Genomic DNA, 52,913 nt, shown 5'->3' with positions numbered 1-52,913 from the left:
TTAGGCTTGGAGGGTGGTCCCCCCGTGTTCAGACAGGATTGCACGTGTCCCGCCTTACTCGTGGATACATCATCGCATTACTCGTACGGGGCTATCACCCTCTGAGGCCCAGCTTTCCTGACTGGTTCCGATTGTCTTTGATGTATCACTGGCCTGGTCCGCGTTCGCTCGCCACTACTAACGGAGTCTCTGTTGATGTCCTTTCCTCCAGGTACTTAGATGTTTCAGTTCCCTGGGTTTGCTTGAAACCTCCTATGTATTCAGAAGTCTCATACCTTCTCTTGATAACCGGAAATCCAAAACCTCGCGGCTTGATTTCTCGCATTTCTGGTCGAACCCCAACACACAAGGTCTTGGAGTTCCGGCTATCGAAGGTGGGTTTCCCCATTCGGAAATCCGCGGATCAAAGCTTCTTCGCAGCTCCCCACGGCTTATCGCAGCGTAGCACGTCCTTCATCGCCTCTCAGCGCCAAGGCATCCACCGAACACCCTTAAGGCACTTGATTGCTCTCATTATCAATGTCCACACACTCGGCAGAATGTTGTCTGTAAGAACTGCCTTGCGGCACGCGCCCTCGACGAACGCTATTCTCACAGCCGGACATTGACTAGAAAGACCAGCTTGCTTCGTAAGATCGTTCCGATAGCGAGGCGGTCAAGCTTCGCTAAAAGGATCATTTACAACCCGCATCCAACCTCACGGCTGGAAGCGAGCGCCGAAATGATCCGGAGATAATGAAGGCTCGCGCAACGATATGTTGCACGATCCAACTCGGATCGATCTCCTCTTTACGATGTCAGAAAACACGCAACTTGCTGTCTATCCAGACTAGCAAGATGCGAAGTGATGTTTCGCGGACGACGGTCAAGATCTCGGTGATCAAACCATCTGGTGGAGCCAGACGGGATCGAACCGACGACCTCATGCTTGCAAAGCACGCGCTCTCCCAGCTGAGCTATGGCCCCGTAACCAGAAGACGAAGCGCTCTTTCTGTCCGGCGTCGCCCTTCGGGCTATGCCGGACGCGCTTCGCCTCGTCGTTCTGCCTGGCGGTGCCATGCGAAGCCGACGGCGAAGCGTGGTGGGCCTGGGAAGACTTGAACTTCCGACCTCACGCTTATCAAGCGCGCGCTCTAACCAACTGAGCTACAAGCCCTAACGCTATCCCTTTCAGGATTAGGGTCTTGCGTGCGTCGACCGGCGACCAGCGCCGAATGCAATCGCACAGCGCAGCCCCGGCGCGTGTTCGTCCGCGAAGAAAGAGAAACGAAGACGGCGAAATCCCGCCAATGCAGCTCAACGATCTGGCGATCTGTTGGCCACTGATGTTTCTAAAACGATCCGATAGTGAGCGTGAGCTCGCTGAAGGATCATCCTTAGAAAGGAGGTGATCCAGCCGCAGGTTCCCCTACGGCTACCTTGTTACGACTTCACCCCAGTCGCTGACCCTACCGTGGCCGGCTGCCTCCCTTGCGGGTTAGCGCACCGTCTTCAGGTAAAACCAACTCCCATGGTGTGACGGGCGGTGTGTACAAGGCCCGGGAACGTATTCACCGTGGCGTGCTGATCCACGATTACTAGCGATTCCAACTTCATGGGCTCGAGTTGCAGAGCCCAATCCGAACTGAGACGGCTTTTTGAGATTTGCGAAGGGTCGCCCCTTAGCATCCCATTGTCACCGCCATTGTAGCACGTGTGTAGCCCAGCCCGTAAGGGCCATGAGGACTTGACGTCATCCCCACCTTCCTCGCGGCTTATCACCGGCAGTCTCCTTAGAGTGCTCAACTAAATGGTAGCAACTAAGGACGGGGGTTGCGCTCGTTGCGGGACTTAACCCAACATCTCACGACACGAGCTGACGACAGCCATGCAGCACCTGTGCTCCAGGCTCCGAAGAGAGGGTCACATCTCTGCGACCGGTCCTGGACATGTCAAGGGCTGGTAAGGTTCTGCGCGTTGCGTCGAATTAAACCACATGCTCCACCGCTTGTGCGGGCCCCCGTCAATTCCTTTGAGTTTTAATCTTGCGACCGTACTCCCCAGGCGGAATGCTTAAAGCGTTAGCTGCGCCACTAGTGAGTAAACCCACTAACGGCTGGCATTCATCGTTTACGGCGTGGACTACCAGGGTATCTAATCCTGTTTGCTCCCCACGCTTTCGTGCCTCAGCGTCAGTACCGGGCCAGTGAGCCGCCTTCGCCACTGGTGTTCTTGCGAATATCTACGAATTTCACCTCTACACTCGCAGTTCCACTCACCTCTCCCGGACTCAAGATCTTCAGTATCAAAGGCAGTTCTGGAGTTGAGCTCCAGGATTTCACCCCTGACTTAAAGACCCGCCTACGCACCCTTTACGCCCAGTGATTCCGAGCAACGCTAGCCCCCTTCGTATTACCGCGGCTGCTGGCACGAAGTTAGCCGGGGCTTATTCTTGCGGTACCGTCATTATCTTCCCGCACAAAAGAGCTTTACAACCCTAGGGCCTTCATCACTCACGCGGCATGGCTGGATCAGGGTTGCCCCCATTGTCCAATATTCCCCACTGCTGCCTCCCGTAGGAGTTTGGGCCGTGTCTCAGTCCCAATGTGGCTGATCATCCTCTCAGACCAGCTACTGATCGTCGCCTTGGTAGGCCATTACCCTACCAACTAGCTAATCAGACGCGGGCCGATCTTTCGGCGATAAATCTTTCCCCGTAAGGGCTTATCCGGTATTAGCCCAAGTTTCCCTGGGTTGTTCCGAACCAAAAGGTACGTTCCCACGCGTTACTCACCCGTCTGCCGCTGACGTATTGCTACGCCCGCTCGACTTGCATGTGTTAAGCCTGCCGCCAGCGTTCGCTCTGAGCCAGGATCAAACTCTCAAGTTGGACTTGAACTTTGAACCGGCTGATCACAACGTTTGACGAGGTCCCACCATTTTTCATCGGCCGAAGCCGAAGAGCTGCCTGCGATTCACATCGCTGGCAACGATGGTGTTTCCTTTAAACGTGTACCGCCGAAGTCTTCGTCCGGTCTCGATCAGAAAAGCCGAGGCTTTTCAGAAGCGAGACCCGCAAGGACTCCGCCGTCCACGTTTCTCTTTCTTCATCTTCACTTGTCAAACAGCCCGGAACCGGAGAGGTCCCAACCTTCCGAGGAGGAAGGGTTCCGACACCCTTACCGACGATGAATGACTCCAACCGACTGGCGTCGATTGTTGTGTCACTCAACAAGGTGAGGAGCATCAGTGGCGCGTTCGCTCGCCTTGGTCAGTGACCCGGCGGCGCCGCGCTCAGTGGTTGGGGTTATAGGCCCCGCCTTCCGGGCTGTCAACGCCATTCGTCAACAAATCGTCGCACAGTGGATCATCGCAAAAATTCTAGTGATTCCAGTCGATTAGAGCGCTCACAGGCGCGTGGACCGGGGCCGCACCGCAAAAAATCTCAAAAAAAGTTTGCGCCTCAGGGGGCTCCGGAGTGGCTCCAGGGGGTCTCCGGAAGCGGCTCCAGGCGTCCCTCCGGGCAGCCTCCGGCGCCCCCCGTTCAGGAAACTTTTTCCATATTAGGCGCCGTACTTGAGCCACAATCCCGCGGCGTTCTGATAAGAGACAAGCTTGAATCGCAGGGATGCCTGTGGGGGCTGCCGGCGATTTTCATGGGGTCAGAGGAAGGCGATCTTGCAGATGACGCGACCTTCTTCCGACATTCGAGAGACATCGAGAGACCTTTTTCCGTTTAGCTGTTCGTAATTTCGGCCGGCCCGTCATCGAGGCCTTCTGACCGCGAACGCCTATGCGGCTTGCCGTTTCCTGCGATACGCCTCGAAGAGGGCGACCGGGAAGAGGCTTGAGACAGGGGCTTTTGGGTCGTTGAATTGGGGGACTTGGGTTGAACCACAGGACGTCACGCGGCGCTTACGGGCGTGAGACCGGGATCATCGATCTCGGCCACGAGCCGCCGCTGTCCGTTGACGGTTCCGAAGCCGCCGTGATCGACCGCCGTCGCGTCTCGGTGCAATGGTTCAGCGGTACAATTCTGACCGGACTTTGCGGCGCAGCCCTGATCGGCGGCGCCGTTTTCGCGTCGCTCGACGGCGAAATGACCTTCGCCAAGGTGCCGGAGCGGGTCGAAGGCGCGCTGCGGGGTGCATTCGGCGCCGCCGATCGCGCCGCCACGCTGCACAAGAGCGACCGCCTGCCGCCGCCGAGCGAATCCACGGCCTCACGCAACGTCATGCGCGTTTCGACGGTCGCTCGCGTCGGCAACCGTGACGTGATGCGGGTGCGTCCCTTCGTCCGCATCGCAGGCAACCTGTCGATGACGACGAGCGACCTGTCGGCGAAGATCCCGCCGTTCAACGCCCAGCGCCTGCTCACCGACGTCGGCTCCGATCCGAAAACGGCGTCCGACGATCCCAACAATCCGGAAGCCGTCGAGCCCGACGCGGAAGTGTCCTTCGTCACCAAGGACCTGTCGCCGGTGCTGCCGAAGGCCAAGATTACCGCGGTGGTGGCGCTCGACGACATCCTGATGCGGGTCCGCGATGCCGCCAATTGGCGCGGCAATGGCGGGGTGCGCTACGCCTCGCTCGCCAATGCCACGGCCGACGTCTCCGGCGCGCCCGGTCCATCCGACATCAAGATGGCCTACGCCACCGAGGCGTCGTCATCCGATCCCTATGCCGGTTTCGAGACGCGCGTGGTGCCGGAAAACGTCACGCTGCTGCCCAAGACCAAGGAGCAGATCACCGGCGGCAATCCCAACGGCGAACGCGTTCACATTGTCAAGAAGGGCGACAGCGTCGCTGGCGTGCTGCGCGATCTCGGCGCCAATGCCGACGAGATCAAGGCGATCACCGCAACGCTCGGGCCGCGCGGCCGCGACGGCGGCCTCAAGGAAGGCGAGAAGCTCCGCATCCTGATGGCGCCCGCAAGCCCGGGCGCCCGCTTGCAGCCCTATCGCGTCGTGGTTGCAAACGACACCATGGTGGAAGCGATCGCGGCACTGTCCGATCTCGGCAAATACGTCGCGGTCGACGTCTCCAGCATGAACACCGTCGCCGATACTGCGGCGAGCGCCAGCAGCGACGACGAGGACGATGACGACGGCTCCGGCGTGCGGCTCTACCAGAGCATCTACGAGACCGCGATGCGCAACAAGGTCCCGATGCCCGTCATCGAGGACATGATCAAGATCTATTCCTACGACGTCGATTTCCAGCGCAAGGTGCAGCCGGGCGATTCCTTCGACGTGTTCTACGCCGGTGAAGACGAGGGCGTGACCACGACCGAAAAGAACGACGTGCTGTTCGCTTCCCTCACGGTCGGTGGTGAGACCAAGAAATACTACCGCTATCAAAGCCCCGACGACGGCGTCGTCGACTACTATGACGAGACCGGCAAGAGCGCGAAGAAGTTCCTGGTCAGGAAGCCCGTCAATAACGCCATCATGCGCTCCGGCTTTGGCGGCCGCCGCCATCCGATCCTGGGTTTCGTGAAGATGCACACCGGCGTCGACTGGGCCACCGCCTACGGCACGCCGATCTTCGCCTCCGGCAACGGCGTGATCGAGAAGGCCGGCACCGAGGGCGGCTACGGCAAGTATATCCGCATCAAGCACAACAACGGCTACGAGACCGCCTACGGCCACATGTCAGCCTTCGCCAAGGGCATGGAAGCCGGCAAGAAGGTCCGCCAGGGCCAGGTCATCGGCTTCGTCGGCTCGACCGGCGCGTCGACCGGTCCCCACGTTCACTACGAAATCCTGGTCAACGGCCGCTTCGTCGACCCGCTGCGCGTAAAACTGCCGCGCGGCCGTTCGCTGGAAGGTCCGATGTTGGCAAGCTTCGAGAAGGAGCGCGACCGGCTCGACGGCATGATGAGCGGCCGTGGCGGCGCCATCGCCCGGATGTCGGACGCGACCGGCGGGCCGCTACAGGTCACCAACCGGTAAATCGGTCGGGCCGACCTCGTGGCCGGCTGGCCGCGCGCCTCCCTCCCTTCATTCAATTTCGGTGGAACCGCAGGGAACACGCTGGGGAGTGACCCGGTTGTTTTTGCATGAGGGGGCGGAGTTCACGGAGGAATGTCATGGAGAACTGGACGAACGCAAAATGGTGCGACGTCGCGAACCTGATCCTCGGCGCATTCCTGTTCTTCTCGCCCTGGATTTTCGGTTTCGATGCCGGACTGGCCTCTCAGAACGCGTATGTCGCGGGCATCGTGATTGCGATCCTGGCTATCGCAGCGCTCGCAGCCTTCGCGGTGTGGGAGGAGTGGCTCAACCTGATCGTCGGCCTTTGGACGCTCATTGCACCCTGGGTGCTCGGGTTCCAGGACGCCAAGACGGCAATGACCGTTCACGCCGTGGTCGGCATTCTGGTCGCCGTGCTTGCTGCGATCGAGCTCTGGATGATGTCCCAGAACCCGCCGCGGCTCACGACGAACCGATAACGGTCAACGTCCCACCGGCACCACGCCGTCGGCACCACGCCGTGAGCGGGTGGGACGTCAGTTCGACCGCGATCCGCGCGATAGCGCTAGGAAAGCACCGACGCCCGCACGATCACGAAGACGATTCCGATCGCTGTCAGGCCGAACGAGACGGCCGCCAGCGGCAACAGGACGTCGATCGCGGCATGCGAACCGTGAAGCTTTGCGTCCCAGACCGTGAACTCGCCGGCTTCCCAATCGTGCAGCGACGTCGCCCCCAAATGCCGCTCGTACGGCATTTGATATCTCCTCCAGACACGCGAAATGGTCCATGGCAGCAGGATCGCGACCACGAACAGCAGCGTTACCAAAGCGAGGGAAACGCTGACATCACTGCTACGGTCAAACAGCGCCCACGCCATGAGCGCGAACCATGCGACGAGGCCGACCGCCGCCCCGTAGATTTTGGGATGAAGTTCGTCGAAGACGAGATCTCGTTTCATGACGATATCCTGCGCTGGCTGCGAAGCAGGTTTCAACGACGATTTTGGGATTGCGGACCGCGATCAATCAGCCCGCTCAGCCAAGCCCCTTTGAGGACCAGATCCTGTGTCCGGTGGGACCTAGATGAAAATCCCAGTGCTCGGCGGCAAAGCTCTAACCCTGGCCCGAGGCAGCAGTTTCATTAAATCGAGCGGCACCGACGGCTCTCGTTAAGCCCGGGCGGAGCTGCTGCGAGCAACAGGTAAGCCGGCAATTCAGCCGAACGTTTTCAGCGACGCGATGGCAAGAGAGCCATGGCATGAGACGCTGTAGGGCCGCACCGCCTTGCCGCACTACAACGTCAAGTTTCGTTTGCCAAAGCCGCGTGACGGGCGAATACTTTCCAGAAAAATGGGGGGTCACGCCATGAAAACCAGGCTCGCCTGCGCAGCCGTCGCCGCTGCGCTTTTCGCCGCCACGAGTGCATCGGCTGACAGCTGGGAGGTCACTCGGCTCGTTCCCGGCTCGGCGTTCCATGGCGTGCACGGGCTCGGAATCGACAAGGCTGGCCATCTGTTCGCCGGCAGCGTCGCGGGCGCAGCGCTCTACGAGGTCGACATTGCGGGCGCTACCGCAAAGGTTGCAATCCCAGCTCCAATCGGAATGGCCGACGACATCGCGTTCGCGCCTGATGGCACTATGGCCTGGACCGGATTCCTCGCCGGCGATCTCTATGCGCGCAAGGGCGACGGACCGATCAGGAAGCTTGCGAGCGGCCTTCCCGGCATCAACTCGCTCGCCTTCCGCAAGGACGGCAGGCTCTACGCCACCACTGTCTTCCTCGGCGATGCGCTCTACGAGATCGACGTCGAGGGCGTCAAACCGCCCCGCCAGATCATGGAGAAGATGGGCGGTCTCAACGGCTTCGAGTTCGGTCCGGACGACAAGCTCTACGGTCCGCTCTGGTTCAAGGGCCAGGTCGCCAAGGTCGATATCGACAAGGCCGAGCTGACCGTCGTCGCCGATGGCTTCAAGGTCCCGGCTGCGGTGAACTTCGATTCCAAGGGCAATCTCTTCGTGGTCGACACTGCGCTCGGCCAGCTCGTGCGGGTCGATCCCAAGTCGGGCGCCAAGACCGTGGTCGCGCAGCTGAAGCCATCGCTGGACAATCTCGCCATCGACGACAAGGACCGCATCTACGTCTCCAACATGGCCGACAACGGCATCCAGGAGGTCGACCCGGCGACGGGCCAGGCCAAGCAGATCATCATCGGCAAGCTCGCCCTGCCCGGGGGCATCGGCGTCACCTCGGATAACGGCAAGGATACGATCCACGTCGCCGACGTGTTCGCCTATCGCACTGTGGACGGTGCGACCGGCGAGGTCACCGAGAAGGCGCGCATGCACGCTGCCGGCGTCACGCTCGAATATCCGATGAGCGCGACGGCGCAGGACAGCGACGTGGTCCTGTCGAGCTGGTTCACCGGCACGGTGCAGGTGATCGACGGCAAGACCGGCGCCACGCGCGAGATGCTGCACGGCTTCAAGGCGCCGCATGACGCGGTCGTGCTCGCGGACGGCAGCATCCTGGTGGCCGAGCTCGGCACCAAGTCACTGGTCAAGGTGAGCGGTGAGCACGGCAAGGATCGCAGCACGCTGATCGGCGCGCTCGAAGGCCCGGTCGGGCTCGTTCGCGGGAAAGCCGACGAGGTCTACGTGACCGAGGCGTTTGCGGGCCTCGTCTCCAGGATCGACAGCAACGGGGAAAAGACCGTGATCGCCAAGGAGCTGAAGATGCCCGAAGGCATCGCGCGCACCGGCGACGGCAAGCTGATCGTCGCGGAGGTAGGCGCCAAGCGGCTGATCGAGATCGCACCGGAGAGCGGCAAGATCACCGAGATCGCCGCCAATCTGCCGATCGGCCTGACCGGCGCCCCCGGCGGCTTGCCGACGCATATTCCGACGGGCGTCGCGGTCGGGACAACGGGCGTGATTTACTTCAGCTCGGACCTTGAGAACGCGATCTACAGGGTGGTGAAAAAGTAGCATCCGCCGGACCAGGCCTGACTGCGGAACCCGCGCGCGGGTTTCCGGTTAGAGGCTAACGGGAAGCCGACCAGCAGGAGGATCGCCCCATGACGCGCCTCTCACGCGACGATGTCGTCAAGGCCGTGGACCGGGCCGACGACGTCACCATTGCCCAGATCATCGGGACCGGCGCGACCGCCGAAGAGCTCGCTGAGGCCCAGGCTTGGCTCGCCAATGACGAGCCCATGATCAACGATCTGCGCCCGCTGGCGCAGGGGCGGGTGCGCGAGCTGGTGGATATTCTCTCGGAGCTGGAAGAGGACGATGAAGAAGTTGGACCGGCCAACCCAGGCTCCGCCTCTGCACTCGGGTAACTGGCGAGCCAGCCAACAAAGCAGAAACGCCCCGGAGAGGTTGACCTCTCCGGGGCGTTTTGTCGCTTTCGGACGGCAATACCGCTCAGTTCAACTTCCGCTTCGGCACCGGCGCCTCGAACTGGGTGATCTCCGCGGTTTGCGGCGCCTTGCCGTTGAAGGTCAGGACGTTGCCTTCGGACGAGATCGCGACATTGTCGCCGTCCCTGACATCGCCGGCCAGGATCATCTCGGCGAGCGGATCCTGCAGGTAGCGCTGAATCACCCGCTTCAGCGGCCGTGCGCCGTAGGCGGGATCCCAGCCCTTGGCGGCGAGCCAGTCGCGACCCGCGGCATCGAGGCTCAGCACGATCTTGCGATCGGTCAGGAGCTTCTGGAGCCGCGCGAACTGGATCTCGACGATCCGACCCATCTCGCTCCGCTGCAGACGGTGGAACAGGATAATCTCGTCGACGCGGTTGAGGAATTCGGGGCGGAAATGTGCCCGCACCATTCCCATCACCTGCTCGCGCACCGCCGAGGTGTCCTCGCCCTCCGGCTGGTTCACCAGGAATTCCGAACCGAGGTTCGAGGTCATGATGATCAGCGTGTTGCGGAAGTCGACGGTACGGCCCTGACCATCGGTCAGGCGGCCGTCATCGAGCACCTGCAAGAGGACGTTGAAGACGTCGGGGTGCGCCTTCTCGATCTCGTCGAACAGCACGACCTGGTAAGGCCGGCGCCGCACCGCTTCGGTGAGCGCGCCGCCCTCGTCATAGCCGACATAGCCCGGAGGCGCGCCGATCAGCCGCGAGACCGAGTGCTTCTCCATGTATTCGGACATGTCGAGGCGGACCATCGCGGTCTCGTCGTTGAAGAGGTACTCGGCCAAGGCTTTCGTCAGCTCGGTCTTGCCGACGCCGGTGGGCCCCAGGAACATGAACGAGCCGGTGGGGCGGTTCGGATCCTGCAGGCCGGCGCGCGAGCGGCGCACGGCGGTTGCGACCGCACGCACCGCCTCGGCCTGACCGACGACGCGCTTACCGAGCTGCTCCTCCATCTTCAGGAGCTTCTCCTTCTCGCCTTCCAGCATCTTGTCGACGGGCACGCCGGTCCACCGCGAGACCACCTGCGCGATGTGGTTGGCGGTGACCGCCTCCTCCATCATCTCGCCGGAGTTCTCCTTGGCTTCGATGTCGGCAAGCTTCTTCTCGAGCTCGGGGATCCTTCCATAGGCCAGCTCGCCGGCCTTCTGGAATTCGCCGCGCCGCTGAGCATTGGCGAGCTCGACACGCAGGCCGTCGAGCTCGGCCTTCAGCTTCTGGGCATTGGAGAGCTTGTCCTTCTCCGCGCTCCAGCGCGCCGTCAGCGCCGCCGACTTCTCTTCCAGCTCGGCCAGCTCCTTCTCGAGCGCTTCGAGACGGGTCTTGGAGCCCACATCGCTCTCCTTCTTGAGAGCCTCCTGCTCGATCTTGAGCCGGATGATCTCACGGTCGAGCGAGTCCAGCTCTTCGGGCTTGGAATCGACCTGCATCTTCAGCCGTGCCGCGGCCTCGTCCATCAGGTCGATCGCCTTATCGGGGAGGAAGCGGTCCGTGATGTAGCGATTGGACAGCGTCGCGGACGCCACCAGCGCGGAATCGGCGATCCGCACGCCATGGTGCTGCTCATACTTGTCCTTCAAGCCGCGCAGGATCGAGATGGTGTCCTCGACCGAGGGCTCGCTGACGAAGATCGGCTGGAAGCGCCGCGCCAGCGCGGCGTCCTTCTCGACGTGCTTCTGATACTCGTCGAGCGTGGTCGCGCCGATGCAGTGCAGCTCGCCGCGGGCGAGCGCCGGCTTGAGCAGGTTGGAGGCGTCCATCGCGCCGTCGCCCTTGCCGGCACCGATCAGCGTGTGCATCTCGTCGATGAACAGGATGAAGGTGCCCTCGCTCCCGGTCACCTCCTGGAGCACGGCCTTCAGCCGCTCCTCGAACTCGCCGCGGTATTTTGCGCCCGCGATCAGTGCCCCCAGGTCGAGCGCCAGCAGCTTCTTGTCCTTCAGGCTCTCCGGCACGTCGCCGTTGACGATGCGCAGCGCGAGGCCTTCCGCGATGGCGGTCTTGCCGACGCCGGGCTCGCCGATCAGGACGGGGTTGTTCTTGGTTCGGCGCGAGAGCACCTGGATGGTGCGGCGAATCTCCTCGTCGCGGCCGATCACCGGATCGAGCTTGCCGTCGCGCGCGGCCTGGGTCAGGTCGCGGGCATATTTCTTCAGCGCGTCGTAGGCGTTCTCGGCGGTCGCAGAGTCCGCAGTCCGGCCCTTGCGCAGCGCCTCGATCGCCGCATTGAGGTTTTGCGGCGTGACCCCGCCCTTGGCGAGGATGGCGCCGGCCTCGCTGGTCTTCTCCAGCGTCAGCCCGAGCAGCAGCCGCTCGACGGTGACGAAGCTGTCGCCGGCCTTCTCGCCGGCCTTTTCGGCGGCATCAAAAGTGCGGGCGAGCTCGGGCGCCAGGTAGATCTGGCCGGCACCACCGCCGGAGACCTTCGGCACCTTATTAAGGGCGTCCTCGGTCGCCTTCAGAATGGCTCGGGAATTGCCGCCAGCGCGGTCGATCAGACCGGCAGCGAGCCCCTCATTGTCGTCCAGGAGGACTTTCAGGACGTGCAGCGTGGAGAACTGCTGGTGCCCCTCGCGCATCGCGAGCGACTGCGCAGACTGGATGAAGCCCCTGGATCGTTCGGTATACTTCTCGATATTCATCTTTTCTGTCCCTCGGCCTGCCCTTGGGGCCCTCTCAGGCACCCCAATACGGCATCTTCATTGGGTTTCCGCTTACCGCATTGAGGTTTCTCAAGCAGCAAACGGCCGTCTTTTGCCGGCGTTGCCGCCGGCCTGAGGCAGATGTGGGAAGCGGGTTGCGGATGCGAAAGAGGCGGCTTCACAAATTCGTGCGCGCGTGGGCGGGCTTGGCGCTGGTGGGCCGAATCCCTTAAGTAGCGGCATGACAGCCAACCATACCGCCGAGATCACCGGCCTCTATCGCTACCCGATCAAGGGCCTGACGCCGGAACGCCTGTCGCGCGCCACTTTGCGGGTCGGCCAGACCCTGCCGGCCGACCGCCGCTACGCCATCGAGAACGGCCCGAGCGGGTTCGATCCTGATGCTCCCGAATGGAAGCCTAAAATCCAGTTTCTGATGCTGGCGCGCAATGAGCGACTGGCTGAGCTCGACAGCCGGTTCGACGACGCCACCAATGTGTTGACGATCCGCAAGGACGGCCAAATCGTCGCCAGCGGCGATCTCGAGACCGCCGCCGGGCGCGCCGCCATCGAGGCTTATTTCAGCGAGAACTTCCAGCCCGAGTTGAAGGGCCCGCCCAAGGTTCTGTCCGGCCGCGACCACAGCTTCTCCGACGTCGCCCGCAAGGTCGTCTCTATCATCAATCTCGGCAGCGTTCGCGCGATCGAGACCATGCTCGGCGGCGTCGCCGTGCATCCCCTGCGCTTCCGCGCCAATCTCTACGTCAAGGGCTGGCCGGCCTGGTCGGAGCTCGATCTCGTCGGCCAGACGCTTGCGATCGGGCAGGCCCGGCTGAAGGTGATCAAGCGCATCGTGCGCTGCCCGGCCACCAATGTCGATCCTGAGACCGCCAAGCGCGATCTCGAGATCCCGCCCACGCTCTCGCGCCATCTCGGCCACATGGACTGCGGCATCTACGCCGAGGTGATCGAAGGTGGCGAGATCGGGGTTGGTGATACGGTTGCGGTGGAGCAGCCGAAGCTGGTGTGACGGACGCACACTCCGTCACTGCGAGCGCAGCGAAACAATCCAGAGATCTGTCCGCTAAGTTTGCTGCCGTAGATGGGTAAAGCGAAGCGTGCCCACCATTCCCGCTAACGAACGCTGACGTGCCGCCGGTGGGCACGGCGCTTACGCGCCTTTGCCCACCCTACGCGTCTCACGTCAGTTCGGCATCACATACGCATAGATCCGGCCGCGCGAGACCGGCGCTTCGCGGACGCGGTTGCCGTTGTTGCCGGAGATCATGATCGGATTGCCCTGCGCATCGATGCCGGTAATGATGCCGACATGGCCACCGCGGCGGCCGCGCGACATCACCGCGATGGCGCCGACCTGCGGACCGGAGACGCGCGTGCCATAGCGAGCGAACGAGCTCGCCATGTCGGAGCCGGTGCCCTTATGACCGGTATGCTCCAGCACCATGTTCATGAAGCGCGCGCACCACAGGCTACCGCGGCCGGTCGGATTGCCGCCAAGATAGCGGCGGGCCTCGGATACGAGGCCCGATCCGCCAGCGAAGCCGCCGCTCGCAGCCATGCTGTTATTGCCCATGCCGCCGCTGTTGGCGTTCGGATTGTAGCTGGCCTGGGTGTCGGCGAAGCCGCCCGCCTGCAATTGCGCGGCGCTGCGCTCGAAGCGCGAGCTGCGTGCATGATGGCGGTGGTGATGATGCCTGGCGTGGTGCACGTTAGCGTGCCGCTCTGCGCTATGACGATGATGTGGCCGGGCCGAGGCCGGAGAAACGAACGCGGCGACCGCCGCGAAGAAAAACGCCAGCGCGACAACACAACGCGACAGGCGGAACGCAAACAACTCAACCATACTTCATCCTTCGTTACACCCCACTTCCCGTCGGCCCGTGCGGTGGCCGACATCCGCCGGGGCGTAAAGCTTCCGGATGTGGCGAGAAAAAGACGCCACGCCCGGCGAATGGCTGCGATGATCTTGTATCGGGACTGGCCTGATGCTGCCGCATTGCGGACAACTGCGTTAACTGCAATCCTGCAAACGCGGCTTGAAGAGAGGGAAACAGTTAATGCCCCACGCCACGACCAAGGACGACGTTCGCATCTATTTCGAAGAAGCGGGTCAGGGAACGCCGATACTTTTTCTGCACGAGTTCGCGGCCGACTACACCAATTGGGAGCCGCAGATGCGCTACTTCTCGCGCAGCCATCGCTGCATCACCTATTCGGCGCGCGGCTACACGCCGTCGGACGTGCCTGACGGCGAGGTCTACACCTACACGCATTTCTACACCGATGCGCTTGCCGTGCTCGATCACCTCAAGATCGAGCGCGCGCATCTCGTCGGGCTGTCGATGGGTGCCTACTCATCGCTTCAGATCGGGCTCAACGCGCCGCAGCGCGCGTTGTCGATGACGCTCGCCGGCGTCGGCTCCGGCTCGGAGATCGAAAATCTCGAGAACTGGCGCAAGCAGTGCCGCGCCAATGCAGAGCAGTTCGAGACGCTCGGCTCCGTCGAGGTCGCGAAGGTTACGCGCGAGGCGCCGAGCCGGATTCCCTTCCTGGTGAAGGACTCGCGCGGCCATGCCGATTTCTACGCTGCCCTGGCACGGCACGATGCCAAGGGATCGGCGCGCACCATGCGCGGCTTCCAGGGCGGCCGTCCCTCGATTTATACGATGACGGACGCGATCGCGAAGGTGGCAACACCCGCGCTGATCATCTGCGGCGACGAGGATGATCCGTGCATCGGGCCGAGCCTGTTCCTGAAGAAGCATCTGCCTGCGCCCGGGCTCGCGATGTTTCCGAAGTCGGGCCACGTGCTCAATCTGGAAGAGCCGGCGCTGTTCAACGAAAGCGTGGAGCGGTTCGTGACGCTGGTGGAAGCCGACCGCTGGCCGGTGCGCGATCCGCGGTCGTTGGCGGCGCATTAGATCGGCGGAGCCGAACACTCCGTCGCGTAGCCCGGATGGAGCGAAGCGTAATCCGGGATTCTCGAGCGCGGCACGACCTGCCCCGGATTGCGCTTCGCTCCATCCGGGCTACGGAATGACGCCTACGGCGTCACTTCCCCCCGCCCCTGCTCAGCAGAAACACGCCCTGCTCGCCGAACATGTTCCACACCCACCACGGCAGATTGAGCGGCACGGGACGGCCGTGGAGATCGAGCGCCACCGAGCGCTCCATCTTGACGTTGATCTCGTCGCAGAGCTGCACGAAGTCCTTGATGGTGCAGAAATGGATGTTGGCGGTGTCGTACCAGGTCGCCGGCAGATTCTCCGTGCGCGGCATGTGGCCGCCGATCAGGAGCTGCAGCCGCATCTTCCAGAACCCGAAATTCGGGAACGACACGATGGCCCGGCGGCCGATGCGCAACAGGTTCTCCAGCACGACCTTCGGCTGCCGCGTCGCCTGCAGCGTCTGCGACAGGATCACGTAGTCGAAGGCGTCGTCGGGATAGTTGACGAGGTCGGTGTCGGCATCGCCCTGCACCACCGCAAGACCCTTGGCGACGCAGCGGTTGACGCCCTCGCGCGACAGCTCGATGCCGCGGCCGTCGATGCCGCGGGTCTCCAGCAGCTGAAGCAGATCGCCGTCGCCGCAGCCGACGTCGAGCACTTTGGAGCCCGGCTTGACCATCTCGGCCACCAGCAGATGGTCGGCACGAAACTGGCCGGACGGCGCGGTCGCAACGCCGTTCAGAGGCAGCACTTGCTGGACGGACATCGCTAGCCGTCCTTAATGCTGAGCCCGCGGGCCTTGCCTGCCGATTGCAGGAAGGCGCGGGAGATGTCGAAGAATTCGGGCACGTCGAGCAGGAAGGCGTCATGTCCGCGATCAGTCTCGATCTCGGCAAACGACACCCGGGCGCTCGAGGCGTTCAGCGCGTGCACCAGCGCGCGCGATTCAGATGTCGGAAACAGCCAGTCGCTGGTGAAGGAGACCACGCAGAAGCGGGTCTGGATGCCGGCGAACGCCTTCGCCAGCACGCCGCCATGGTCGGCGGCGATGTCGAAATAGTCCATCGCGCGGGTCAGATAGAGATATGAGTTGGCGTCGAAGCGCTCCACGAAGGACGAGCCCTGGTAGCGCAGATAGCTTTCGACCTGGAAGTCGGCGTCGAACGAGAAGGTCGGCAGCTCGCGGTCCTGCATGCGCCGGCCGAACTTGCGATGCAGCGCCGCGTCCGAAAGATAGGTGATGTGCGCCGCCATCCGCGCCACCGCGAGCCCGCGATGCGGATGGATAGCGCGGTCGGCATAGCCGCCGCCGTGCCAGTCGGGATCGGCCATCACGGCCTGACGGCCGAGCTCGTGGAAGGCGATGTTCTGCGCCGAGTGCCGCGTCGCGCAGGCAATCGCGAGCGCGGAGAACACGCGGGCAGGATAGGCCGCGGTCCATTGCAGCACCTGCATGCCACCCATCGAGCCGCCAACGACCGCAAACAGCGTGTCGATGCCGAGCCGGTCGATCAGCATCGCCTGCGCGCGCACCATGTCGGGAATGGTGATGACGGGGAAATCCAGACCCCAGACCTTGCCGGTGGCGGGATTGATCGACGCCGGCCCGGTCGAGCCCATGCAGCCACCGATCACGTTGGAGCAGATGATGAAGTAGTGCTTGGGATCGATGGGGCGGCCGGGGCCGACCAGCGTCTCCCACCAGCCGGGCTTGCCGGTGACGGGATGCACATTGGCAACATGCTGATCACCGGTCAGCGCATGGCAGATCAACACGGCGTTGGAGCGATCGGCATTGAGCTCGCCATAGGTCTGGTAGGCGATCTGGAACGGGGAGAGATCGACGCCGCAATCGAGCCGCAGCGGCTGCTCGGTGCCGAAATGCGCGACCTGCGAGCTTGGATGATCCACCTCATGCGACCGTTCGTCGGCGCTGATCGCAGGACTCGGTATCGACTTGACGCTACCCATCTCTGACATCGACCTCGTTTGCGACTGGCCGCTAGACCGCGCCGCTGACATCAGGCCATGAAAAACCCGGCCTGAACGATAGGTTCGGCCGGGATCGGAAGCGTCCCCGGCCTGTTTAGCGAGTTTTTTAACGTGGCTGCAAGCCGGCCGGCTCAAATGACCACGGAACAGGCAAAAGGTACCGTCTTGGGCCATTTACGTCAAGTCGCGGCCGGATCGAGCCAAATCGCCTCGCGCTGCCCGCGGAACGAGCCATCATTCTCTTTGCTTTCGCCGCCCCGACTGCCTAATCAGGACATTGATCGCAGCGGTCACGGCTGTACCAATTGTCTTGCCGATCCGCACCGGAACGCCCTTCAACAGCCTCTGTCAGACATGACCCAACGTCCGCCCGCGCCACCATCGCTCCAGGAACTGCGCAAGGAGATCGACGCGATCGATGAGGGCATGCATCGCCTGCTGATGCAGCGCGGCGACATCATCGACCGCCTAATCCAGGTCAAACAGACCCAGGAGGTCGGCTCGGCATTTCGGCCTGCGCGCGAGGCCGCCATGATGCGCGACATCGTGCAGCGCCATCGCGGCATCCTGCCGCTCGACACGGTCGAGAGCATCTGGCGCGTCATCATCTCGACGTTCACTTATGTGCAGGCGCCGTTCTCCGTGCATGCCGACGTTTCGGTGAGCGAGCCGGCGATGCGCGATTCCGCGCGCTTCCATTTTGGCTTCACGGTGCCCTACGTCGCGCATTTCAGCGCGCAGGCTGCGGTCGAGGCGGTAGCGAAATCCAAAGGCGACCTGGCGCTGGTCTCAGCCACCTCCAGCCGCACACCGTGGTGGCTGGAGCTCGAAGCGGAAGGCGCACCGAAGATCATCGCGCGGCTGCCTTTCGTCGAGCGTGCCGATCATCCGGCGGCAATGCCGGTGTTCGCAGTCTCGCGCGTCGCCGACAGCGCCCTGGTGACGGAGGTCGAGACCTTCAGCGTGCGCGTCTCCGGGTGGAACGCCGAGGTCGCGCGTGCGCTGTCGCCGCTCGCCGAGATCGTGGCGGTGCCCGATACCGCTTTCGACGGCGCGGCGCTGCTGGTCTCGGTCACCGGCGCGACCAGCATCGACAAAATCAGGGCTGCCCTGATCGAGGCGGGGGCCTCGGTGCGCTCCACGGCCCTCGTCGGCAGCCACGCAACGCGCTATACGGTGCCCCCGACCGGGGCGAAATCGTAAATCGCGAGCAGCCCAGCCTATCCGGAGTCCAAGATGTCCCGCCCCGTGCCGAATCCCGGCATTCTCGATATTGCGCCCTACACCCCCGGCAAGAGTCCGGTGCCGGAGCCGGGCCGCAAGGTGTTCAAGCTCTCGGCCAACGAGACGCCGTTCGGGCCCTCGCCCAAGGCGATCGCGGCGTTCAAGCACGTGGCGGATCATCTCGAAGACTATCCGGAAGGCACCTCGCGCGTGCTGCGCGAGGCGATCGGCCGCTCTTTCGGGCTCGATCCCAACCGCATCATCTGCGGCGCCGGCTCCGACGAGATCCTCAATCTGCTCGCGCACACCTATCTCAGCCAGGGCGACGAGGCGATCTCGACCACCCACGGCTTCCTGGTCTACCCGATCGCAACCATGGCGAACGGGGCCAAGAACGTCGTCGCGCCCGAGACGAACTTCACTGCCGACGTCGATGCTGTTCTCAAGGCGGTCACGCCGCGCACAAAGCTGGTCTGGCTCGCCAACCCCAACAATCCGACCGGCACCTATCTGCCGTTCGACGAAGTCAAGCGGCTGCGCGCCGGCCTGCCCTCGCACGTGCTCTTGGTGCTCGATGCCGCCTATTGCGACTACGTCTCGCGCAACGATTACGAGATGGGGATCGAGCTCGTTGCCACCACCGAGAATACGGTGGTGACGCACACCTTCTCCAAGATCCACGGCCTCGCCGCGCTCCGCATCGGCTGGATGTTCGGGCCCGAGCACATTATCGACGCCGTCAACCGCATCCGCGGCCCCTTCAACGTGTCGACGCCGGCGATGTATGCCGCGGTCGCCGCGATCGAGGACACCGCGCATCAGGCGATGTCGAAGCAGTTCACCGAGACCTGGCGCAACTGGCTCACCGAGGAGATCGGCAAGCTCGGGCTGAAGGTGACGCCAAGCGTCGCCAATTTCGTGCTGATTCACTTCCCGACCGACAAGGGCAAGACTTCGGATGACGCCGACGCCTTCCTGACCAAGCGGGGCCTCGTGCTGCGCACGCTGAAGAACTACGGCCTGCCGCATGCGCTGCGCATGACCATCGGCACCGAGGAGGCCAACCGCCTCGTGGTCGAGGCCTTGCGCGACTTCATGGGCGGCAAATGAGCGCGCAGGCGCACTTCCAGCGCGTCGCGCTGATCGGCTTCGGCCTGATCGGCGGCTCGATCGCGCGCGCCGCGAAGCTCCAGGGCCTCGCTTCCGAGATCGTCACCACCGCGCGCTCGGAGAAGACGCGCGCGCGGGTTGCCGAGCTCGGCATCGTCGATCAGGTCGTTGCGACCAATGCGGAGGCGGTGAAGGATGCCGATCTCGTCATCCTCTGCATTCCCGTCGGCGCCTGCGGACCTGTGGCGCAGGAGATCGCCGGGCATCTGAAGCCAGGAGCGATCATCTCCGACGTCGGCTCAGTCAAGGGCGCGGTGGTCCGGGACATGGCACCGCACCTGCCGCAAGGCGTTCATTTCGTGCCGGCGCATCCGGTGGCGGGCACCGAGCATTCGGGTCCGGATTCCGGCTTTGCCGAGCTCTTCATCAACCGCTGGTGCATCCTGACCCCACCTGATGGCACCGATGCGACGGCGACCGATCGCCTGCGCGCCTTCTGGGCGGCGATGGGCGCCAAGGTCGAGGTGATGACCCCGGATCATCATGATCTCGTGCTCGCGATCACCAGCCATCTGCCGCATCTGATCGCCTACACCATCGTCGGCACAGCCGACGAGCTGGCGCAGGTGACGGAATCCGAGGTGATCAAATTCTCCGCCGGCGGTTTTCGCGATTTCACCCGCATCGCGGCGTCCGACCCGACAATGTGGCGCGACGTCTTCCTCGCCAACAAGGAGGCCGTGCTGGAGATGCTCGGCACCTTCACCGAGGATCTCGCCAAGCTCACCCGCGCGATCCGCCGCGGCGACGGCGAGGCCCTGTTCGACCACTTCACCCGCACCCGCGCCATCCGCCGCGGCATCGTCGAGATCGGCCAGGATTCGGCCGCGCCGGATTTCGGCCGGCCGCACGCGGCACTGAAGAAGCCGTAGCTTCCCTCTCGTCATTCCGGGGCGCGTGAAGCGCGAACCCGGAATCTAGAGATTGCCGCGCGAGATTCTCAGGTGCGCAATTGCGCACCATAGTTCATTCGCTTCGCGAATGCCCCGGAATGACGGCAAGTCAATACAGTGGCGGGATCTGGCCGACCTTGACCGGGCCGAGCAGCACGGCGCCGTCGACGAATTTCAGCGGGAAGCTCCGCGCCTTCTTGCCTTCCAGCGTGCTCTCGGTGCCGATCGAATTGATGCCGGCCGCCACGCCGGCATTGGCGTTCTGCTTGATGACTTTGCCGAGGCCGGGCACCGCGCGGTCGAGCGCGCCGAACAGATTGTTGAGATCCTGCGACTTCACGCCGGGCGCGACGCGGTCGAGCGTTGCCTGCGGCACGCCTTCCTCCAGCATCTTCTCGATGCCGAGCGCAGGGATCACGCGCTCGAGGCCGGTCACCGTCATCTGCAATTCGCCGTCGAGTCGGCCATTGGCCGAGAGGCTGAGCGTGCCGGCAGCAACCGCGATCATCTCACCCTGCTGGATCCGCGACTGAACGATCTCGATGTGACCGCCGGCGGCCTGGATCTCGCGGAAGCGCTGCGGCCAGGGCTTTGGCGTGAGATCGGAGAGGCCGGTGACCTTGGCGCGGGTGTCTGCCTCGAACGGCTCGGCGAGCAGCGGATGGACGCCTTGGATGCTGCCTTGCGCGACATGGAGCACGGTCTCGATCACAGGATGATCCGACGATGATCCGTCGGCGAGGCGGCCGTGCAGCTCGACCTGCTTGGCGCGCGCAAGCGGCACCTGCACGCTGCCGTCGAGACGGTTGAGGCTGGGATCGTCGAACACGATGGAAGCACGGTCCGGCACAGCCGGCAGGCCAGCCACGCTGGCGCGGCCCTTGCTCCAATTCACCACGAAGGTGTTTTGCGTGACCCCGTCGATGAGCGTCGCAGGCGCGGAGAATTCAGCGATGACGCGCTTGGGATCGTAAACCTGGGCGACGACCAGGATGTTGTCGAGCTTCGCCGTGAACGGCGTCTTGCTCGCGTTTTGCGAGACCAGGGCGACGCTGGCGCCGGAGCACTGGACCTCGAAGCGGAATGGGAAGCCCGCGATCGAGCGCTTGGTGCAATCATAGATGCGGCCGGATTTGGCTTCCTGCGCCCGCCAGGCGTCTGCGGCGATTTCGGTCTGCGACGCGGCGTAGAACCAGAAGCAGCTCCAGGCGACGGCGAGGATCAAGACGAGGACGGGTGCGATGAAAAGGCCCCAACGGGAGCGGCGGCCTGTGGCAACGGTCATATCGGACATGCGGCGACCCTTTGGCCTCAGATTCAGGCAAATGTAAGCGGGGCCGGCCCCCGACGAAAGACGGAGAATTCGCTTCGCTTCGGAACATGGTTCTGGTAGCCGTTCCCGAAATGTCCGAAATCTCCCTCCCCTCCGTCACCACCGCCAAGGGCGACCTCTGGGTGTTCGGCTACGGCTCGCTGATGTGGCGGCCGGGCTTCGACTTCGAGGAACGCGTCCCGGCGCGGCTGGTCGGCGAGCATCGGGCGCTCTGCGTCTATTCCTTCGTGCACCGCGGCACACCGGAGAAGCCGGGCCTGGTGCTCGGGCTCGACCGCGGCGGCGCCTGTCGCGGCATCGCCTTTCGCGTCGCCGAGAAGAACCGCGCCGACGTCGTCGCTTACTTGCGCGCCCGCGAGCAGGTCACGTCGGTCTATCGCGAGGTGATGCGCTCGGTGTGGCTGGAGAACGATGCGCGCCAGCGCGTCTCCGCGCTCGCCTATGTCGTCGACCGCGGTCATGTGCAATATGCCGGCCGTCTGTCGCTCGCCGAGCAGCACCGCCATGTCATCCAGGGCCACGGCCAGTCCGGCGCCAACCGCGACTACGTCACCGCGACGGTAAAGGCGATCGAGACCGAAGGCTTTCGCGACGCGCAGCTGCATCAGCTTGCATTGATGCTGCACGGTGATGCGCATTCGCTGCACGCGCCGGCTCCGAACGAAGACAGCGAAAGTCGCTAGCCGCTGGTCGGCGCGTAGCTTGGCGCACTACCGATCAACTGCTCCTGCTCTTTCCGCCCCGCTTCGACGAGGCGCCCGGTAGCGTCCTCGATGACCGTTTGCACGCGGGAGAGAAATTCGTCCTTCGGCAGACCCGGCGGCAACGGTTCGAGAAACTCCACCACGAGCGTGCCCGGATAGCGCATGAAGGTGCGACGCGGCCAGAACAGGCCGGAATTGAGCGCGATCGGCAGGCACGGCACGCCGCAGGACGAATAGATCTGTGCAAAACCGGTCTTGTAGTCGGGCGGCGCGCCCGGCGCGCGGCGCGTGCCTTCCGGAAAGATCACGAGCTGCCGGCCACTGCGCACCGCCTCGCGCGCCCGCCGCGTCATGTCCAGAAGCGCCTTCACGCCGGCATTGCGGTCGATCGCGATCATTCCGGTCTTGATCAGGAATTGACCGAACACCGGGATCTGCATGAGCTGGCGCTTGAGGATGAAGATCGGCCGGTTGAAGAAACCCAGCAGCGCGAACGTCTCCCAGAAGGACTGATGCTTCGCCACGATCAACAGCGGTCCTTCCGGGATGTTCTCGACGCCGCGGAATTCCACGTTGATGTTGCAGACCACGCGCATCAGGACCAGCGTTGCCTTGGCCCACCATTCCGCCACCGTCAGCATCGCGCGCGGCGGCAATGCGAAAGTCGGCAACGCCAAGATCGCAAGGCAGACCAGCACGGCATAGAACAGCACGTTGAACAGGAGCGAACGCAAGAAAATCAGAAACATCGACGGTCCGATCAATTTGCCAGTCAATTGGCCTGGGCGGTGGCGGGCCGCCTCAGTTGCTGACCTGCAGGCTGCTCCGACATCTCGGGCGAAAGGTCAATCCCGAAATCCTCCAGCCGGACCCTGAGCTCCGCCGCGATGTACTTGACATATTCCGACAGGAGCAGGCGCAGCGTCGAACCCGAGGTCCACCACGGCTCCTCGCGCCATTTGTCGCCGACCACCGCAAACGGGATCAGCGTCGTCTGCGGCATCGCATGCGAGAATTCCACCAGCGCGCGCGGCATGTGATAGTTGGAGGTGACCACGATCAAAGATGTAAATCGGCGCTCCTGCGCCCAGCGCCGCGCCTCGGCCGCGTTGCCGCGGGTCGAGAGCGCGGTGCGGTCGAGATCGACGCAGCAGGTCATGAAGGATTGGTTCTCCGGCAAGGTCCGGGAGATGTCGCTCGCCGTCGAGGTCGGATGCACGCCGGAGATCAGGAGCCGCCTGCCATAGCCGGCAGCCAGCAGCTCCATGGCGTCGGATACCCGCGAGGAGCCGCCGGTCAGCACCACGATGCCGTCCGCCTTGCGGTCCGGCACCATCTCGGCGCCGCGCAATTGCGACAGGAATGCAATGAAGCCCGCCGCCGCGCCGACGAAGGCGAGCGCGATCATCGACACGATTGTCGCGCGCAGCCAGCCGCGCGGCAGTTTCGGCGATCGATCGTCGGTCGGCGAGGTCATGCGATGTCGGTGATCCCTTCCCTGAGTGATTTTATGATGTTTTGAGGCGAAGTGGAGTCCGGTTTCTTCACCCTCTCCTCTTGTGGGAAAGGGTGTCTCGCCGCAAAGCGGCCAGACGGGTGAGGGGTCTCTCTCCGCGCATTCACCTCAGCATTTGTATGCGTGGACAGAACCCCTCATCCGGCGCCATAGCCGAAGCTTCGCTTCGGCGTTCTCAAGAACGGAGGCCGAAGACCTCCTATGCCACCTCTCCCACAAAGGAAGAAGGGAAGAACTCAATCAACATCATTCAAGGTCGCGAACAGGGTCTGGCGCGAGGCCACCGCGGTGATGCCGCCGATCAGAACGGCCTGGACCGCGAGCACGATGTAGCCGGATGGCCGCAGCGAGAAGGTGCCGAGCAGCGCGGCGAACTGGTCGCCGACGGGGGTACCGGAAAACCAGCCTGCGATGGACTCGGAGAAGCCGAACACCAGCATCGCGGCGCCGCCGCCGACCACGCCGCCCTCCAGGCCCAACCTGAGGAAATGACGCAGGAAATGATTGGCGATGTAGCGGTCGCCGGCGCCGACGAAATGCAGGACCTCGACGATCGGACGGTTCGCCGCCATGGCGCCGCGGGTCGCGAACGAAACCGAGATGATCGTGGCGATGATGACGAGCGCGAGGATGCCGAGGCCGGCAAGCACGGTAGCGTTCGTCATCACGCGCATGCGCTCGATCCAAGCGCGGTGATCGTCGACGCTGGCGCCCGGCGCGACCTGCGTCACGCGCGCGCGCAAGGCGCCGAGATCGAGCGGCGTGCCCGGCTGCACGCGCGCGATGATCATGCGCGGCACCGGCAGATCGTCCATCGACAGGCCGGTGCCGAGCCAGGGCTCGAGCAGCTTGCCGCTCTCCTCCTTGGTGAACGGCTTGACCTCGACGATGCCGGCTTGCGCGCGCATCGCCTCCGTCACGGCTGCGGTGTCGCGCTCGAGATCACGGCCGGCCTGCGGACGAACCTGGATGGTGATTTCGCTTGCGACGTCTGACTGCCATTCGGCGGCGGAAGCGCTCACCAGCAGCACCGTGCCCGTGGCCATCGAGGCGAGGAAGGTCATGATAGCGACGACGGCGACCAGCGCTCTGCCGTGGATCGAGGCGCGCGGCACGATCGGCGACATGTTGCGCGCCTTGGCCGGAAGCTGCGGACGCTCCTGTCCGAGATCGACCAGCACGCCGCGCTCGTCTAGCCTACTCATAGACGTGCAGCCGTCCCTGGTGCAGCACCAGCCGCCGTGCTTCGTACTGATCCATCAGGCCGATGTCGTGCGTGGCGATGATGACGGCGGTGCCTGATTTGTTGAGCTCGATGAAGAGTCGCAGCAGGCGGCGACCGAGCGTCGGATCGACGCTGCCGGTCGGCTCGTCCGCGAGCAGCAGCTGCGGCCGCGAGATCACGGCGCGCGCGATCGCCGCGCGCTGCTTCTCGCCGCCCGACAGGATCGGCGGCAGCGCGTCCATGCGATCGCCGAGGCCGACCCAGCGCAACAGGTCGATCACCTCCTTGCGGTAGCTCGACTCGCTGCGGCCCATGACGCGGAACGGCAGCGCGACGTTCTCATAGGTCGTCATGTGATCGAGCAGGCGGAAATCCTGCAGCACGATGCCGATGCGCTTGCGCAGATCGGCGATCTCGTCCTTGCCGAGCTGCGAGATGTCGTGCCCGAAGAGATTGACGAGGCCGCGCGTCGGCCGATGCGACAGAAACAGCAGGCGCAGCAGCGAGGTCTTGCCGGCACCAGACGGGCCGGTGAGGAATTGGAACGAGTGCGCCGGGATCTGGAAACTGAGGTCGCGCAGGATCTCCGGCCCCAGACCGTAACGCAATCCGACATTTTCGAACCGAACCAAGCTCAGCTCCGTTCGAGAGGGGGCGCGGGTCGCGCCACGGCACTCCGCCATGCGCGATCAACGGGTTTTGCCGCCGTTATGGTTTCCGGTTCGTTAACGGTCGCCCTGTAGCATAAGGGGCGCCAGGTTCTCCGCGACCGTGGCATCGTCAAGACCAGTCCAAGACCTTCGTTCATGCATCAAGGCTCGTCCATGCATATCGTCTGCCCCCATTGTATGACATCCTATGCCATCAAGCTCGCGAGCCTTGGGGCGAACGGACGAGCGGTCCGCTGCTCCCGCTGCAAGGAGACCTGGATCGCCCATGCCGAGGATGCCATCGAGGAGGCGTCCGTTCCGGCCATGGCCGCGGCCAGCCGAGGCGACGACCAGTCCGACCTCGCTGAGCAATGGAACTCCTACGCCAAGGACGACGGCACCATTGATGCGCCCGTCATCGACAGCCCCTCGATCGCCAGTGACTGGCCGGATGAGGAGGCCCGCGAAACCGAGGACGAATGGTCAGCGGCGGCCCGGCAGGCCGAGGAGGAGGCCGCCGGCGCACAGCACCAGTCCTGGTTCCGCGGTCTGTTCCGCCGCCGCGGCGCGCGGGTGAGCCGTCCGGTCGGCACCACGGCTCCGCGCAAATCCTATTTTGGCCTGCCGACCGCCTGCGCCGCGATGGGCGCGCTGGTGCTGGCACTGGTGATCTGGCGCGGCGACGTGGTGCGGCTGCTGCCTCAGACGGCGGCGTTCTACAAGATGGTCGGGCTCGAGGTGAACCTGCGAGGCCTCGCCTTCAAGGACGTCAAGCTCTCCAGCGAGACCGTGGACGGTAAGCAGGTGCTGGTGATCGAGGGCGTGATCGTCGGCGAGAGCAAGAAGCCGCTCGACATCCCGCGGCTGCGCTTTGCCGTGCGCGACGCGCAAGGCGCGGAGATCTACGCCTGGAACACGGTGCTGGAACAGACCGTGCTGCGGCCCGGCGAGCGCGCCTTCTTCCGCTCGCGCCTTGCCTCGCCGCCGCCGGAGGGCCGCAACATCGACGTCCGTTTCTTCAACCGGCGCGACATCGCCGGCGGCAGCGTATAATCGACCCCCGCAGGGGAGATTGATCCCAAGGTTGGTCTCATGCCGAAAATCTTGATCGCCGACGACGAGGATTCGATGCGCACGCTCGTGGCGCGCGCCATCGCCATGGACGGCCACGAGACCGTCACCGCCCAGGACGGCGCCGAGGCGCTGGAGATCCTGACCCGCGAGGACGGCGCCTTCGACCTGTTGCTCACCGACATCCAGATGCCGGTCATGGACGGCATCGCGCTGGCGCTCTCCGCCGCGCGCGATTTCCCTGATCTGACCATTTTGCTGATGACCGGCTTTGCCGACCAGCGCGAGCGCGCTTCGAACCTGAATGCGCTGGTGCATGACGTCGTGACCAAGCCTTTCTCGGTCGCCGACATCCGCACGGCCGTGGCGGATGCGCTGGCAGCGAGGAAGGGGTAGCGCAGCGATTTCGTAGCCCGCATGAGCGCAGCGACATCCGGGACCAGCGGCCCCGGATATCGCTTCGCTCATCTGGGCTACAAGATAGGTTAGCGCCTCAAAACTCCTTCAGCAGCCGCTCGAGATAATCGAGTTCGATCTGCGGGCGCGAGGGATCGCCGAGCCGGCGGCGAAGCTCTTCGAGAATGCGGCGAACACGCTGGGTGTCGATCTCGCCGGGAATCTTGACCGTGTAATCGTCACCATATTCGCGCCCGTGCAGCGGACGGCCGAGCGGATCGGTCTGGTTGCCACCGCTCTGCTGACGGCCGGCGCGTTGGCCGGGTCCGTCGCCCTGGCCGTCACCATCGCCCTGCTGCATCGCCTCGGCCATTTTCTGCGCACCCTTGCGCATCGCATCGAGCGCCTTGCCCTGCGAGTCCACGGCGCCGTCGGCATTGCCCTCGCCGAGCTTCGATCCTGCATCGCCCATGGCACCGTCGGCAGCATCCAGACTGCCGTCGTCATCACCCTGGTCGCCGTCCTTATCGCCGCTCTGGCCGGGCTGGCCCTGGTCCCCTTGCTGGCCCTTCTGTCCCTGTTGGCCCTTCTGCCCCTTTTCTCCCTTCTGCATGAGGCCACGCTTGGCAAGCTCGTCCTGCAGCTTCTTCAGGCGATCGCGCAGCCCCTGCTGGTCCTGCTGCAGCTCCGACATGGATTGATCGCCCTGCTTGCCGCGCGAGCGGTCGCGCCGGGAATCCTGGCCCTGCTTGAAGGTCTTGTCGCGCAATTGCTGCTGCTTGCGGATCATGTCGCCGAGCTCGTTGAGCGCCTGCTCCATGTCGCTCTCGCCGGACTGCCCCGGCTGCGCCATCTGGAGACCCTCCAACATCTGCTGGAGCTGCTCGAGCAACTGCTTGGCCGCATCCTTGTCGCCGGAGCGCGACAGGCGCTCCATGCGGTCGATCATGTTCTGCAGATCCTGCTGGCGCAGGACCTTGGTATTCGGGTCGAGCGGCCGCGCCAGCTGCTGCGGGTCATTGTTGTTGCGGAACTGCTCGGCGAGCTGGCGCATGAAATCGTTCAGCGCCTGACGCAGATCCTGCGTGAGCTTCTTGATCTCTTCGTCGCTCGCGCCGCGCTCCAGCGCCTGCTTCAGCGCCTCCTGAGCCGCGCGCAACGCCTTCTCGACGTCGGAGATCTTGCCGTCCTCGATCGTCACCGCAAGCGCCCACAGGCTTGCCACGACCTCGCGCAGGGCATCATCGGTGCGCGCGGCCTCGAGCTGTCGGGCCACGTTGTGCAGGCCGAGATATTGTCCGGGCTCCGGCGTGAACATTTCGGGCGCGATCATCAGCGCATCGAGCGCGGCATACACGTCGGAATTCTTGTTGGCATCGAGCGCGAGAATGCGGCGCTGCTCGATCAGTGCACGTGCCAGCGGCTTGGTGAAGAGCCGTTCGGGCAGGCGCATGTTGAACGGTTCGCTTGCGGCCTCGTTGCCGGCCTCGTCCTTGGCCGTGAGGGTCAGCGTGACCTCGGCGCCGGCATAGGGATCCTCGCTGAGATCCTTCACCGACTGTCCGACGCCGTTGCGGGTCCGCGCATTCGGCAGCGCGAGCGGGAATTGCGGCGGCTGGAACAGCGGCCGCGGCGCCGTCCTGGTGTCGCCATCGCCGGCAGCAGTCTTCGTCCCGTCCTTGGCACCGTCCTTGGCATCGGTCGACCGCGGGGCAAATTTCGCCTCGGCGCCGGTGACGCCGTAATCGTCCTCGATCTTGTAGGAGAGCTGGAGCGCGCCGCGCGCCTGGCGCTCCGGGTCCTTGGCGAGTGCGATCGTCGGCGGACGGTCCGGCGTGGCCGCAAACGCCCATTGCGGCTGGCCGGAGGGCGCGCGGACATGCGCGGTGCCGTCGCCGGAAATGGCAAAATGCTTTTCGTTGGTCCCCTTGGGACTGGCTTCAGTGGGGGCGACTTCCTTGACTCCGCCGGAGACCACGACATCCAGGTTGCCACCGGAGGAGCGCACGATCAGGGTCGAGCCGGCGGGAACGGCGAGCGGGCCGCTGGCGGGCAAGGCCGCAGCCTCCTTGTTGGCGGCCGACAGGATGACCGGCGGCCTACCGGTGTAGAGCGGCGGCGTGACCCAGGCATCGACGCGAACATTGGTCGGCGCCAGCACCCCGTTCCAGTCGAAGGCAGCGCCGAGCCGCATCGCACGCTCGTCACCGGCGGCGAAGAAGGTCGCAACCAGCATCACCATGACGAGGGCACGCAGCGCCCAGGGGTCGTGAAGCGCGAGCCGCGGGTGCGGCAGACCGGCGCGGATGCGCTTGATGGAGGCGAGCGTACGCTCGCGCTGCGCCTGCCACAGCGCCTGCGCGACCGGGTCCTGCGAGGTCAGCGTGTCCGTGAGCGTGGTGGCTGGGCGGTGACGGATGCCGGAGCCACGGTCGAGCCGGGCGAGCGCTTCCTCGCGGCTCGGCCAGCGGAAGCGAATCAGCGGGAACAGGGCGACGACCGCGATCACGGCGAAGAGCGCAAGGCCGATGGCCCGGGCAACGAACGGAACGGCGAGCCAGAGACCAGCCCAGGACACCACCAGGAACAGGCCGGCGACGGTGAGAAGGCGCGCCACATTGGGCCAGGCACGCTCCCACGCGATGGCATAGATAGCCCGATCAAGAGCCTGCGCCAGCTTCAGCCGCGACAGCGCGTCACTGTTGCGGATCAGGTCTGACGGGCCGGGGGTGACGCCGTTCAATCAACTCTCCAGGTTGCCCGGTAGAGAAGAGCCTATCACAACGGCAGCACTGAGGCATCCGTTCCCGTATGGGAGAGCCTCCTTTTCCCGCATAACACGAGGACGTGACTGGCCCGGTGCAACCCCGTAATTTCCGCGCGCCACCCCTGAGGGAACGAAGGAAACGCCATGGACAAGAAGATGCACGACAAGGGCCTGGAAGTCCGCAAAGCGGTGCTGGGCGAGGCCTATGTCAACAACGCCCTGAAGAACGTCGACGATTTCAACCGTCCGTTCCAGGAGATGCTCAACGAATATTGCTGGGGCGCGGTGTGGGGCCGCGAGGAGCTGCCGCGCAAGACCCGCAGCATGCTCAACATCGCCATGATCGCGATCCTCAACCGCCAGCACGAGTTTCGCGCACATCTCAAGGGCGCACTCACCAACGGCGTCACCCGCGAGGAGATCCGCGAGATCCTGATGCAGGTCGCGATCTATGGCGGCATGCCCGCCGCGGTCGACAGTTTCCGCATCGCGCGCGAGGTGTTCGCGGAGATCGACGGGAAGCCGTGAGCCAAGCTAACCGCATTCAATTGCAATGCGCCATCATTGCGAGCGAAGCGAAGCAATCCAGACTGCCTCCGAGGCAACGCCTTTGGATTGCTTCGTCGCTTCGCTCCTCGCAATGACGGCGGGGAGGACACAACACCATGGATATTGGATTCATCGGCCTGGGAAACATGGGTTTTCCAATGGCGCGGCGGCTGATTGAGGCGGGACACCGTCTCGTCGTGTTCGACACGCGCAAGGAGGTCTCGGACAAGCTGGTGGCGCGCGGGGCAACGGCAGCGTCGTCGCCGAAGGACGTCGCCGATCAGGTCGAGACTGTCATGGCGAGCCTGCCTTCGCTGCAGGCTTCGCTCGAGGTCGCCACCGGCGCGAACGGCGTGATCGAGGGCAAGCGCGTCAAACGTTTCATCGACCTCTCCACCGTCGGCTCGGCGATGGCCACGACGATTCACGGCCTGCTCGCCAAGCGCGGCATCGTGCAGATCGACTGTCCCGTCTCCGGCGGCGTCGGCGGTGCCGAGAAGGGCACGCTTGCGGTGATGGTGTCGGGCCCGAAAGCCGAGTTCGAGCTGCTCAAGCCCGCGCTCGACGTGATCGGAAAGGTGTTCTTCATCGGCGAGAAGCCCGGCTCGGCGCAGACCATGAAGCTCGCCAACAATCTCCTCTCGGCCACCGCGATCGTCGCGACGTCGGAAGCGGTGGTGATGGGCGTGAAAGCGGGGCTCGATCCCGCCGTGATGATCGATGTCATCAATGCGGGCTCCGGCATGAACACCGCAAGCCGCGACAAGTTTCCGCGCTCGGTGCTGCCGCGCACCTTCGATTTCGGCTTCGCCACCGGGCTGATGGTGAAAGACGTGCGGCTGGCGCTGGAGGAGATGAAGCAGCTCGGCCTGTCGATGGAAGTTGCCGACGCGGTCGGACGGTTGTGGGAGACGGTCATCAGCGCGGAAGGCGCCGAGTCCGATTTCACCGCGGCGATCAAGCCGATCGAGACGAAGGCCGGGGTTGTGGTTGGGGGGAAGAAATAACGCCGGTTCCGTAGGTCAGTTGCTCATAGCCACGGCGCCGGCTTATCCATCGCAATCAGCTGCTCGACCTCGACGCGCGGGCGCACCACGGCATATTGGTCGCCCTTCACCAGCACCTCCGGCACCAGCGGCCGGGTGTTGTAGGTGCCGGCCTGCACCGCGCCATAGGCGCCAGCGGTCATGATAGCGAGGAGATCGCTGGGCTTTGGCGTCGGCAGCGTGCGGTCGAGCGCGAGATAGTCGCCGGTCTCGCAGACCGGGCCGACGACGTCGGCCATGATGGTGGCGGCGCCCGGGGCGGGCTGCGTCACCGGCAGGATGTCGTGATGGGCCTCGTACAGCGTCGGGCGGATCAAATCGTTCATGGCGGCGTCGATGATGACGAAGTTCTTGCCGTCGCCGTGCTTCACATAGATCACCTTCGTGACCAGGATGCCGGCATTGCCGACGATCATGCGGCCCGGCTCGAACATCAGCGTGCAGCCGAGATTGTGGCTGACGCGCTTGACCATGGCGGCATAGGCGTCGGGCGCCGGCGGCGCCTCACGATCCATGTAGTAGGGGATGCCGAGACCGCCGCCGAAATCGACGTGGCTGATGTTGTGGCCGTCGGCGCGCAGCGTCTGCACGAATTCGGAGAGGATGCGGAACGCGGTCTCCATCTTGGAGAGGTCGGTGATCTGACTGCCGATATGGACATCGGTGCCCGTCACCTCGATCCCCGGCAGCTTCGCGGCGCGCGCATAGACCTCGCGGGCATGGGCGATGGGGATGCCGAACTTGTTCTCCGACTTGCCGGTCGAGATCTTGGCGTGGGTGCCGGCGTCGACATCCGGATTGACGCGCACGGAGATGCGCGCGGTCTTGCCCATCTCGGTCGCCAGCCGCGACAACAGCTCGAGCTCGGGCTCGGATTCGACGTTGAGGCAGAGGATGTCCGCGGCGAGCGCGGCGCGCAGCTCTGCTTCGGTCTTGCCGACGCCGGAGAACAGGATCTTGCTGGCGGGAATGCCCGCGGCCAGCGCACGCTTCAACTCACCGCCGGAGACAACGTCGGCGCCGGCGCCCAGCTTGGCCAGCGTGCGCAGCACCGACTGGTTGGAGTTCGCCTTCATGGCGTAGCAGACCAGCACCTTCTCGCCGGCGAAGGCGTCGGTGAAGACGCGGTAGTGCCGCTCGAGCGTTGCGGTCGAATAGCAATAAAACGGCGTGCCGACGGTCGCGGCCAGCTCGGACAGGTTCACCGCCTCGGCGTGCAGCACGCCGTTGCGATAGTCGAAATGGTTCATGGCGCAGGCTCGGTTGTCCCGGCTTATTTCTTGCCGGGAGGTTCGTCCAGGAGCGGGTCGAGAATAAACGGTTTCTTCTTGCCCTTGGCCGCAGCAGGCGCGGCATCCGCACCGTAGGTCGGGTTGAACACGCTCGGCGTTCTCTGGGCTTCGGTCTCGGTATCAACAGGTGCGGCACCGTTGGCCGCGGGCGCGTTGGAGGCGGTCGGCGGCAAATCCAGCGGGCCCTTGCGGCCACAGCCGGCAAGCGCGAGCGCCGTCAGGCTCAAGACAATGATGGCCCACCCCGAGCCGGCCGGGCGAAACTTTGACGTCACGACGAAATCCCCACTACGCGCGGCGCACCATACAGAGATTGGCGCGTTCTGGCGAGAGCCGGATGACCATGAAACATAAGCGAAATTTCGCCCTCAGCCCAATTTTCGCTCTTTTTCCAGCCGCTTCGCCCAGCCCTTGGCCTGGGACGCCACGTTCTTCGGCGCGGTGCCGCCAAAACTGGTGCGGCTCTTCACGGACGATTCGACCGAGAGCACGCCGAGCACGTCCTTGGTGATTTTTGGCTCGATCGCCTGCATCTCCTTGAGCGGCAGCTCGTGCAGCGCCACACCGCCCTCGGCGGCCTTCGCCACGATCCGGCCGGTCACGTGATGGGCCTCGCGGAACGGCATCTTCAGGGTCCGCACCAGCCAATCGGCAAGATCAGTCGCCGTTGCGTAACCCTCGCCAGCGGCCGCCTTCATCTTGGCTTCGTCAGGAACGAGGTCGCGGACCATGCCGGTCATGGCCCGGATCGCCAGCGATAGCGCGGCAAAACCCTCCATGGCGCCCTGCTTGTCCTCCTGCATATCCTTTTGATAGGCGAGCGGCAGGCCTTTCATCACGATCAACAGACCATTGAGCGCGCCGATGACGCGGCCGGTCTTGGCGCGCACCAGCTCGGCGGCATCCGGGTTACGCTTCTGCGGCATGATCGAGGAACCGGTGGTGAACTTGTCGCTGAGCCTGACAAGGCCGACCAGCGGCGAGGTCCAGATCACGATCTCCTCGGCAAAGCGCGACATGTGCACGGCGCAGATCGCGGCCGCCGACAGCGTCTCCAGCACGAAGTCGCGATCGGAGACCGCATCGAGCGAGTTCGCCATCGGTCGGTCGAACAGAAGCGCCTTCGCGGTGGCGTGGCGGTCGATCGGGAACGAGGTGCCGGCGAGCGCGGCCGCGCCGAGCGGGGATTCATTCAGCCGCTGGCGCGCGTCCCTAAAGCGGCCGCGGTCGCGCGCGGCCATCTCGACATAGGCGAGCAGGTGGTGGCCGAAGGTGACGGGCTGCGCCGTCTGCAGATGCGTGAAGCCAGGCATCACCGTGCCGGCGTGCTCCAGCGCGCGCTCCACCAGCGCCTGCTGGAACGCGGCGAGGGCGGCATCGGTCTCGTCGATCACATCACGGACGAACAGACGGAAGTCAGTGGCGACCTGGTCGTTGCGCGAGCGCGCGGTGTGCAGGCGACCGGCGGCGGGGCCGATCAGCTCCGACAAGCGGCTCTCGACATTCATATGGATGTCCTCGAGCGCACGCTTGAATTCGAAGCCGCCCTTGCCGATCTCTGACAAAATCGTGTCTAGACCCTTGCCGATATTTTTCGCATCAGAAGCCGTGATGATGCCTTGGTTGGCCAGCATCGCGGCGTGGGCCTTGGACGCGGCAATGTCCTGGGCGAAGAGGTGACGATCGACGTCGATGGAAACGTTGATCTCCTCCATGATCTCGTCGGGACGTTCCGAGAACCGGCCGCCCCACATCTTGTTGCTCATGATCCCCTGCTCACGCCTTGATTTGCCGCACGTTTGCTGGCCACAGCCAGCCGTATTAAGAGGCCCCTGATAGCCATATCTGCGACCGGATGACAAACGATATGCTCGACCAGAAGCCCTCTGCCACGCGCCGCATCCCCCTCGTCATCGCCACCGTGGCGATTGGAGGACTGGCCGGCTTCGCCGCGCTGTACGGGCTGGGCCTCAGCCGGGCGCCATCTGGCGACCCCGCGTGCCGAACGGCGGTGGCCACGGCGCAGAAGATTGCCCCGCTCGCCCATGGCGAGGTGGCGGCGCTGACCATGGCGAGCGCCCCGTTGAAGCTACCCGACCTTGCCTTTGAGGACGCGGACGGCAAACCGAAAAAACTGTCCGACTTCCGCGGCAAGACGTTGCTGGTGAACCTCTGGGCGACCTGGTGCGTGCCGTGCCGCAAGGAAATGCCGGCGCTGGACGAGCTCCAGGGCAAGCTGTCGGGTCCGAATTTCGAGGTGGTGGCGATCAATATCGACACCCGCGACCCCGAGAAGCCCAAAGCCTTCCTGAAAGAAGCCAATCTGACCCGGCTCGGCTACTTCAGCGACCAGAAAGCAAAGGTTTTTCAAGATCTTAAGGCCATAGGCCGGGCGCTGGGCATGCCGACCTCGGTGCTGGTCGACCCCCAGGGGTGCGAGATCGCGACGATCGCGGGACCGGCGGAATGGGCGAGCGAGGACGCGCTCAAGCTGATCCGGGCGGCGACCGGCAAGGCCGCCGCGTCGCTTTGAGAATTAGGCCGTCACGTTGAGATTGCCGCCGACGCCGGGTCCGACATTGGCGAGCGAAGGCTGACCGGCACCGAGCAGCGTCAGGACGGAGGATTTCTCCATATCCATGTTCTGCTTGGTCAGCGTCGCCGCAATATTCGATTGCAGCGCGCCTTGCTGAGCGGCCAGCATGGTGCTGACCATCGCCATCATGTCCATTACGCGAACCCTCGTACCGGGCGTAACCTAGGCGCGAGGGGTTAACGAGAGGTGAGCGGGGGAAGTTCTCGTGTCCCGGACAAGGCGAGGCACGAAATGACGCGCCGCAGAGCCGGGGCCCGTGAGTGCCTCGCTACCGCGTTGGAACCGGCTTGGCGCCGCGATAGTCGTAGAAGCCGCGCTGGGTCTTGCGGCCGAGCCAACCGGCCTCGACGTATTTCACCAGCAGCGGGCACGGGCGGTACTTGGAGTCGGCCAGCCCCTCGTGCAGCACCTGCATGATGGAGAGGCAGGTATCGAGGCCGATGAAATCGGCGAGCTCGAGCGGACCCATCGGGTGATGCGCGCCAAGCTTCATCGCCGCGTCGATCGCCTCGACATTGCCGACGCCTTCATACAGCGTGTAGATCGCCTCGTTGATCATCGGCAGCAGGATGCGGTTGACGATGAAGGCCGGGAAATCCTCCGACACAGCGACCTGCTTGCCGAGCCGGGCCACGAATTCCTTGGCCGTGTCGAAGGTCGCATCATCAGTGGCGATGCCGCGGATCAGCTCGACCAGCTCCATCAGCGGCACCGGATTCATGAAGTGAATGCCGATGAAGCGCTCGGGGCGATCGGTGGCGGCAGCTAGCCGCGTGATCGAGATCGAGGACGTATCGGAGGCGACGATCGCCTCCGGCTGCAACACGGCGCAGAGCTCGTGGAAGATCTTGCGCTTGACCTCTTCCTTCTCGACCGCGGTCTCGATCACGAGGTCGCAATCGGCGAGGTCATCGAGCTTCTCGGCCAGTTTGATACGCGCGAGCGCCTTGGCCTTGTCGTCTTCGGTAACGACCTTCTTGGAGACCTGGCGCGCCAGATTGCCGTTGATGGTGGCCATGCCCGACTTAAGGCGGTCGGCCGAAACGTCGTTGAGCACCACGTCGAAGCCTGCGAGCGCCGCGACATGCGCGATGCCATTGCCCATCTGACCCGCGCCGATCACACCGACCTTCTTGATCACTGCCGCCATAATGTCATCCACCGGAACGGCGCGCATATCGCGCCCTGCCTATCCCCTGAGCCGGGAGGTCTGATTTGACCCAGAAGCCTGATTTAATCAGAACCTTGGCTCGAAACCTAGATTGGATCGCCTCGAAGGCGTGCCCCACGCCAAAGAAAACGCCTCAAAAATGAAACACCGGCCGGAGTTTATACCTCCGGCCGGTGTTTTGTACGGCTTTACTTGCCGAGCTTGGCGAGTTCGTCCGTCAGCTCAGGAACCGCCTGGTAGAGGTCGGCGACCAGGCCGTAATCGGCGACCTGGAAGATCGGCGCGTCCTCGTCCTTGTTGATCGCAACGATCACCTTGGAGTCCTTCATGCCGGCCAAATGCTGGATGGCGCCGGAAATGCCGACCGCGACATAGAGCTCGGGCGCCACGACCTTGCCGGTCTGACCGACCTGCCAGTCGTTCGGCGCATAGCCAGCATCGACCGCGGCGCGCGAGGCACCGACGCCGGCGCCCAGCTTGTCGGCGAGCGGCTCGATGTATTTGGCGAAATTCTCGCGGCTCTGCATGGCGCGGCCGCCGGAGACGATGATCTTGGCTGAGGTCAGCTCGGGACGGTCGCTCTTGGCGACCTCCTCGCCGACGAAAGTCGACAGGCCCGGATCGGCCGCCGCCGCCACGTTCTCGACCGGCGCGCTGCCGCCTTCAGCCGCAGCAGTGAAGGTCGAGGTCCGCACCGTGATGACCTTCTTGGCGTCCTTCGACTTCACCGTCTGGATGGCGTTGCCGGCATAGATCGGGCGCTCGAAGGTATCGGGCGCGACCACCTTGATGATCTCCGAGACCTGCATGACGTCGAGCAGGGCGGCGACACGCGGCATCACGTTCTTGAAGCGCGACGTCGCGGGCGCGACGATCGCGTCGTAGCCGGGCGCCAGCGACACGACCAGTGCAGCCAGCGGCTCGGCGAGATCGTGCGCGTAGAGATCGCCATCGGCGAGCAGCACCTTCTTCACGCCGGCGAGCTTGGCAGCGATATCGGCCGCAGCCTTGGCGTTCTTTCCGGCGACCAGCACCTCGACATCCGCGCCGAGCGCGCTAGCTGCGGTCAGGGCCTTGTTGGTCGCATCCTTGAGCGACGCATTGTCGTGTTCGGCAATCAGAAGCGTCGTCATCAGAGCACCCCGGCTTCGTTCTTGAGTTTCGACACCAGCTCGGCGACGTCCTTGACCTTGACGCCTGCCTTGCGGCCCGCCGGTTCAGTCGTCTTGAGAACCTCGAGACGCGCGGCGACGTCGACGCCGTAATCGGCGACGGTCTTCTCCGCGATCGGCTTCTTCTTCGCCTTCATGATGTTGGGCAGCGAAGCGTAGCGCGGCTCGTTGAGACGCAGGTCGGTGGTGACGATCGCCGGTCCCTTCAGCTTCACGGTCTGCAGGCCGCCATCGACTTCGCGGGTGACCTTGAAGTCAGAGCCTTCGACCTCGAGCTTGGAGGCGAAGGTCGCCTGCGACCAGCCGAGCAGCGCGGCCAGCATCTGGCCGGTCTGGTTGCTGTCGTCGTCGATCGCCTGCTTGCCGAGGATAATCAGGCCCGGCTGCTCTTCTTCCGCGACCTTCTTCAGGATCTTGGCGACGGCGAGCGGCTCGACGGTGCCTTCGGCCTTCACCAGGATGCCGCGATCGGCGCCCATGGCGAGACCAGTGCGGATCGTCTCCGATGCCTGTGCCGGTCCAATGGAGACCACCACGACCTCGGTGGCCTTGCCGGCTTCCTTCAGGCGCAACGCTTCCTCGACCGCGATTTCATCGAACGGGTTCATGGACATCTTGACGTTGGCGAGTTCAACGCCCGACCCATCGCCCTTGACGCGGACCTTGACGTTGTAATCGACCACCCGCTTTACCGGCACTAAGACCTTCATCGATCCTCTTTCACTTAATTTGGGAGAGGGGTTATCAACTGGCGCGGAACCTAAAGGCCTGATCTGCCCCGGTCAACGCGCGAACGAGTCTAATTTTGGCCTTCTGAAATGCGGGAGTGCGATGGGTCAGCGGTTCTGGCCCGGAACCCAGAGCACATCGCCGGCGCCATTTCCGTTAACGGTCCGGCTGGCCACGAACAGGAAGTCGGACAGGCGGTTCATATATTGGATGCCAGCCGCGCTGACCGGCTCGCCAGGCCGGGCCGCCAGTTCCACGATCACGCGTTCCGCCCTGCGGCATATCGTGCGCGCCACATGTAGATAGGCAGCGGCCGGCGTGCCACCGGGAAGCACGAAGGAGGTCAGCGGCGCGAGCTTGTCGTTGAGCGTGTCGATATCGCGCTCGAGCCGCTCGACCTGGCTCGCCACCACCCTCAGCCGCTCGGCCTTCCCCTCCCGTTCGGGCACGGCGAGATCCGCGCCGAGGTCGAACAGATCATTCTGGATGCGGCCGAGCATCGCATCGAGCTCGGGCATGTCGCGGGTGTGGAGCCTGACCACGCCGATCGCGGCGTTGGTCTCGTCGACGGTGCCATAGGCCTCGATGCGCAGATCGTATTTCGGACGCCGCTCGCCGGTTCCGAGCGCCGTCGTGCCGTCGTCACCGGTCTTCGTGTAGATGCGGTTCAGCACCACCATGCTGGTTTCCTTGGTTTTAGGGCATGATCTTGTCGGAAAACCGCTGCGCACTTTTCCTGATCATGCCCTACCGCCCCATCGCCCAGACCGCGAGCATCGCAATGATGATCGCCACGAACTGAAGCAGCACGCGCCAGCGCATCAGCTTCTGCGAGGTTTTGGGCGAACCACCGCGCATCATGTTGATGAGCCCGAGCAGCAGCACCAACGCCACGGCGCCGGCTGCGGCCGGCAGGATGAAAGTACTCAGGAGAGATGCCATTTGAGGGTAGATAACATCGTGCGCAGCGGTTCGCCATCTCCCCAGTTCGTCATTCCGGGGCGCGGCGGGGACCGAGCGAAGCGAGGCCCGGCGCATCGAGCCCGGAATCCATCGCGCCGCTTGCGCTGCGGCTAGATGGATTCCGGGCTCGCGCTGCGCGTGCCCCGGAATGACAAGCGCGGCGCTTCGCGAACTGGCTTTTGGGCCAATAATATCAGATGGTAGCGCGATGATTTCCGATTTGCGCCCATTGCCTGTTCTCCCGATCTCCCCCTGCGCGCAGGGGGAGAGAGCAGCGGTGTAGGTGCCACGTGAAGGCCATCCGCTACATCTACTGCGTCTTGGAGGACGCCTTCTACACGTTCCTCGCCGACGACGGCTGGGCGATCGCGAGCCACATCGCGCTGTCGACGCTGATGGCGCTGTTCCCGTTCCTGATCGTGCTGACCTCGCTCGCCGGCTTCTTCGGCTCCAAGGAGCTTGCCGACCAGGCCGCCAGCCTGATGCTCCAGATCTGGCCCAAGCAGGTCGCAGATTCGATCTCCGGCGAGGTGCATGACGTGCTGACCACCACCCGCACTGGCCTCCTGACCATCGGCGCGGCGCTGTCGGTCTATTTCGCTTCCAACGGCGTCGAGGCGCTGCGGGTCGCGCTCAACCGCGCCTATGCAGTGGTGGAGATGCGGCGCTGGTACTGGCTGCGGCTGGAATCGATTGCTTACACGCTGATTGCAGCCTTCACGGCCCTGGCAATGGCGTTCCTGATCGTGCTCGGTCCGCTGATCATCGAGGCCGCGCGGCGCCACATTCCCATGTTCGTCGAATCGAACGAAAGCATTCTCACTTGGCTGCGCTACGGCATCACCATCAGCGCGCTGGTGGTGGCGCTGTTCATTCTGCACGCCTGGCTGCCGGCGGGACGGCGCAGCTTCCTCCAGATCATGCCGGGCATCATCTTCACGGTGGTGGCGTCGCTGGTCTCCGGCGTCGTCTTCGGACAGTATCTGGCGCGCTTCGCCAACAATTACGTCACGATGTATGCGGGACTCGCCTCGGTGATCATCGCGCTGGTGTTCCTGTATTTCATCGCCGCGATCTTCGTTTACGGCGGCGAACTCAACGCCGCGATCATCAAGTCGCGGCTTCCTCACGGCGTGTCGCTTCAAGCAGCGCAGTCGCTAAAGCCCGCGGAGACACAGGCTTGACCAGGAAGGCGTCGGCGCCGGCCTCGCGCGAGGCGGCCTCGTCGTCGCCGCGGCCGGACACGCCGATGATCGGGATCTGAGCCAACGGCGTCGGCAGGTTGCGGATCCGCTTGATGGCCTCGATGCCGTCGATGCCCGGCAGCACCATGTCCATCAGCACCGCGTCGAACGTGCCCTGCTCCAGTCGCTCCACGGCATCCTCGCCGCGCCCGATGAACTCGGCCTGATGGCCAAGCTCGGTCAGGATGGTGTTGAGCACGACGCGGCCGAACGGGTTGTCCTCGACACTGAGCACGCGAAGGGCGGCCACCGCCTCGGGCTCGCCGTCCTTCGTCTTGCGGGTCTTGCCCGATCCCGCCGGCTCCAGCGACACCGTCAACGTGAAGGTGGCGCCGCCACCGCGGCGCGGAGCGACGGTGATGTCGCCGCCCATCGCACGCGCCAATTGCTTGACCGAGGAGAGCCCCAAGCCGGCGCCGCCAAAGCGTGAGGCGATGGTGACATTGGCCTGGGTGAACGGGCGGAACAGACGCTTGATCTCGGCCATGGTGAGGCCGATGCCGCTGTCGGAGACCGCGAAGGCGACGCCGACCCTACCCTTGCCCTTCCCTTTGCCTTTGGCAGGACGCCACGGCTCGACTGCGAGCGCCACGCCGCCCTGGTCGGTGAATTTCACGGCATTGTCGATCAGGTTCTCGAGCGCGGCGCGCAGGCGGACGGGATCACCGACCACGAGCCCCGGGAGCTTTTCGGAGATCTCGACCTCGGCCTTCAGACCTTTAGCCGCGGCGCGGCCGGCCAGCGAATCGCCGGCGCTGCGGGCGAGCGTCCTGAGATCGAACAGGTCCTGCCGCAACGTGCTGCCGCCCTTCCCCGTTCCCTTGCCCGTTCTGGCGGCATCCACGAACAGCGTGGCGAGGCTCGCCAGATGCTCGGCACCGGCCTTGATGGTGTCGGCCCAGCGCCGCTCCCGTTCGCCGAGATCGGAGGTCGCGAGCAGGTCGCTGATCGCCAGAATGCCGGTCAGGGGGGTGCGGACCTCATGGGCAAAGGCGGCCAGCGCCGCCTGGACCACGCCCGGCGCGACCGCCTTGGTGCTGCGCTTGCGTAACCGGGCGGCCGCCCCGGGCCGCTTCCGAGGCAGCCGCCTGGACGTCCGCGTGGTGCGCACTGGACGCGTTTTCGCCGCCATGAATCCCCTTCGAAGTACCCTCTTCGAGCCCCGCGCTGGCCAAGCATGGCACGGAGGAACACCCGGAGTCACGGCGACGTTTAGCTAACCCCCAGAGAAACTTAACCTAATCCCACCAGCTGGCGGACACGGGCAGGCGTGATGCCGGCCGCGCGCAATTCGCGCAGGCCGGTCGAGCGGCTCGATTTCGACAACTTCCGACCTGCCTCATCGCGAATCAACCAGTGATGGCGATAGGCGGGTTCGGGCAGGCCGAGCAGGACCTGCAGCAAACGGTGCACCGAGGTGGCGTAAAACAGGTCCTGGCCCCGCACGATCTCGCTGACGCCCTGGAGCGCGTCGTCGACGACCACCGACAGATGATAGCTGGTCGGCGTCTCCTTGCGGGCCAGGATCACGTCGCCCCATACCTCGGGCCGCGCCGGGACGATGCCGCGCTCGCCATCGGGCCCCTCGCCGAGCTCGTTCCAGCTCAGGCCGGCGGCGCGGCGGCAGGCGGCTGCGATGTCGAGCCGCACCGCGTAAGGCGCGCCCGAAGCGATCAGCTGCGACCGCTCGTCAGCCGACAGTGATTTCGCGTCGCCCGGATAAAGCGGTGCGCCGTCCGGATCGCGCGGCCACGGCCCATCGGCCTCGCGCGCGGCCACCAGCTTTGCGATCTCGGCCCGGCTTTCGAAGGCGGGATAGACGAGACCGAGCGCAGAGAGCTTTTCCAGCGCGGCGCGATAATCGGCGAGATGTTCGGACTGCCGGCGTACCTGCGTGTCCCAGGCAATTCCGAGCCAGGCGAGATCCTCGTAGATCGCCGTCTCATATTCCGGCCGGCAGCGCGTCGCGTCGATGTCCTCGATCCGCAGCAACAGAAGCCCGCCGGTTTCTCGCGCGCGATCGAAATTGAGCAACGCGGAATAGGCGTGGCCGAGATGCAGGAAGCCGTTCGGGCTCGGGGCAAAACGGAAAACGGGTGGCGCCATCACATGAATCTCGTCCATGGCCGGGCTTGTCCCGGCCATCCACGTTCTTCGGTATCACAGACCGATCGTGTCAACGTCACGAACAAACACGACGACCACCGCTCATGCTAAACAATGCCTCGCAGTGAGAAAGACGTGGATGGCCGGGACAAGCCCGGCCATGACGCTGGAGAGAGCCCGCCAAACATCATGACCATCCACCTCGAAACCCAGTCCGATCTCGAAGAGGCCGTTCACGCGCTGATCAAGCGCGATCCGCGTCTTAAACCCGTGCTCGAGATCGCGGGCATGCCGGCGTTGCGGCGGCGGGAGCCGGGTTTTACCGGGCTGGCGCACATCGTCTGCGGGCAGCAGCTCTCGACCGCGAGTGCCGCGGCGATCTGGGAACGGCTGTCGGCCGCGTTCGACCCGTTCGACCATGACGCCGTTCGCCTCGCGCGCGCCGACCGGCTGGGGCGGCTCGGCCTCTCCGCCGCCAAGATCAAGACCCTCAAACATCTCGCCCGCGAGATCACTGCGCAGCGCCTGAACCTGGACGTGCTTGCGGAAGAAGATGCCGATGCCGCGCATCACACGCTGATCGCACTGCCCGGCATCGGCCCCTGGACCGCCGACCTCTACCTGCTGTTCTGCCTCGGCCACGGCGATGCCTGGCCGGCCGGCGACCTCGCGGTGCAAGAGGGCATCAAGATCGGACTCGGTCTCAAGGCCCGGCCGACGGAGAAACAGATGGCGCCGCTCGCCGAACCCTGGCGCCCGCTGCGCGGCGCCGCCGCTCATCTGTGGTGGAGCTATTATCGCGCGGTGAAGAAGCGCGAGGGCGTGCTCGCGGGCCAAGCCTGATGATGACAGATATGTGGTGTCCCGGACGCGGTGCGGCACGAAGTGACGCGCCGCAGAGCCGGGACCCATGAGGTTCCGCGAGTGAATGCATGGGCCCCGGATCAGCAGCGCATCACTGCGTGCTGCGCTGCGGCCGGGGCACGAGGCTCTACCCGCGCAGCCTCGTGCGGTCGGCCCGGGCGCATTCGGCGACGAATTCGACGACGGCGCGCACCGCCGGGAGCTCGACAAGGTCGGGATGGGCCAGCAGCCAGAGATCCGCAACGCTGGCGAGCTTCTGCGGGGCGACGCGCACGAGATCGGAATAGGATTCGGCGACGAAGCACGAGAGCGCGGAGATTCCGATCCCGGCGCGGACCGCCGCCAGCATATCCCCCTGGGACGAGCAGCGCATCACCACCCTCGCCTGCCGCGTGACGACGTCGCTCCAGCGCGCAAGCTGCGCATTGGACGCCTGGTCGGCGAAGCCGATGACGCTGTGCTCCTTCCACTCGCCGCGGCGCTCAGGCAAGGACCGCCCGGCGGCATAATCGCGCGAGGCGTAGAATCCCGTGCCGAGACGGCCGATCTTGCGGCCGACCAGGTTCTCCTCGCCGGTATCGAAGGGCCGCAGCACCACGTCCGCCTCACGCCGGCGCACGCTCGCCGGAAACGGATGAGTGATGATCTCGAGCTGGATATGATCGTGCGCACGCAGGAAGGCAGGCAGGCGCGGCATCAGCCAGTGCGAGGCCAGCGTCGCGCCGATCGACAGCTTGACGATGCCGCGCGCCTTGTGTCCTCCCGCCGCGACCGCGGTCTCAGCCCGGAGCGCTGCGGCCGCCATTGCCTCGGCGTGCTCGCGCAACGTCCTTCCATCCGCGGTCAGCGCCAGGCCGTCGGCGGCGCGCGCCACCAATCGGGTGCCGAGCTGGGCTTCCAGCGCCGCGATCTTGCGGCTGACGGTAGGATGGCTGGTGTGCAGCCGGCGAGCGGCGGCGGTGAAGCTGCCGGTGTCGGCGACCGCGACGAAGGTCTTGCAAAGGTCCCAATCCATCGGCAGCCCCGTTCACATCTGAATTACCACTCGTTCATTATTGAACGGCCGGAGCGAGCCGTCCAACCTTATAGTGGGATCAAATCCGCAACACGGGCGGCAATCCGCCCGGGCGACAATCAACAGGGAAACGCCTCGTCATCCGCCCGCCGGCGGGACCGCGTTTCGGGAGGACATGATGGCGCTGCCCACTCTCTTGAAGGATTCGCTCGAGCTGCCCGTGGTCGGCTCGCCCCTTTTCATCGTCTCCGGGCCGGAGCTGGTGATCGCCCAGTGCAAGGCAGGCGTGGTCGGCTCGTTTCCTGCGCTCAATGCCCGTCCGGCCGAGAAGCTCGACGAATGGCTGAGCCGGATCGAGGACGAGCTCGGCGAATACAGATCGCGCAATCCCGGCAAGAAGGTCGCGCCCTACGCCGTCAACCAGATCTGCCATGCCTCGAACGACCGGCTGATGAAGGACATGGAGACCTGCGTAAAGCACAAGACGCCGATCATCATCACCTCGCTGCGGCCGCCGGCGGAGATCGTCGAGGCCGCGCATTCCTATGGCGGGCTGGTGTTCCACGACGTCATCAACGTCAAGCATGCGCGCAAAGCCGCCGAGCAGGGTGTCGACGGCCTGATCCTGGTCTGCGCCGGCGCCGGCGGACATGCCGGCACGCTGTCGCCCTTCGCGCTGGTGCGCGAGGTCAAGCAGTGGTTCAAAGGCGCCATCCTGCTGTCTGGCGCGATCAGCGACGGCTTCGGCATCGCCTCCGCGCTGACGCTGGGCGCCGACCTCGCCTATATGGGCACGCGCTTCATCGCGACGCAGGAAGCCAACGCGGACGAAGCCTACAAGTCGGCGCTAACGCAGCACGCCGCGCACGACATCGTCTACACCAACCTGTTCACCGGCGTGCACGGCAACTATCTGGGCCCTTCGATCGCCGCCGCCGGGTTGGACCCGGACAATCTTCCGATTGCCGACAAATCGAAAATGAATTTCGGCTCCGGCGGCAACATGAAATCGAAAGCGTGGCGCGACATCTGGGGATCGGGCCAGGGCATCGGCCAGATCACCGATGTCCCTCCGGTCGCGGAGCTCATCGACCGCATGAAGCGTGAATTCGATCAGGCGAGGCAAGATTTCCTGATGCGCGTCAGCGCCTGACGTCTCGGACCGGCAAGAAAAACGGGAGGACATGATGAAACTGGCAGCCGCATTGATCAGCCTGTCCCTGCTGGCGCTCGCCAGCGGCGGCGCCCATGCCGAAGGTAGCGACGAGATCCGCATCGGACAGACGCTGCCCTATAGTGGCCCGGCCTCCGGCTTTGGCGCGATCGGGCGGACGCAGGAAGCGTTCTTCGAGAAGATCAATGCCGAAGGCGGCATCAACGGGCGCAAGATCAAGTTCATCACGCTGGACGACGCCTACTCGCCGCCGAAGACGGTGGAGCAGACCCGCAAGCTGGTGGAGCAGGACGAGGTGCTGATGATGTTCGGCTCGCTCGGCACCGCCACCAACAGCGCCGTGCAGCGCTACCTCAACGGCAAGAAGGTGCCGCAGCTCTTCGTGCTCTCGGGCGCGACGAAATGGGCCGATCCGCAGAAATATCCGTGGACCATGCCCGGCATGGCCGCCTACGAATCCGAGGGCGTGGTCTATGCCAAGCACGTGCTGCGGACCAAGCCCGACGCCAAGATCGCCATCCTGTCCCAGAACGATGATTTCGGCCGCGACTATGTCGCGGGCTTCAAGCGCGCGCTCGGAGCAAAGGCGGCCAGCATGATCATCGCGGAGCAGACCTACGAGACCAGCGCGCCGACGATCAGCTCGCAGCTCTCGACCCTGAAGGCGTCAGGGGCCGACGTGCTGTTCGGGGTCGTGCTCGGCAAGTTCACCTCGCAGATGATCAAGGGCGTGGCCGAGATCGGCTGGAAGCCCGAGCTGTTCTTCGTGCCGACCTCGGCCTCGTCGATCTCGTTCCTGGAGCCGGCCGGGCTCGACAACGCCGCCGGCCTGATCTCGTCGAGCAATCAGAAGGACACGATGGACCCGCAATGGGCCGGCGATCCGGGCGTGAAGGAGTACTTTGCCTTCATGAAGCAATACATGCCGAACGCGGATCTCTCCAATTCCAACTACGCGGCCGGCTATCACTACGCGACGCTGCTGATGACGGTGCTGAAGGCGTGCAAAGATGATTTCAGCCGCGACAACATCATGCGCCAGGCCGCCTCGCTGAAGGAGGTGAAACTGCCGCTGTTGCTCCCGGGCATGGCAGTTTCGACCGGCCCCGACGACTATCTGCCGTTCCAGCAGCTTCAGCTCCGGCGCTTCAACGGCAAGAGCTGGGTGGGCTTCGGCGACGTGCTGGACGATCGCTGACTCGAGCGGAACAAGGACAGACCATGATCATCAGCGGCGAAGGCCGGATCGGCTATGACGAGATCCAGGCGCGCATCAAACGCGCGGCAAGCGGGCTGCGCACCCTCGGGCTTGCCGAAGGCGCGCCGGTTGCCATGATGCTGCGCAACGATTTCGCTTTGTTCGAGGTGGTTGCGGCCTCCGCCGCGCTGGGCAGTCCGGTGGTGCCGATCAACTGGCACCTCAAGGCCGAGGAGGTCCGCTATATCCTGACCGACAGCGGGGCGAAGATCCTGATCTGCCACGCCGATCTGCTACCGCAGATCCGCGCCGGCCTGCCCGAAGATGTTCGCCTGCTCGTTGTCGCGACGCCACCTGAGCTCGCGACAACCTTTGCCATTCCCCCTGAGCTGACTAAGATCCCGGCAAGCCTGACCGATTGGGACCGCTGGCGCGACGGCCATCCGGAATCGCAGGAGCCGCCTCGCCGCGCGGCGGCGATGATCTACACCTCCGGCACCACGGGCATGCCAAGGGGCGTGCGGCGCATGCCGATGCAGCCGGAGCAGGCCGCCGCCTCCGAACGCGTCGGCGCGATCGCCTATGGCATCAAGCCGCGTGAGGATCAGGTCGTGCTGATCAACGGGCCGATGTATCACTCGGCGCCGCATTCCTACGGCATGATGGCTTTCCGCAACGGCTGCACCATCGTGCTCCAGGCGCGGTTCGACGCCGAGGAGCTGCTGGCGCTGATCGAGCGCCACCGTGTGACGCATATCCACATGGTGCCGACGATGTTCGTGCGCCTGCTCCGCCTGCCCAAGGAGGTCAGGCAGCGCTACAATCTCTCCTCGCTGCGCTTCGTCGTGCACGGCGCCGCGCCCTGCCCGCCCGAGGTCAAGCGGGCCATGATCGACTGGTGGGGACCGGTCATCAACGAATATTTCGGCTCAACCGAGACCGGCATCCCGGTCTGGCACTCGGCCGAGGAGGCGCTGAAGAAGCCGGGCACGGTCGGCCGCGCCATCGAAGGCGGCATCGTCAAGATTTTTCGCGATGACGGCAGCCCCTGCGGCGTCAATGAGATCGGCGAGATCTACATGCGCCAAACGGCGGTGCCGGACTTCGACTATCACGGCAAGGCGCAGGCCCGCGCCGAAGCCGGGCGCGACGGCCTCGTCAGCGTCGGCGACGTCGGCTATCTCGACGAGGACGGCTATCTGTTCCTGTGCGACCGCAAGCGCGACATGGTGATCTCGGGCGGCGTCAACATTTATCCCGCCGAGATCGAGAACGTGCTGATCGCCATGCCCGGCGTGCGCGATTGCGCCGTGTTCGGCATCCCCGACCCGGAATATGGCGAGCGATTGTGCGCCTGCATCGAGCCGGAGTCCGGCGCACAGCTCTCCGCCGCCGCGGTCCAGGCTTTTCTGCGCGGGCGCTTGGCCAACTTCAAGGTGCCGAAGGAGATCCAGTTCCTGAATGCGCTGCCCCGCGAGGCAACCGGGAAGATCTTCAAGCGTAAGCTGCGCGATCCTTATTGGGCAGACCGGCATCCGGGCGGACCTTAGCCAAGCGTCGCCGAAGCCGGGCTGAAGCATCGCCCGGCATATTCCGCCCGAGCAGGGCCATATGCTGGCATTGCTCGGATCATCGGCTTTTGGCGACCTGCGAAACCGTATAGCTTCGATCGGAGGAAACGCCGCGAAGACGGCCACGAGGTCGCGCATGCTGGACAGGACGAAGGATATTTCCATCGCCGGACAGGCCTGGCTCGGCGAGTTCGAGCATTCGCTGAGCAAGCCTGATCCCGCCGCGCTGGAGCGCCTCTTCGTCACCGACAGTTATTGGCGCGATGTCCTGGCGCTGAGCTGGAACCTGCAGACGGTCGCGGGCCGAGATCCGATCGTGCAGGAGCTGGCGGCGCGTGCGCCCACGGCGGCGCCGACCAATTTCAAGGTCGCTCCGAACCGGGCGGCCCCGCGCTGGGTGAGCCGCGCCGGCACCAGTAACATCGAAGCCATCTTCAATTTCGAGACCGCGATCGGGCGCGGCAGTGGAATCGTGCGGCTGGTCCCTGAAACTGCAGACGGCGACCGCCTGAAGGCATGGACACTGCTCACCGCGCTCGACGAATTGAAAGGCTTCGAGGAACAGCTCGGTACCTCGCGCCCGCGCGGCCAATCCTATTCGCGCGATTTCCGCGGGCCGAACTGGCTCGACCTCCGCAACGCCTCGCGCGACTATTCCGACCGCGACCCGGCCGTGCTGGTGGTCGGCGGCGGCCAGGCCGGACTCGCGATCGCGGCGCGGCTGAAGCAATTGAAGGTCGACACGCTGATCGTCGATCGCGGGATGCGGATCGGCGACAACTGGCGCAAGCGCTATCATGCGCTGACGCTGCACAACCAGGTGCAGGTCAATCACCTGCCCTACATGCCGTTTCCGCCGAGCTGGCCGACCTACATCCCCAAGGACAAGCTCGCCAACTGGTTCGAAGCTTATGTCGATGCCATGGAGCTGAACTTCTGGACCGGCACGGAGTTCGAGGGTGGCGCCTATGACGAGGCCAACGGCCAATGGAGGGTGACGCTGCGGCGCGCCGACGGCCGCCGGCGCACCATGCATCCGCACCATGTGGTGATGGCGACCGGCGTCAGCGGCATCGCCAATATTCCAGACATTCCGACGCTCGACAATTTCACGGGCACGCTGGTGCATTCCAGCCGCTACGAGGACGGCGAGAACTGGACGGGCAAGCGCGCCATCGTCATCGGCACCGGCAACAGCGGTCACGACATCGCGCAGGATCTTTATTCCAGCGGCGCCGAGGTGACACTGGTGCAGCGCTCGCCGACGCTGGTCACCAATATCGAGCCGTCGGCGCAGCTCGCTTACGCCACCTACAATGAGGGCACGCTCGAGGACAACGATCTGATCGCGGCCTCGATGCCGACGCCGCTCGCCAGGAAGACGCACGCGATGCTGACCGAGCAGTCGAAGCAGTTCGACAAGGAACTGCTCGACGGCCTTACCCGCGTCGGCTTCAAGCTCGACTTCGGCGAGGCCGGCACCGGCTGGCAGTTCAAATACCTCACCCGCGGCGGAGGTTATTATTTCAATGTCGGCTGCTCCAACCTCCTCGTCGAGGGGAAGATCAAGCTCAGGCAGTTTTCCGATATCGAAAGCTTCGTCAGCAAAGGTGCGCAGATGAAGGACGGCTCGACGATTCCGGCCGATCTGATCGTGCTCTCCACCGGCTACAAGCCACAGGAGTACCTCGTGCGAAAGCTGTTCGGCGATGCCATCGCCGACCGCGTCGGGCCGATCTGGGGCTTTGGCGACGGCTTCGAGCTGCGCAACATGTATGCGCGCACGAAACAGCCCGGCCTCTGGTTCATCGCCGGCAGCCTCGCGCAATGCCGGATCAACTCGAAATATCTCGCGCTCCAGATCAAGGCGATCGAGGAAGGAATTTTGGGACGTGAGGTGGGTGCAACCTGAGCCCCGTCATTGCGAGCGCAGCGAAACAATCCGGGCTGTCTCCGCGGAGGGATTCTGGATTGCTTCGCTGCGCTCGCAATGACAACGTGGAGACAGCATCGCAGCCCCGATAAGGAATTGAGGGAAGATACACATGCCAGCCATCCTCGGCAGCGGCGAACACCGCTACCGCGTCGTCGAAAACTTCGCAAAGCTGCCGGACGGCTGGCAGCTCACCGATGTCGCCTCGGTCGCGGTCGACAGCAAGGACCAGATCTACGTCTTCAACCGCGGCGCCCATCCGATGGTCGTCCTGGACCGCGAGGGCAATTTCCTCCGCAGTTTTGGCGAAGGCCTGTTCTCCCGCGCGCACGGCCTGCATATCGACGCCGATGACAATCTCTATTGCACCGACGACGGCGACCACACCGTGCGCAAATGCAGCACCGACGGCAACGTGCTGCTGACGATCGGCATCCCCGCAAAGCCGGCGCCGTTCATGAGCGGCGAGCCGTTCCATCGCTGCACCCACACCGCGCTGTCGCCGAAGGGTGAGATCTACGTCTCCGATGGCTATGGCAATGCGCGCGTGCACAAGTTCACGCCGGACGGCAAGCTGATCAAGAGCTGGGGCGAACCGGGCACCGACCCCGGCCAGTTCAACATCGTGCACAATATCGCCACCGATGCCGACGGCTGGGTCTATGTCGCCGACCGCGAGAACCACCGCGTCCAGGTGTTCAACGGCGAGGGCAAATACGAGACGCAGTGGAACAACCTGCATCGCCCCTGCGCACTGTGCTGCTGTGGCGGGGCCAAGAGCCCGACCTTCGTGATTGGCGAGCTCGGCCCGGGCCTTGCCATCAACCGCAATGTGCCCAATCTCGGTCCGCGGCTGTCGATCGTGGACGCCAAGGGAAATCGCATCGCACGGCTTGGCGGCGAGGAGGGCCCAGGCGTTGCCAGCGGCAAGTTCCTCGCGCCGCATGGGATCGCACTGGACTCGAGGGGCGACATCTATGTCGGCGAGGTCGGCGTCACCAACTGGGAAACCAGCTTTCCGGACGAGGAGATGCCGGCCGCGGTGCGCACGACGCGGTGCCTGCAGAAACTGGAGCGGGTCCGGGAGTAGCCGCCGTGGCAAGCCCGCCCATGCTGGGGCGGGTGGTTCCGCGCGCCCTCCGGGATCGCGGCTTTTTGAGCACTTTTGCCACCCCGCCGCCGCATTGCTTGCGCTTGAATAAGTCGCTCAACGGGCTTCACAATCCCGTCACGCTGCATGTAGTATGTCAATACATGCTGCTTCGCAGCGTACATTGGAGGCCGGGAGCGTTACTTGAACGCACATGTCTCGCAAGGCAGTTGGCCGGTGTTGGTGCTGAATGCGGACTTCCGGCCGCTGAGTTACTACCCACTGTCGTTGTGGTCGTGGCAGGACGCGATCAAGGCGGTGTTCCTCGACCGCGTCAACATCGTCGCGCATTACGACCAGGCGGTTCGAAGTCCGACGTTAGAAATGCAGTTACCGAGCGTGGTTTCGCTCAAATCCTTCGTCAAGCCGACCACCCATCCCGCCTTCACCCGATTTAACGTCTTCCTGCGCGATCGTTTCGCCTGCCAATATTGCGGCTCGCCCGAAGACCTCACCTTCGATCACATCATCCCGCGCAGCAAAGGCGGCCAGACCACCTGGGAGAACGTGGTCGCGGCGTGCTCGCCGTGCAACCTGCGCAAGGGCAATCTCACGCCTGCTCAGGCAAAAATGTTTCCGCGCCAGAGCGCGTTCGCACCCACCGTGCACCAGCTCCACCGCAACGGCCGTCTCTTCCCGCCGAACTATCTGCACGACAGCTGGCTGGACTATCTGTACTGGGATACGGAGCTGGATCCGTAGGAGGCGAGCCTCCGCGCGTTATCCCCGCTGCAAGGCAAGCGTGACGCCGCCGAGCGTGAGCGCCATCGCACTCCATTCGCGATAGCCCAGCGGCTCGCCCAGAATGATGGCGGCGGAGACCACGCCGATCACGGGCACGATCAGCATGCCGGTGGAGGCCGAGGTCGGTGGCAGACGGCGCAGCGTCTCGAACCACGTGACGTAGCAAAGGCCCATCGGCACCAGCATCATGTAGACGAAGCAGCCGAGTCCGAGCGGGGTGATCGCCGAGACGTTCGGATGCTCGAAGAGCACGCCGAGAATTAGCATGGTGGCGCAGCCGAGCCCGACCTGCCAAGCGACGACGACCAGCGGCGGCATCGGCAGCAGCTTGCGGTTGAGCACGTTGCCGAGCGCGAACAGGATGGCGCAAAGCAGCGCGAGTGCAATGCCGATCAGCTTGTCGGCGCTGAACGCAAAGCCGTTGCCGCTCAGGAGCAGCGTGACGCCGGCAATGCCAAGGACGAG

Annotated in this window: 46 protein-coding genes, 2 tRNA genes, 2 rRNA genes, 1 pseudogene and 1 riboswitch (2 of these 52 only partly in view); of the genes and pseudogenes, 23 read left to right on the top strand and 28 right to left on the bottom strand. The window is 64.5% G+C overall.

The genetic code is table 11. The annotated features are described in order from the left end of the window. From P6U29_RS05025 to P6U29_RS05010, 4 genes are all read right to left on the bottom strand, one after another. Positions 1–506, bottom strand: a 23S ribosomal RNA gene (locus P6U29_RS05025) (it extends 2,339 nt beyond the left edge of the window). Positions 507–890: 384 nt separating this feature from the next. Continuing rightward, a tRNA-Ala gene (locus tag P6U29_RS05020) sits at positions 891–966 on the bottom strand. A 113-nt stretch (positions 967–1,079) separates the two neighbouring features. Then, positions 1,080–1,156: transfer RNA gene (locus tag P6U29_RS05015), tRNA-Ile, on the bottom strand. 224 nt (positions 1,157–1,380) lie between these two features. Then, positions 1,381–2,869: ribosomal RNA gene (locus P6U29_RS05010) — 16S ribosomal RNA — on the bottom strand. Together the 16S and 23S rRNA genes with 2 tRNA genes alongside form the textbook arrangement of a ribosomal RNA operon. A 999-nt stretch (positions 2,870–3,868) precedes the next feature. Here P6U29_RS05010 and P6U29_RS05005 point away from each other — a divergent pair. Together P6U29_RS05005 and P6U29_RS05000 are read left to right on the top strand one after the other, a co-directional pair. Next, positions 3,869–5,932: a M23 family metallopeptidase gene (locus P6U29_RS05005; RefSeq protein WP_407116586.1), complete on the top strand. Its 2,064-nt coding sequence runs from the start codon at positions 3,869–3,871 to the stop codon at positions 5,930–5,932. Positions 5,933–6,069: 137 nt separating this feature from the next. Continuing rightward, entirely contained in the window at positions 6,070–6,432 is a 363-nt protein-coding gene (locus P6U29_RS05000; RefSeq protein ID WP_407116585.1) for an SPW repeat protein, read from the top strand. Between the two features lie 86 nt (positions 6,433–6,518). Here the strand turns inward: P6U29_RS05000 and P6U29_RS04995 are convergent, their stop codons facing one another. Then, positions 6,519–6,914, bottom strand: a complete 396-nt coding sequence (locus P6U29_RS04995; protein WP_407116584.1) for a hypothetical protein — start codon at positions 6,912–6,914, stop codon at positions 6,519–6,521. A gap of 406 nt (positions 6,915–7,320) precedes the next feature. Here P6U29_RS04995 and P6U29_RS04990 point away from each other — a divergent pair, with 406 nt between their 5' ends. Both P6U29_RS04990 and P6U29_RS04985 read left to right on the top strand, forming a co-directional pair. Further along, positions 7,321–8,940: a hypothetical protein gene (locus P6U29_RS04990; RefSeq protein WP_407116583.1), complete on the top strand. Its 1,620-nt coding sequence runs from the start codon at positions 7,321–7,323 to the stop codon at positions 8,938–8,940. Between the two features lie 89 nt (positions 8,941–9,029). Continuing rightward, positions 9,030–9,296 carry a hypothetical protein gene (locus P6U29_RS04985; protein ID WP_407116582.1) on the top strand — a complete coding sequence of 89 codons (267 nt, stop codon included), beginning with the start codon at positions 9,030–9,032 and terminating at the stop codon, positions 9,294–9,296. An 85-nt stretch (positions 9,297–9,381) separates the two neighbouring features. Here the strand turns inward: P6U29_RS04985 and clpB are convergent, their stop codons facing one another. After that, on the bottom strand, positions 9,382–12,021 hold the full coding sequence (gene clpB / locus P6U29_RS04980; protein ID WP_407116581.1) for an ATP-dependent chaperone ClpB: 2,640 nt from the start codon (positions 12,019–12,021) through the stop codon (positions 9,382–9,384). A gap of 241 nt (positions 12,022–12,262) precedes the next feature. On the opposite strand from clpB, the gene P6U29_RS04975 reads away from it, so the two are divergent. After that, positions 12,263–13,051: an MOSC domain-containing protein gene (locus P6U29_RS04975; RefSeq protein WP_407116580.1), complete on the top strand. Its 789-nt coding sequence runs from the start codon at positions 12,263–12,265 to the stop codon at positions 13,049–13,051. Positions 13,052–13,225: 174 nt separating this feature from the next. On the opposite strand, the gene P6U29_RS04970 is transcribed toward P6U29_RS04975, so the two are convergent. Further along, positions 13,226–13,885, bottom strand: a complete 660-nt coding sequence (locus P6U29_RS04970) for a TIGR02594 family protein (protein ID WP_407116579.1) — start codon at positions 13,883–13,885, stop codon at positions 13,226–13,228. Between the two features lie 214 nt (positions 13,886–14,099). Here P6U29_RS04970 and P6U29_RS04965 point away from each other — a divergent pair, with 214 nt between their 5' ends. Then, positions 14,100–14,963, top strand: coding sequence for an alpha/beta fold hydrolase (locus P6U29_RS04965; protein WP_407116578.1), 864 nt, complete (start codon positions 14,100–14,102; stop codon positions 14,961–14,963). A gap of 130 nt (positions 14,964–15,093) precedes the next feature. On the opposite strand, the gene metW is transcribed toward P6U29_RS04965, so the two are convergent. Further along, positions 15,094–15,756, bottom strand: a complete 663-nt coding sequence (metW, locus tag P6U29_RS04960) for a methionine biosynthesis protein MetW (RefSeq protein WP_407116577.1) — start codon at positions 15,754–15,756, stop codon at positions 15,094–15,096. A gap of 2 nt (positions 15,757–15,758) precedes the next feature. Continuing rightward, the gene (locus P6U29_RS04955) at positions 15,759–16,961 is read right to left on the bottom strand and encodes a homoserine O-acetyltransferase (protein ID WP_407116576.1); all 1,203 of its coding nucleotides are present in this window, start codon (positions 16,959–16,961) and stop codon (positions 15,759–15,761) included. A 94-nt stretch (positions 16,962–17,055) separates the two neighbouring features. After that, positions 17,056–17,135, bottom strand: a riboswitch (SAM riboswitch). Between the two features lie 201 nt (positions 17,136–17,336). Here P6U29_RS04955 and P6U29_RS04950 point away from each other — a divergent pair. The 3 genes from P6U29_RS04950 to P6U29_RS04940 are packed head-to-tail and all read left to right on the top strand — an operon-like array spanning position 17,337 to position 20,248. Then, positions 17,337–18,185 carry a chorismate mutase gene (locus tag P6U29_RS04950; protein ID WP_407116575.1) on the top strand — a complete coding sequence of 283 codons (849 nt, stop codon included), beginning with the start codon at positions 17,337–17,339 and terminating at the stop codon, positions 18,183–18,185. A gap of 33 nt (positions 18,186–18,218) precedes the next feature. Beyond that, on the top strand, positions 18,219–19,316 hold the full coding sequence (hisC, locus tag P6U29_RS04945) for a histidinol-phosphate transaminase (protein WP_407116574.1): 1,098 nt from the start codon (positions 18,219–18,221) through the stop codon (positions 19,314–19,316). Continuing rightward, positions 19,313–20,248, top strand: a complete 936-nt coding sequence (locus P6U29_RS04940; RefSeq protein WP_407116573.1) for a prephenate/arogenate dehydrogenase family protein — start codon at positions 19,313–19,315, stop codon at positions 20,246–20,248. Before hisC ends, P6U29_RS04940 begins: the two co-directional genes overlap by 4 nt. 130 nt (positions 20,249–20,378) lie before the next feature. Here P6U29_RS04940 and P6U29_RS04935 read toward each other — a convergent pair whose 3' ends face one another. After that, positions 20,379–21,563 carry a DUF2125 domain-containing protein gene (locus P6U29_RS04935; protein WP_407116572.1) on the bottom strand — a complete coding sequence of 395 codons (1,185 nt, stop codon included), beginning with the start codon at positions 21,561–21,563 and terminating at the stop codon, positions 20,379–20,381. A gap of 110 nt (positions 21,564–21,673) precedes the next feature. Between P6U29_RS04935 and P6U29_RS04930 the strand changes: the two genes are divergently transcribed. Further along, positions 21,674–22,285: a gamma-glutamylcyclotransferase gene (locus tag P6U29_RS04930; protein WP_407116571.1), complete on the top strand. Its 612-nt coding sequence runs from the start codon at positions 21,674–21,676 to the stop codon at positions 22,283–22,285. Here the strand turns inward: P6U29_RS04930 and P6U29_RS04925 are convergent. The 4 genes from P6U29_RS04925 to ftsE form a co-directional block, all read right to left on the bottom strand. Beyond that, positions 22,282–23,055, bottom strand: coding sequence for a lysophospholipid acyltransferase family protein (locus P6U29_RS04925; protein ID WP_407116570.1), 774 nt, complete (start codon positions 23,053–23,055; stop codon positions 22,282–22,284). The genes P6U29_RS04930 and P6U29_RS04925 overlap by 4 nt on opposite strands. A 23-nt stretch (positions 23,056–23,078) precedes the next feature. After that, positions 23,079–23,783, bottom strand: a complete 705-nt coding sequence (locus P6U29_RS04920) for a YdcF family protein (protein WP_407116569.1) — start codon at positions 23,781–23,783, stop codon at positions 23,079–23,081. 275 nt (positions 23,784–24,058) lie between these two features. Next, positions 24,059–25,027 carry a cell division protein FtsX gene (locus P6U29_RS04915; protein WP_407116568.1) on the bottom strand — a complete coding sequence of 323 codons (969 nt, stop codon included), beginning with the start codon at positions 25,025–25,027 and terminating at the stop codon, positions 24,059–24,061. Beyond that, entirely contained in the window at positions 25,020–25,679 is a 660-nt protein-coding gene (gene ftsE, locus P6U29_RS04910; RefSeq protein WP_018646542.1) for a cell division ATP-binding protein FtsE, read from the bottom strand. Before ftsE ends, P6U29_RS04915 begins: the two co-directional genes overlap by 8 nt. 192 nt (positions 25,680–25,871) lie before the next feature. On the opposite strand from ftsE, the gene P6U29_RS04905 reads away from it, so the two are divergent. Next, the gene (locus P6U29_RS04905; RefSeq protein WP_407116567.1) at positions 25,872–26,750 is read left to right on the top strand and encodes an MJ0042-type zinc finger domain-containing protein; all 879 of its coding nucleotides are present in this window, start codon (positions 25,872–25,874) and stop codon (positions 26,748–26,750) included. Positions 26,751–26,789: 39 nt separating this feature from the next. Then, positions 26,790–27,164, top strand: coding sequence for a response regulator (locus tag P6U29_RS04900; RefSeq protein WP_100232458.1), 375 nt, complete (start codon positions 26,790–26,792; stop codon positions 27,162–27,164). Positions 27,165–27,261: 97 nt separating this feature from the next. Here the strand turns inward: P6U29_RS04900 and P6U29_RS04895 are convergent, their stop codons facing one another. Continuing rightward, positions 27,262–29,907 carry a TIGR02302 family protein gene (locus tag P6U29_RS04895; protein ID WP_407116566.1) on the bottom strand — a complete coding sequence of 882 codons (2,646 nt, stop codon included), beginning with the start codon at positions 29,905–29,907 and terminating at the stop codon, positions 27,262–27,264. 168 nt (positions 29,908–30,075) lie between these two features. On the opposite strand from P6U29_RS04895, the gene P6U29_RS04890 reads away from it, so the two are divergent. Together P6U29_RS04890 and P6U29_RS04885 are read left to right on the top strand one after the other, a co-directional pair. After that, complete coding sequence (locus P6U29_RS04890) at positions 30,076–30,459, top strand: carboxymuconolactone decarboxylase family protein (protein WP_407116565.1); 384 nt, start codon at positions 30,076–30,078, stop codon at positions 30,457–30,459. A 137-nt stretch (positions 30,460–30,596) separates the two neighbouring features. Continuing rightward, complete coding sequence (locus P6U29_RS04885; protein ID WP_407116564.1) at positions 30,597–31,487, top strand: NAD(P)-dependent oxidoreductase; 891 nt, start codon at positions 30,597–30,599, stop codon at positions 31,485–31,487. Between the two features lie 23 nt (positions 31,488–31,510). On the opposite strand, the gene lysA is transcribed toward P6U29_RS04885, so the two are convergent. The 3 genes from lysA to argH form a co-directional block, all read right to left on the bottom strand. After that, on the bottom strand, positions 31,511–32,776 hold the full coding sequence (gene lysA / locus P6U29_RS04880) for a diaminopimelate decarboxylase (RefSeq protein WP_407116563.1): 1,266 nt from the start codon (positions 32,774–32,776) through the stop codon (positions 31,511–31,513). 23 nt (positions 32,777–32,799) lie between these two features. After that, on the bottom strand, positions 32,800–33,093 hold the full coding sequence (gene lptM, locus P6U29_RS04875; protein ID WP_407116562.1) for an LPS translocon maturation chaperone LptM: 294 nt from the start codon (positions 33,091–33,093) through the stop codon (positions 32,800–32,802). A gap of 93 nt (positions 33,094–33,186) precedes the next feature. Then, positions 33,187–34,584 (bottom strand): argininosuccinate lyase, encoded by a 1,398-nt coding sequence (gene argH / locus P6U29_RS04870; RefSeq protein WP_407116561.1) that lies wholly within the window; start codon positions 34,582–34,584, stop codon positions 33,187–33,189. A gap of 101 nt (positions 34,585–34,685) precedes the next feature. Here argH and tlpA point away from each other — a divergent pair, with 101 nt between their 5' ends. Beyond that, positions 34,686–35,351, top strand: a complete 666-nt coding sequence (gene tlpA, locus P6U29_RS04865) for a thiol:disulfide interchange protein TlpA (RefSeq protein ID WP_407116560.1) — start codon at positions 34,686–34,688, stop codon at positions 35,349–35,351. Positions 35,352–35,354: 3 nt separating this feature from the next. Here tlpA and P6U29_RS04860 read toward each other — a convergent pair whose 3' ends face one another. From P6U29_RS04860 to P6U29_RS04835, 6 genes are all read right to left on the bottom strand, one after another. Further along, a complete protein-coding gene (locus tag P6U29_RS04860; RefSeq protein WP_407116559.1) occupies positions 35,355–35,549 on the bottom strand; it encodes a hypothetical protein in 195 nt (64 codons plus the stop codon). Between the two features lie 133 nt (positions 35,550–35,682). Continuing rightward, positions 35,683–36,564 (bottom strand): 3-hydroxybutyryl-CoA dehydrogenase, encoded by an 882-nt coding sequence (locus P6U29_RS04855; protein WP_407116558.1) that lies wholly within the window; start codon positions 36,562–36,564, stop codon positions 35,683–35,685. Between the two features lie 209 nt (positions 36,565–36,773). Continuing rightward, a complete protein-coding gene (locus tag P6U29_RS04850; RefSeq protein ID WP_407116557.1) occupies positions 36,774–37,718 on the bottom strand; it encodes an electron transfer flavoprotein subunit alpha/FixB family protein in 945 nt (314 codons plus the stop codon). Next, on the bottom strand, positions 37,718–38,467 hold the full coding sequence (locus P6U29_RS04845) for an electron transfer flavoprotein subunit beta/FixA family protein (RefSeq protein WP_130363342.1): 750 nt from the start codon (positions 38,465–38,467) through the stop codon (positions 37,718–37,720). The genes P6U29_RS04850 and P6U29_RS04845 overlap by 1 nt, the downstream gene beginning before the upstream one ends. Positions 38,468–38,593: 126 nt before the next feature. Further along, positions 38,594–39,166: a cob(I)yrinic acid a,c-diamide adenosyltransferase gene (locus P6U29_RS04840; RefSeq protein ID WP_407116556.1), complete on the bottom strand. Its 573-nt coding sequence runs from the start codon at positions 39,164–39,166 to the stop codon at positions 38,594–38,596. Positions 39,167–39,233: 67 nt separating this feature from the next. Continuing rightward, complete coding sequence (locus P6U29_RS04835; RefSeq protein WP_407116555.1) at positions 39,234–39,428, bottom strand: twin transmembrane helix small protein; 195 nt, start codon at positions 39,426–39,428, stop codon at positions 39,234–39,236. Between the two features lie 311 nt (positions 39,429–39,739). On the opposite strand from P6U29_RS04835, the gene P6U29_RS04830 reads away from it, so the two are divergent. Then, positions 39,740–40,633, top strand: coding sequence for a YihY/virulence factor BrkB family protein (locus P6U29_RS04830; protein WP_407116554.1), 894 nt, complete (start codon positions 39,740–39,742; stop codon positions 40,631–40,633). Here P6U29_RS04830 and P6U29_RS04825 read toward each other — a convergent pair. Next, the gene (locus tag P6U29_RS04825) at positions 40,560–41,825 is read right to left on the bottom strand and encodes an ATP-binding protein (protein WP_407116553.1); all 1,266 of its coding nucleotides are present in this window, start codon (positions 41,823–41,825) and stop codon (positions 40,560–40,562) included. The genes P6U29_RS04830 and P6U29_RS04825 overlap by 74 nt on opposite strands. Before the next feature lie 101 nt (positions 41,826–41,926). Beyond that, on the bottom strand, positions 41,927–42,799 hold the full coding sequence (gene gluQRS / locus P6U29_RS04820; protein WP_407119602.1) for a tRNA glutamyl-Q(34) synthetase GluQRS: 873 nt from the start codon (positions 42,797–42,799) through the stop codon (positions 41,927–41,929). Between the two features lie 189 nt (positions 42,800–42,988). Here gluQRS and P6U29_RS04815 point away from each other — a divergent pair, with 189 nt between their 5' ends. Continuing rightward, entirely contained in the window at positions 42,989–43,642 is a 654-nt protein-coding gene (locus P6U29_RS04815; protein ID WP_407119601.1) for a DNA-3-methyladenine glycosylase family protein, read from the top strand. A gap of 148 nt (positions 43,643–43,790) precedes the next feature. Here the strand turns inward: P6U29_RS04815 and P6U29_RS04810 are convergent, their stop codons facing one another. Further along, on the bottom strand, positions 43,791–44,678 hold the full coding sequence (locus tag P6U29_RS04810; protein ID WP_407116552.1) for a LysR family transcriptional regulator: 888 nt from the start codon (positions 44,676–44,678) through the stop codon (positions 43,791–43,793). Positions 44,679–44,856: 178 nt separating this feature from the next. On the opposite strand from P6U29_RS04810, the gene P6U29_RS04805 reads away from it, so the two are divergent. The 6 genes from P6U29_RS04805 to P6U29_RS04780 all read left to right on the top strand — a co-directional run bounded on the left by P6U29_RS04805 (position 44,857) and on the right by P6U29_RS04780 (position 52,406). Further along, positions 44,857–45,831, top strand: coding sequence for an NAD(P)H-dependent flavin oxidoreductase (locus tag P6U29_RS04805; RefSeq protein ID WP_407116551.1), 975 nt, complete (start codon positions 44,857–44,859; stop codon positions 45,829–45,831). A gap of 34 nt (positions 45,832–45,865) precedes the next feature. Beyond that, complete coding sequence (locus P6U29_RS04800) at positions 45,866–47,050, top strand: ABC transporter substrate-binding protein (RefSeq protein ID WP_407116550.1); 1,185 nt, start codon at positions 45,866–45,868, stop codon at positions 47,048–47,050. A gap of 23 nt (positions 47,051–47,073) precedes the next feature. Beyond that, positions 47,074–48,600 (top strand): acyl-CoA synthetase, encoded by a 1,527-nt coding sequence (locus P6U29_RS04795; protein ID WP_407116549.1) that lies wholly within the window; start codon positions 47,074–47,076, stop codon positions 48,598–48,600. A gap of 157 nt (positions 48,601–48,757) precedes the next feature. Beyond that, on the top strand, positions 48,758–50,533 hold the full coding sequence (locus P6U29_RS04790) for a flavin-containing monooxygenase (RefSeq protein ID WP_407116548.1): 1,776 nt from the start codon (positions 48,758–48,760) through the stop codon (positions 50,531–50,533). A 133-nt stretch (positions 50,534–50,666) separates the two neighbouring features. Then, entirely contained in the window at positions 50,667–51,644 is a 978-nt protein-coding gene (locus P6U29_RS04785; RefSeq protein ID WP_407116547.1) for a peptidyl-alpha-hydroxyglycine alpha-amidating lyase family protein, read from the top strand. Positions 51,645–51,848: 204 nt separating this feature from the next. After that, positions 51,849–52,406, top strand: a complete 558-nt coding sequence (locus P6U29_RS04780) for an HNH endonuclease (protein ID WP_008543309.1) — start codon at positions 51,849–51,851, stop codon at positions 52,404–52,406. A gap of 18 nt (positions 52,407–52,424) precedes the next feature. Here the strand turns inward: P6U29_RS04780 and P6U29_RS04775 are convergent. Then, a pseudogene (locus P6U29_RS04775) lies at positions 52,425–52,913 on the bottom strand (DMT family transporter) (it continues 307 nt past the right edge of the window).

This window comes from Bradyrhizobium sp. LMG 9283 (assembly GCF_045571415.1).
GTDB lineage: Bacteria > Pseudomonadota > Alphaproteobacteria > Rhizobiales > Xanthobacteraceae > Bradyrhizobium.
Note: the sequence above shows the minus strand (reverse complement) of the source record. Positions and strands in the feature narration are given on the sequence as shown.

What these genes read in the sequence shown, in the direction of transcription:
- P6U29_RS05000 (WP_407116585.1), top strand. Translation starts at nt 6,070, where the DNA reads ATGGAGAACTGGACGAACGCAAAATGGTGCGACGTCGCGAACCTGATC.
- P6U29_RS04995 (WP_407116584.1), bottom strand. Translation starts at nt 6,914, where the DNA reads ATGAAACGAGATCTCGTCTTCGACGAACTTCATCCCAAAATCTACGGG.
- P6U29_RS04990 (WP_407116583.1), top strand. Translation starts at nt 7,321, where the DNA reads ATGAAAACCAGGCTCGCCTGCGCAGCCGTCGCCGCTGCGCTTTTCGCC.
- P6U29_RS04985 (WP_407116582.1), top strand. Translation starts at nt 9,030, where the DNA reads ATGACGCGCCTCTCACGCGACGATGTCGTCAAGGCCGTGGACCGGGCC.
- clpB (WP_407116581.1), bottom strand. Translation starts at nt 12,021, where the DNA reads ATGAATATCGAGAAGTATACCGAACGATCCAGGGGCTTCATCCAGTCT.
- P6U29_RS04975 (WP_407116580.1), top strand. Translation starts at nt 12,263, where the DNA reads ATGACAGCCAACCATACCGCCGAGATCACCGGCCTCTATCGCTACCCG.
- P6U29_RS04970 (WP_407116579.1), bottom strand. Translation starts at nt 13,885, where the DNA reads ATGGTTGAGTTGTTTGCGTTCCGCCTGTCGCGTTGTGTTGTCGCGCTG.
- P6U29_RS04965 (WP_407116578.1), top strand. Translation starts at nt 14,100, where the DNA reads ATGCCCCACGCCACGACCAAGGACGACGTTCGCATCTATTTCGAAGAA.
- metW (WP_407116577.1), bottom strand. Translation starts at nt 15,756, where the DNA reads ATGTCCGTCCAGCAAGTGCTGCCTCTGAACGGCGTTGCGACCGCGCCG.
- P6U29_RS04955 (WP_407116576.1), bottom strand. Translation starts at nt 16,961, where the DNA reads ATGGGTAGCGTCAAGTCGATACCGAGTCCTGCGATCAGCGCCGACGAA.
- P6U29_RS04950 (WP_407116575.1), top strand. Translation starts at nt 17,337, where the DNA reads ATGACCCAACGTCCGCCCGCGCCACCATCGCTCCAGGAACTGCGCAAG.
- hisC (WP_407116574.1), top strand. Translation starts at nt 18,219, where the DNA reads ATGTCCCGCCCCGTGCCGAATCCCGGCATTCTCGATATTGCGCCCTAC.
- P6U29_RS04940 (WP_407116573.1), top strand. Translation starts at nt 19,313, where the DNA reads ATGAGCGCGCAGGCGCACTTCCAGCGCGTCGCGCTGATCGGCTTCGGC.
- P6U29_RS04935 (WP_407116572.1), bottom strand. Translation starts at nt 21,563, where the DNA reads ATGTCCGATATGACCGTTGCCACAGGCCGCCGCTCCCGTTGGGGCCTT.
- P6U29_RS04930 (WP_407116571.1), top strand. Translation starts at nt 21,674, where the DNA reads ATGTCCGAAATCTCCCTCCCCTCCGTCACCACCGCCAAGGGCGACCTC.
- P6U29_RS04925 (WP_407116570.1), bottom strand. Translation starts at nt 23,055, where the DNA reads ATGTTTCTGATTTTCTTGCGTTCGCTCCTGTTCAACGTGCTGTTCTAT.
- P6U29_RS04920 (WP_407116569.1), bottom strand. Translation starts at nt 23,783, where the DNA reads ATGACCTCGCCGACCGACGATCGATCGCCGAAACTGCCGCGCGGCTGG.
- P6U29_RS04915 (WP_407116568.1), bottom strand. Translation starts at nt 25,027, where the DNA reads ATGAGTAGGCTAGACGAGCGCGGCGTGCTGGTCGATCTCGGACAGGAG.
- P6U29_RS04905 (WP_407116567.1), top strand. Translation starts at nt 25,872, where the DNA reads ATGCATATCGTCTGCCCCCATTGTATGACATCCTATGCCATCAAGCTC.
- P6U29_RS04900 (WP_100232458.1), top strand. Translation starts at nt 26,790, where the DNA reads ATGCCGAAAATCTTGATCGCCGACGACGAGGATTCGATGCGCACGCTC.
- P6U29_RS04890 (WP_407116565.1), top strand. Translation starts at nt 30,076, where the DNA reads ATGGACAAGAAGATGCACGACAAGGGCCTGGAAGTCCGCAAAGCGGTG.
- P6U29_RS04885 (WP_407116564.1), top strand. Translation starts at nt 30,597, where the DNA reads ATGGATATTGGATTCATCGGCCTGGGAAACATGGGTTTTCCAATGGCG.
- lysA (WP_407116563.1), bottom strand. Translation starts at nt 32,776, where the DNA reads ATGAACCATTTCGACTATCGCAACGGCGTGCTGCACGCCGAGGCGGTG.
- argH (WP_407116561.1), bottom strand. Translation starts at nt 34,584, where the DNA reads ATGAGCAACAAGATGTGGGGCGGCCGGTTCTCGGAACGTCCCGACGAG.
- tlpA (WP_407116560.1), top strand. Translation starts at nt 34,686, where the DNA reads ATGCTCGACCAGAAGCCCTCTGCCACGCGCCGCATCCCCCTCGTCATC.
- P6U29_RS04860 (WP_407116559.1), bottom strand. Translation starts at nt 35,549, where the DNA reads ATGGACATGATGGCGATGGTCAGCACCATGCTGGCCGCTCAGCAAGGC.
- P6U29_RS04855 (WP_407116558.1), bottom strand. Translation starts at nt 36,564, where the DNA reads ATGGCGGCAGTGATCAAGAAGGTCGGTGTGATCGGCGCGGGTCAGATG.
- P6U29_RS04850 (WP_407116557.1), bottom strand. Translation starts at nt 37,718, where the DNA reads ATGACGACGCTTCTGATTGCCGAACACGACAATGCGTCGCTCAAGGAT.
- P6U29_RS04845 (WP_130363342.1), bottom strand. Translation starts at nt 38,467, where the DNA reads ATGAAGGTCTTAGTGCCGGTAAAGCGGGTGGTCGATTACAACGTCAAG.
- P6U29_RS04840 (WP_407116556.1), bottom strand. Translation starts at nt 39,166, where the DNA reads ATGGTGGTGCTGAACCGCATCTACACGAAGACCGGTGACGACGGCACG.
- P6U29_RS04835 (WP_407116555.1), bottom strand. Translation starts at nt 39,428, where the DNA reads ATGGCATCTCTCCTGAGTACTTTCATCCTGCCGGCCGCAGCCGGCGCC.
- P6U29_RS04825 (WP_407116553.1), bottom strand. Translation starts at nt 41,825, where the DNA reads ATGGCGGCGAAAACGCGTCCAGTGCGCACCACGCGGACGTCCAGGCGG.
- gluQRS (WP_407119602.1), bottom strand. Translation starts at nt 42,799, where the DNA reads ATGGCGCCACCCGTTTTCCGTTTTGCCCCGAGCCCGAACGGCTTCCTG.
- P6U29_RS04815 (WP_407119601.1), top strand. Translation starts at nt 42,989, where the DNA reads ATGACCATCCACCTCGAAACCCAGTCCGATCTCGAAGAGGCCGTTCAC.
- P6U29_RS04810 (WP_407116552.1), bottom strand. Translation starts at nt 44,678, where the DNA reads ATGGATTGGGACCTTTGCAAGACCTTCGTCGCGGTCGCCGACACCGGC.
- P6U29_RS04805 (WP_407116551.1), top strand. Translation starts at nt 44,857, where the DNA reads ATGGCGCTGCCCACTCTCTTGAAGGATTCGCTCGAGCTGCCCGTGGTC.
- P6U29_RS04800 (WP_407116550.1), top strand. Translation starts at nt 45,866, where the DNA reads ATGAAACTGGCAGCCGCATTGATCAGCCTGTCCCTGCTGGCGCTCGCC.
- P6U29_RS04795 (WP_407116549.1), top strand. Translation starts at nt 47,074, where the DNA reads ATGATCATCAGCGGCGAAGGCCGGATCGGCTATGACGAGATCCAGGCG.
- P6U29_RS04790 (WP_407116548.1), top strand. Translation starts at nt 48,758, where the DNA reads ATGCTGGACAGGACGAAGGATATTTCCATCGCCGGACAGGCCTGGCTC.
- P6U29_RS04785 (WP_407116547.1), top strand. Translation starts at nt 50,667, where the DNA reads ATGCCAGCCATCCTCGGCAGCGGCGAACACCGCTACCGCGTCGTCGAA.